The sequence below is a fragment of the Pseudomonas sp. Pse35 genome, assembly GCF_024519715.1.
Classification (GTDB): Bacteria; Pseudomonadota; Gammaproteobacteria; order Pseudomonadales; family Pseudomonadaceae; genus Aquipseudomonas; species Aquipseudomonas paracarnis.
Window position 1 is genome coordinate 1 of the sequence record NZ_JALJRP010000037.1, and the last position, 56585, is coordinate 56585.

The window sequence follows — 56585 nt, forward strand, 5'->3', positions numbered from 1 at the left end:
CGGTTTACCCCCCAAATCCCTGTCGAATTCCGGCCAGCGTGGTTTAACGGGGCGCTTAAGATCAAAAGCAGATCAAGAGCAAGATCAAGAGCGGCTCGCTTCGCATCGTGGTTACCGTCTACCGCTATAGCGTTGTGCAAATACTCATCCTCGCCTCAGGCAAACAGGCCAAGATTTCGCGCCTGGACAGCTCTGCGTCCGTCATACTGGCAAGCATGACTTTCGACTCGCCTCTCGCCGCTTACCAACATGCCATCGCCCAGCCAGGTTTCGTCGCCGACGACGCCCAGCGCCGGGCGGTACAAGCCTTGCAAGCCTGTCACGAGGCCTTGCATCAAGGGCGTTCGTCGATTGCCGGCGTTTACCTGTGGGGCCCGGTGGGGCGTGGCAAGACCTGGTTGATGGACCAGTTCTACCAAAGCTTGCGCGTGCCTGCGCGGCGCCAGCATTTTCACCACTTCATGGCGTGGGTGCACCAGCGCTTATTCCAGCTCACGGGCACCCAGGACCCCTTGCAGGCGTTGGCCAGGGAGCTGAGCCAGGCGGTGCGCGTGCTGTGCTTCGATGAATTGTTTGTGAATGATATCGGTGACGCGATCATTCTCGGCCGCCTGTTCCAAGTGATGTTCGAAGAGGGTGTGGTGATGGTGTGCACGTCCAACCAGCCGCCCGACCAGTTGTATGCCGGTGGCTTCAACCGTGAGCGTTTCCTGCCGGGTATCGACGCGCTCAAGCAGCATATGCAGGTGGTGGCCGTGGACGGTGGCGAAGATCATCGCTTGCATCCCGGCGTGGGCATGCAGCGCTATTGGGTGAATCAGCCCGAGGCACTGGCGGCGGTGTTCCGACAGTTGAGCCAAGGCCAAACCGTGACCAGCGGGGTGGTAAGCGTAGGGTACCGCACCATCATGACGGTGCAGGCCAGTGACACCGTGCTTTGGTGTCGCTATGCCGACCTGTGTGAGCAGCCCCTGGCCGCGATGGATTTCATGCTGTTATGTGATCGCTTCCACGCCATCCTGCTAGGAAACGTCCCCAACCTCAGTGCACAGAAACGCCCGGGCCGGATTGCGCGTGGCACTGAGGACAGCGCCGAGCGCGTAGTAGTCGGGGATCGAGAGTTGCCACAGTTGTCGGTGCATGACGACAGCGTACGGCGCTTTATCGCGTTAGTGGACGAATGCTACGACCGCAAAGTGCCACTCTTTATCGACGCCGAGGTGCCGTTGCACAGCCTGTACACCGAAGGCTACCTGGAGTTTCCTTTCCGCCGCACCCTGAGCCGTCTGCAAGAGATGCAGTTGGAACGCTTCGCCACCTAGGAAAAATCGCCGCTCCAAAGCTCTTTGCACGCTTTGATGCGCGCAACCTTCGCATTTTCTGTCAGCGATTTGTCGCTTATCTCCTTCATCTACTGCCGACTCCACGCTTACAATCGCAGCTCTCAAAGGGAAACGATTCCCTGGTTGTCGCTATCGAGGAAGGAAATGGACACCCCAGACATCCTGGTGCTGCAAGCCAGCTATACCAACGCCGTGCACGCCGACGCCATTGGCCTGTTGCTCAACCATTACGCTGAAGATCCGATGGGCGGCGGCCACAGCCTGCCAGCCGATCTCTTGCAGCAGTTGCCAGCCGAACTGGCCAAGCGCCCACACGCGTTCAGTGTGCTGGCGTTCGTCGGGGGGGAGCCAGCGGGATTGGTCAATTGTTTCGAGGGCTTTTCGACCTTCGCCTGCCGGCCCTTGGTCAATGTCCATGATGTGGTGGTGAAAGAGCAGTTTCGGGGGTTGGGGTTGAGCCAGAAGATGCTGCAAAAGGTCGAGGAAATCGCCCGGCAGCGCGGTTGCTGCAAGATTACCCTCGAAGTGCTGGAAGGCAATACTCTGGCGCAGGCGGCGTACCGCAAGTTTGGTTTTGACGACTCAGTGTTTGATCCGGCCCATGGGCGGATGTTGTTCTGGAATAAACCGTTGTAATAAATAACCGGCAAAAAAAAGGCGCCATTAAATGGCGCCCAATAAACCTTTGCCAACGGAGCAGAATGGCGCAGGGTGCTACGGATTAAGTAAGCATTAACTCAGCTGTTCGGTTGCGCCTGTTCAACCGTGTCGGCCTTGACCGACTTGCCATCGGCGCTGGCAACTTGTTGCTCAGCCTTGCCGTGGGTTTTTTCCTGAATGAAGCTGAAGTTGTTGTAGAACTCCTTGGAGCGCTCTGCGCCGCCCTCTGCAAAGGCAGCGGCAGAGGTCAGGGTCATCAGGCTGGCCAGCATCAAGGTCGAGAGTTTCATAGTGGTATCCCCATTAAAGTGATAGGTGTCTGGTCGCTTCGTGATCAGATCATGGAGCGACTATGGCGTTATCTTATTAAGTGGGAATTAACGGGAGATGCCGTTGAAGTTAACAGTTTTGTTAACTTCAACGTGCGAGGCTATAACTTCCAATCCAACGCCAGCGTGACGGAACGCGGCTCGCCCCAATACACCCCGTTATAAAAACCCACGCGCTCGTAATATTTCTTATCAAAGAGATTATTCACGTTGACCGACGCCGAAACCTGTTCGTCGAATTGGTAGCGCGACATCAGGTTGACCACGGTGTAGCCCTGTTGTGTGATTTTCGCCCGTGTGGTTATTGGCCGGCCTTCGCTGTTGCGCTGCCCGGTCGGGCGGTTGCTGAAGTCGTAGGTTTCGCTCTGCCAGTTCACGGCGCCGCCCACCGTCAGTTTGCGCCAGGCGCCCGGCAGGCGATAGGCGCTGGAGATCTTCACCAGGTTCAAGGGTTGGCTGGTGTTGTTGCGTTTGTCAGAGCCATTGACCGAATGGGTGTAGGTGTAGCCGGCGGACAGGTTCCAGTCCGGCGTGATTTCACCGGCGGCTTCCAGCTCGAAGCCGTTGACCTTGTTACCTTTGCCGCCGGATTTGTAGTACTCCTCTCCCGTGACTGGGTTGGGCGGGACTGAGTCATCCCGCTCGGCGACGTTGTCCTGGGTACTCCAGAAGTACGCGGCGGCCAGGTTCAAACGCTCGTTCAGCACACTGCCCTTGAGGCCCACTTCGTAGTTACTGCCGACCACGGGCTCCAGGTACTTCTTGTTGGCATCACGGTAGTCCTGGGGTTTGAAGATGTCGGTATAGCTGGCGTAGACGGTGTACTGCGGCGTGATGTCGTAGAGCAGGCCGGCGTAGGGCGTCCACATATCATTGTGGGTCTGGCTGGTTTTGCCCGAAGCGGTCAGTTGGTCGTTGGCATCGTATTTGGGCTCTGCGCTTTCCAGCTCCCAACTGCCGTAACGGCTGCCCAGTACGGCGTGCAAGCGGTCCGTGAGGCTCAGCCTTGTGGCCAGGTAACCGGCTTTCTGTTGTTTCTTGCTGTGCTCGCCTTTCAGATCGGTCACCTGGTCGGTGAACTTGCTGATGCCGCCCATGTGCTTCCAGTCCTGAATGGGGTAGTAGCTGGCTGGCAGGTCGCTGCGCATGAAGGGCGAGACATCCCGTTGTGCGGCTTCGCCATAGCCCATCATCAGCGCGTGTTCGCGGCCCAGCAGCGTGTAGCTGCCGGCCAGGTTGAGGTCGATGGCCTCCATGCGCGAAGTGCCGCGCATATGGCTGGCCCAAGCCGTCATGCCGCTGCGGTCGGGGTTGGGGAAACCGGCGCCGCCGTAATACACCTTGCCATCGGTGTCGCTCTGGCGATGGGTATAGGCGGCCTTCAGGTGCCAGTCGCCGCCGAGCCGATGGTCGAGGGTGGCGAAGGTGGTCTTGTCGGTCAGCGGCCAGGAACTCCAGTGCGCCGCCATGTTGGTGGAGCGGGGTAGCCTGGCCTTGCCGCCCTGGCTGTTCCAGTAGGGCACGGTGCCCCAAGACGTGCCTTGCACCTGTTTGTCCTGGTAATCAAAGCCTGCGGCCAGCACGGTATCGTCGGAAAGGTCAGCCTCGAGAATGCCGTAGCCCACCGCCCGCTGCAGCCCATAGTTGTCACGAAAAGACTTGCTGTCGCGGTAAGCCAGCACGCTACGCCCGCGCAGTTTGCCGTCGAACGCCAGCGGGCCGCCCACGTCAACGTAGCTGTAGTAGTTGTCATGGCTGGCGCCACTGATGCCGGTCTTGGCCTGCCACTGGGCGGTAGGGCGCTTGCGCACCATGTTGACGGTGGCCGAAGGGTCGCCTGCGCCCGTGGTCAGGCCCGTCGCGCCGCGCACTACTTCGATGCGGTCGTAGATGATGGTGTCGGCGTCGGTCTTCATGTAGCCGAAAGTGTTGAGCATCCCGTCAACCTGGAAGTTGCTGATGCCATAGCCTCGGGCGGAGTAGTAGACACGATCGGAGTCGTAATGCTGAACGTTGACGCCCGTGGTCTGGCGCAACACATCCGTCAGGGTATTGAGATTGAAGTCGTCCATCTGCTGGCGTGTGATCACCGAGATCGATTGCGGGGTTTCCTTGACGGAGAGGTTCAGCCGCGTGGCGGTGCTCATCGAGCCAGTAGTGTAGGCGCCGGTGTGCTCGGTGGTGGCGCCCAGGCCGTCGGCGCTGATGGTGGTCGCGCCCAGTTCCAGGGCTTTGGCGGGGGCTGTATCGGGGGCGGGGTCGGCCCGCGAATCCGGGCTCAGCGCCAGGCTGAACAGGCCGAGGGTGAAGGTCATGGAACGGGTGAAGGGCGCAAACATCGCTGCAGACTCCTTGTCGTCTTTGATACCTCCCCAGGCGGGGAGGGCTTGGTTCAAAGACGAAAGGAACTGCGGAACTTTAGGTTCAAACGAGAATGATTGTTATCTTTCTATTACAAGGCCCTGGCTTACTTGGCCACCACTTCGGCGCCGTCGGCCTTCTTGGGCTTGATCAGGCTGAAGTCGATCAGTGCCTTCTGCTTGGTCTCGTAAGGGTTGCCGATCAACAGGGGGCGTGGCTTGAAGCTGTCGCTCACCAGGCTCTTGCTGTGGTCCAGCTCATCGAAACTCAAGCCTGCCATGTCGGCCCAGGTGTGGATCAACTGCGAACTGCTGTAAGGCCGCTGCAAGTCGCCGGCGAAGCTCCAGTCGTGACTTTCGCGCCATTTTGGCGAGGCGTAGGCCATGAACGGGATGGTGTACATCGGCGCGGTCGGCTTGCCTTCGTTACGGCCCAAAGTGTCGTGGCCGGCCGAGTCGAACACGTCTTCGCCGTGGTCCGAGAGGTACAGCAAAAAGCCGTTGGGGTCGGTCTTTGCGTAGTCCTTGATCAGGCTGGAGACTACGAAGTCGTTGTACAGCACCGCGTTGTCATAGCTGTTATAGGTCGGCAACTGCGCATCGCTGACACCCGCCGGCACGCCCTGGCGGTCGGTGAACTTGTCGAAGGTCTGCGGGTAGCGGTACTGGTAGCTCATGTGGGTGCCCAGCAGGTGCACCACGATGAACTTGCGTTCGGCGGTATCGGCCAGGGCCTTGGAAAACGGCGCCAGTACATCGCCGTCGTACTGACGGGCGTTCTGGTTGCGGTTGTTGTTCAGGTACACCTGCTCGTCGGCCTGTTCGGAAAAGGTCGTGAGCATGGTGTTGCGTTTGGTCATGGTCTGCTGGTTGGTGATCCAGAAGGTCTTGTAGCCAGCCTGTTTCATCACGCTGACAATCGACGGTGTCTTGAGGTACAGGTCCGGGTTTTCTTCGTCAGCGAAGGTCAGCACCTGTTGCAGCGCTTCAATGGTGTAGGGGCGCGGGGTGATGACGTTATCGAACACGGCCAGTTGGTCGCGCAGCTTGTCCAGCTCCGGCGTGGTGTTGCGCGGGTAGCCGTAGAGGCTCATGCGCTGGCGGTTGGTCGACTCGCCGATGACCAAGACAAGTGTGGACGGCTGGCCGGCCATGCTGTCCTTGAGGTTGTTCAAGGGCGGGATCTTGCTTGCACTGGTGAGCATGCCTTGCATGTTGTCCAACTGCTCGGTGTAGCGACGATAGGCGACGATCATCTGCCAAGGCACGGCAGGCTCGATGCGGGTTTCGAAACGATCGATGGCCAATTCCATGGTTTCGCTGGTGGCGATCTGCTTGACCAGTGGGTAGCCCACCACCGCCAGGACGATGGCTATGGCTGCCACGATCGACTGGCCGCGAGGCAGATACACCGGGCGCAAGCGCGTCCACAGGAAGATGGCGAAGGCGGTGTGGGCAATGAACGCCAGCACGATCCACCAGGCAAAGTATTGGGTGGCGTATTCGCCGGCTTCAGAGATGTTCGACTCGAACATGATGAAGATGACGCTCTGGGAGAATTCCTGCTGGTAAATGAAGAAATAACCCAGGCTCGCCATGGAGCAAGCCCACAGCACCACGCCGATCAAGGCGGCGAGCAGGCGCGTACGACGCGGGAACAGCAGCATCGGCGCCAGCCACAGCGCACTCATGAAGAAGGCCTGGCGGAAGCCACTGAAGCCGGAGGTGCCGGTCAGTTGGATAAGAAGTTGGGTAATACCCGAGAAATACCAGAAAAACAGGAATAACCAGCCAAGGCCGGCCCAATCAAAGCCTTTCGCAGTCGTCGTGCTGCGTTTGAATATCGCCATCCAGCGCCCCATCAGAAAAAGATTGTCGCGCGCAGGCGCGCAACATCGGGCCGCCCAGGAAGTGAGCGGCATCGCGGAACGGGAGTATCAAGAGGGGAATGTGAAAACTTTGTGAGTTTTCTGTAGGTATTGCCTTACAACGCGTTCGGCCAAGACTTCAGCACAGGACTGGCTTGGCATCTGACGGCTGATCGAGCTGGGCTTGAAGGTGCAAGCGCAGGCGCAGGACTTCCTGTTGCAACTGATCGCGCTCGTCTTTCAACTGGCGCAGTTCATCGCGACGGAGGGTGACGTAGAGGGTCTGTGGCGGACGGGTCATCTGTGCTGTGCTCATTGCTTACCTCGCAAATAGCCGGTAGATCGCGGTGCCAAAACTGGTTTCTGGCAACAGTCGGAAGCAAGTTTGAATTCTTTTTCGCAGCAAGGGAACTTTTTTATTTTTGGTGGTCGTGTGACTTTTGCCGGGGTGATGGTGAAACGATGGCAACTTTTTTGCCATGAAACTACACGGATCCGCTCTGGACTAACCCTCATTAGCCTCATTGCGCTATAAACTATGTCACACATTTTTTAGAAGTTAGGAGCATCAGCACATGCAACTGGGGATTATCGGACTAGGCCGCATGGGCGGTAACATTGCGCGGCGCCTGATGCTCAATGGGCATACCACCGTTGTATACGACCGTAACGAAGCCTTCGTCAAAGCCTTGAGCGAGGAGGGCGCCACCGGCGTCGCCGACTTGAAAGCGCTGGTGGCCGGCCTGCAAAAGCCCCGTGCTGTCTGGGTCATGTTGCCGGCGGGCGCGCCCACTGAAGACACCATCAACGCACTGAGCGAACTGCTGGAAGACGGCGATGTGATCATCGACGGCGGCAACACCAACTACAAGGACGACGTGCGTCGCGGCAAGGCCCTGGCTGAAAAGGGCCTGCACTATGTGGACGTGGGCACCTCGGGCGGCGTCTGGGGCCTGGAACGTGGCTATTGCATGATGATCGGTGGCGACACCGAGACCGTGAATCGCCTCGACCCGATCTTCAAAAGCCTCGCGCCGGGCCTGGGTAACATTCCGCGCACCAAGGACCGTTCGGCCTCTGCCGACCCACGTGCCGAGCAGGGCTACATTCACGCCGGCCCAGCGGGTTCCGGGCACTTCGTCAAGATGATCCACAACGGCATCGAGTACGGGATGATGCAGGCGTTTGCCGAAGGTTTTGACATCCTCAAGACCAAGAACTCGGAAAACCTGCCGGAAGACCAGCGCTTTGACCTCAACGTTGGCGACATCGCCGAAGTCTGGCGTCGTGGCAGCGTGGTGTCGTCCTGGCTGTTGGACCTGACCGCCGACGCCTTGGCCACCGACCCGAAACTCGACGGCTACTCGGGCTCCGTGGCCGACAGCGGTGAAGGCCGTTGGACCATCGAAGCAGCCATGGAGCAGGCGGTGCCGGTTCCGGTGTTGTCGACCTCGCTGTTCGCGCGTTTCCGTTCCCGCCAGCAGAGCACCTACGGTGACAAAATGCTGTCTGCCATGCGCTTCGGCTTTGGCGGCCATGTGGAGACTTCCAAAAAATGACCGCCAACGGCAAGAAACCCAAGGCCGAACCTGCTCCACCCACCACATTGTTTCTGTTTGGCGCCCATGGCGACCTGGTCAAGCGCTTGCTCATGCCGGCGCTGTACAACCTCAGCCGTGACGGGTTGCTCGGTGATGGCCTGCGTATCGTCGGCGTTGATCACAACGCCATCAGCGATGCGGACTTTGCCAAGAAACTCGAGGACTTCATACGTACCGAAGCCTCCAGCAAAGTCAGGGGCAATGCCGAGAACGCCCTCGACCCCGCGTTGTGGGCACAACTGGCCAAGGGCATCAGCTACGTCGAGGGCGATTTCCTCGACGACAGCACCTATGCCGATATCGCCAGCAAGATCGCTGACAGCGGCACCGCCAATGCGGTGTTCTATCTCGCCACTGCACCGCGCTTCTTCAGTGAAGTGGTGCAGCGCCTGGGCAGTGCCGGTTTGTTGAATGAAACGGACGAGGGCTTTCGGCGCGTAGTTATCGAGAAGCCGTTCGGCTCCGACCTGGCCACCGCCGAGGCGCTCAACGCCTGCCTGCTCAAGGTGATGAGCGAGAAGCAGATCTACCGCATTGACCATTACCTGGGCAAGGAGACGGTGCAGAACATCCTGGTCAGCCGTTTCTCCAACGTGCTGTTCGAAGCGTTCTGGAACAACCACTACATCGATCACGTGCAAATTACTGCCGCTGAAACCGTCGGCGTTGAAACCCGGGGTAATTTTTTCGAAAAAACCGGCACCTTGCGCGACATGGTGCCCAACCATCTGTTCCAGCTGCTGGCAATGGTCGCCATGGAGCCGCCGGCAGCCTTTGGTGCCGACGCGGTGAGGGGTGAGAAGGCCAAAGTGGTCGGTGCGATCCGCCCCTGGTCGCTGGAGGATGCGCGGGCCAACTCGGTGCGCGGCCAATACACCGCTGGCGAAATCGCTGGCAAGCCATTGCCCGGGTATCGCGAAGAAGCCAACGTCGCGCCGGACAGCAGCACCGAGACGTTCGTCGCGCTCAAAGTGATGATTGATAACTGGCGTTGGGTCGGTGTGCCGTTTTACTTGCGTACCGGCAAGCGCATGAGCATCCGCGACACCGAGATCGTGATCTGCTTCAAGCAGGCGCCTTATGCACAATTTCGCGATACCGAAGTCGATGAACTCAAGCCCACTTACCTGAAAATCCAGATCCAGCCTAACGAAGGCATGTGGTTCGACCTGTTGGCCAAGCAGCCTGGGCCGACCCTGGAGATGGCCAATATCGAATTGGGCTTTGACTACAAGGACTTCTTCGAGATGCAGCCGTCGACGGGTTACGAAACCCTGATCTACGACTGCATGACCGGCGATCAGACCCTGTTCCAGCGCGCCGACAACATCGAGAACGGTTGGCGTGCGGTGCAGCCGTTCCTGGATGCGTGGAAGGAAGATGATGGTATCCAGGCCTACAAGGCCGGTGAAGATGGCCCAGCGGCGGCCGATGCCTTGCTGGCCCGCGATGGCCGCGCCTGGCATAGCCTCGGATGAGTGACGTGACGATTCATCCCATCCGGTTTGTCCTCAGTGATGTGGACGGGACGCTATTGCATCCCGACCACAGCCTCAGCCAACGCACCGCCGATGCCATTCGCGCTATGCGCGAGGCTGGGGTGATTTTCAGCCTGGCCAGCGGGCGTCCGCCCAAGGCCATGCGGCATTTGATCGAGACCTTTGGCATCGATGTGCCGGTGGCTGGCTTTAATGGCGGTACGTTGGTCAACCCGGATGGCAGCATCCTGGTTGCTCATCATCTGCCGGCGGAAGCTGCACTCATCACCCTGGCGCTGTATTCCGCCGAGCCGGACGTGGAAGTCTGGGTGTTTGCAGATGGCGACTGGCTGCGCCGTGATCCGCCCGGGCCCATGGTGCAGCGCGAAGCCGATGGCTTGGGCTATGGGCCGGTAGTGGTGGAGAGTTTCGAGCCTTACCTGGACAGGGTCGACAAGATCGTCGCCGCTAGCAACAACACCCAGTTGTTGGTGGAGCTGGAAGCGCAATTGCAGCCGAAAGTGCAGGGGTTGGCCCAGGTGTCGCGTTCGCAGCCGGTGTATCTGGACGTGACCGCGATGCTGGCCAACAAAGGCGAAGCCTTGAAAACCCTGGCTGAACACCTGGGCGTACCGCTTGCACAAACGGCTGCGATTGGAGACGGTGGCAATGACCCGGCGATGTTTCATGTGGCGGGGTTGTCGATCGCCATGGGCCAGGCCGAAGAAACCGTCAAGCGCCAGGCCAATGTGGTCACCGGCAGCAATGTCGAAGACGGCGCTGCCGAGGCGTTCGAACGCTTTATTCTCGCCGCACGTTAAGCGTGCAAGTATGACTGTACAACTTCCAGCTCAAGTTTTACTTGGGCTGGAAGTTGCTGCATTGCATTACTTTGGCATCGCCCAGTGTTGCAACTGGTGGCCATCTTTATCGAGCTCGGCACGGGCCTGCAATAGCAGGTTTTCAAGTTGGGCCGGGTCGGTATAGGCAGTCGACGGCAACTGTTTGCTGCCGATACGGGTGTTGGTGCGGTCGATGACGCTCAGGCTGAGGGCGCCAACGCCATCGTGCCAGGCCACGCATTGAAAAGGCTGGAAGGCACGGTCTGCAATCAAAAGAGCTTCGTTGATGCGCAGCGGAGCGTTCATTTGGGTCTTCTCTCTGTATGCCCATTCAAGTGAGTACCGGCGGTTGGGCGGACCGTGCGGTGGGTTACTTGTACTGATGCACGATGGTGGGGTGCGGGTCACATGCTAGGGCAAGAAATTTTAACGTTCCCTGATTGACGTCATGTAAGCGGCTGTTTTGAAAGCGCAATAAACCTTTGACTGGCGAGCAACTTCTGGCGCGCTACGAAACAGGCATGGCTTTTTGCCCACGCTTATAGCGAAAGGGTACAAGGTAAGCGTCAAGATCTTGCTAGGGTTACCAACAGTCGACACAAACTGTTGTTTCTAAATAACTTTAACAATATTGGCGCCAAGGAACAGTCATGGTTGCGACACCCGCCCAACGCCGCTTACTGGTGGTCGACCCCTGTGACGATTGCCACGGGTTATTACCCGGTTTACGCACCGCCGGCTGGGAAGTGGACAGCTGTGCCTTGGAGGCGGTAGGTGAGCGCTCCTGCGATGTGGGCCTGCTGCGTTTGCAACGCGATCACCTGGAACGCCCTGAAGCAGTCAAGGAGTTGATTGGTCGCAGCGGCACCGAGTGGATCGCCGTGCTCAGCCAGGATGTACTGCGTTTGCAGAACGTCGGCGATTTTGTCTGCGAATGGTTTTTCGACTTTCACACCTTGCCCTTCGATGTCTCCCGGGTGCAGGTGACCCTGGGCCGTGCGTTCGGCATGGCGCGCCTGCGTGGCAAGGGCTACGCCCCGGTGGATGAGCCCCATGAATTGCTGGGCGAAAGCCGTCCCATCCGAGAGTTGCGCAAATTGTTGTCCAAGTTGGCGCCTACTGAGTCCCCGGTGTTGATCCGCGGTGACAGCGGTACGGGCAAAGAGTTAGTGGCCAAGACTTTGCACCGCCAATCCCAGCGGCACGCAAAGCCGTTCGTCGCGATCAATTGCGGCGCCATCCCTGAACACCTGATCCAGTCCGAGTTGTTCGGCCACGAAAAAGGCGCGTTCACCGGCGCCCACCAGCGCAAGATCGGACGTATTGAGGCGGCCAACGGCGGCACCCTGTTCCTCGATGAAATTGGCGATCTGCCTATGGAGCTGCAAGCCAACCTGTTGCGCTTTCTTCAGGAAAAACACATCGAACGCGTTGGCGGCAGCCAGCCGATCCCGGTGGATGTACGCGTGTTGGCTGCCACCCACGTCAACCTCGAGGCCGCGGTGGAGAAGGGCGCTTTTCGCGAAGACCTGTATTACCGCCTGAATGTGCTGCAAGTGGTCACCGCGCCGTTGCGCGAACGCCATGGCGACGTGGCGATGCTGGCCAACCACTTTTCGCGTTTCTACAGCCAGGAAACCGGACGGCGCCCGCGCAGTTTCAGCGAAGAGGCCTTGGTGGCGATGGGGCAACACCCGTGGCCGGGCAATGTGCGTGAACTGGCCAACCGCGTGCGGCGCGGCCTGGTGCTGGCCGAAGGGCGGCAGATCGAAGCGGTTGACCTGGGGCTGCAAGGCCAGCAAGTCATTTCGGTGGCGATGGCGACATTGGAAGACTACAAGCATCGTGCCGAACGTCAGGCGCTGTGCGATGTGCTCAACCGGCACAGCGACAACCTCAGTGTTGCGGCCCGCGTGCTGGGGATTTCCCGGCCGACGTTCTACCGGTTGCTGCACAAACACCAGATCCGCTAGGGCGGGTAAACCCAATGTGGGAACTGGCTTGCCTGCGAAAGCGGTGGTTCAGTTAAAGCTTCAGTGACGGACACACCGCCATCGCGGGCAAGCCCGCTCCCACAGGGGATCTGTGCCAGGCGTTGATTCTGTGGGCAATACATGGCCAATGTGGGAGCTGGCTTGCCTGCGATAGCGGTGGTTCAGTTGAAGATTGGGTGACTGGCACACCGCTATCGCGGGCAAGCCCGCTCCCACAGGGGACTTGTGCCAGGCGTTGATGTTGTGGGCAATATAAAGCCAATGTGGGACCTGGCTTGCCTGCGAAGGCGGTAGTGCAGTCACCGATGCAGCAACTGACACACCGCCCGCAGGCAAACCAATCAGAAGTAATACGGGAATTTCAGGCTGAACGTAAAGTCCGGTGCATCATCGGTCATGCCAATCGCCAGGTTCGGCACGATGGTCAGGTTATCCGAGGCGGCAATCGTCATACCCACGTTGAAGTAGCCCGCGTTGGCATCGCTGGACACCACCGATTGCCAGTCGCCGCCATCCGGCTTGAGCTTGCTCTTGCGCTGCACCAGGTCGGAAACCGAGAACGACATGCTCATCTTCTCGTTCAGGGCAAAGGCGACGCCGACCCCGAATTGGAAGCTGTCCCCCAGGCGCACCTTGCCTCCCACCTTCTGATTGACTTGACTGCTGATGTCATCGAACGAGTCTTCAAAGTTGTGGGTGTACGACAACGAACCGAACAACACGGCCGGGTCGAAGGTCTTGACCAGGGAGATGCCCGGCGTGACCGACCAGACCCCGTTGCCCGTGGGCAGGCTTTCGGGCACGTAGAGGTTGTCGTTGTTAGGTTGCTTGACCAGTTTGATGCCGAAGGGCTCTTTGCCCGTCGGGGCCTTGACGCGCACCGACACCACCGCATCGGGCAAGGTCGGGGTTTCGTCGAGGAACTTGTAAGCCACGCCAAAATTGACATCGCCGATGGTCGGGTCACGGGTCACGGAACCTTCGGAGGTGGCGGTGGCGTCGTTGCCGGCGCCGCCCGACTGGTAGGTGGACTCGCGGTACACCACCGGCACGTTCAGGTCGAACTGCCAGCGGTTGTCGACGTTGTAGCGCCCGGTAAGGTCCAGGGTCCAACTGTCGGACTTGATCCGGTCCAGGTTGATGTTGCCGAGGAAAATCGAGTCCAGCGCCAGGAAACCATTGAGCGTCAACTGGCGCGCGTCATAACGGGCATAGGTGATGCCGGTTTCCACGCTGAACTTGCCATTGCCGAAAAAGCCGCTGGCCTCGTTGTACAGGTTGCTCACACTTTGCGCAGGGGCCGAGTCGTCCTTGAGGGCCTGGCCGTAGGAGCTGCCACCCCCGCCAGCGCCACCGGATGCCGCGGCTGCGCCCGTACCGCTAGCCGCGACAGTGTTAGCGCCGTTCTTGAAGTCAGCCGGTGATTTGGCCAGGCGCCTGGGGGCGGGCGTTGCCGGTTGGTCCTCGACCTGGCGCACACGTTGCTCCAGCACGGCCAAGGCTTTTTGCTGCACGTCGTAGCGTTGCTTGAGTTCCAGCAGTTCCTTCTTCAGGGTTTCGATGTCAGCGTCTGGCGCGGCATACAGCACGGATGCGGGCAAGAGCGTACTCAAACAAACCACCGCACGTAGCGATAACGATCGATGCATGAAATAAGCCGTCCTTTTCTAATGCGAAAGTGTCGAGGGTCAGCGTAGTTCAATAACCGAGCGTGCGTAGGCCTTTGAGTTGATCCAGGTTGCAGTTCAACGCGGCGTTGTTCAGCCCGTTATTGTTCATCACGACATTGATCTGGGTGATGTTTCTGACAAGGTTGCTATCGCCGGTCAATACCGTGCCCTGCAGCACATTGCCCGCGCCGATCTGTTGCAGGCTGTTGCCCTGGTTGTGATTGGCCTGGATGGCCATCTGCACGCCGCCACTGTTGGCCGATACGCTGACACGGCCCGCGGCGCTGTCCCCGGTCACTGTGCCGCCCGCCACCAGCACCTGGCCGGACTGCAGGTTATTGGCGGGGCTAACCCCATTTTCGACGTTGATGCCCACATTGTTGTAGGCGGCGTTGCCATCGCCGGCGGCGCGTACACTTTGGGTCACGCCCTGGCCGCTGCCGAGGCCGGCACCACCGACCACATTTCCGGTGCCCGTGTTGGGGCGCGTGCCGGTACCGGTCGAGCCGGTGGTTTGCACGTAGAACTGTGGGGTAATGGTGGTCTTGTCGATGTGCATGTTGGCTGTGCCGGTGATGTTGTCACCGACGGCATTGGTCCAGGTGCTGCTCATGACAATGCCAAAGCTGATGATGCGCCCCGGCATCACGTAACGACCACGCAGTTCGGCCATTTCGGCGTCCTTGAGTTCGATGGGCTTGAACCCCGAGGACGCATAAGCAGGCATTGAGGCGGCCAGACACAAGACCGTCAGCCAACGGGAAGTGTTCATCTGCTGCTCCTGGGGCGTCCTGCCCCTTATTGCGCTTCTAGAAGAAGTCGCTCTGGATAAAACCGAAATCCATCAGCTCGGCATCGCCCACAGGCCGGAACTCATTCATCTGGCTCTTGGCGGTCAGCGGCAGGGGCGGGTCGAGCAAGACGTTGGCCTTGTCGTAGCCCTCGCCCAGTACGGCGAAGACAATGCCATTCCAGCCTTTGACGAAATCGTCATGGGAATAGCGCTTGTGGCCCAATACGGGGTCGCCGATGTACACCCAGTCCTTGTCGGCCCGTTGCAACACCACGAAGTGCTTGTAGCCGCGGATTTCCAGCAGCACCACCACGGGGATTTTCACGGTCAGCAGGGTCTCGGGCGCGATCTTGTAGCCCCGGGCACGCATGCCGATGCTTTCGAGGTAGCGCTTCATGTCCAGCATGGAAAAGCCCTGGGTTCGTACCAGATCCTGGTCGGCAGTGACCAGCATGCCTTTGATGATGTGTGCTTCGTCGACGTCCAGCCAATAGGCCTGGCGCAGGATGGTGGCGAGTGCCGCGGCACCGCAGCTGAAATCGGTTTTCTGTTCCACCAGATTGGCGAACCGGCGCTCGCGAATGCTCTCCACCTTCTTGAAAATCACCGCACCGCCGGGCATGGCGGAGATTGCCATGGTGCCTGCCCAGGTCGTGCCGGTGAGTAACATCAGGAGGGTGAGGGTCGCGATACGCATGATCGAATGACCTGTTGGACACTGGAATAAAAAGGGCCTTGTCGCCAAGGCCCCGTTGGATCAGAAGCGCACGCCGCTGGCGCAGACGCTGCAACCTTGGCCGATCGACAGGCTGTTGCTGCCTTGGTTGCCCGCACCGGATTGCAGGTTGACACCTACGTTGCCGGAGTTGCGGTTAACCGAGTTGTCGAGGCTTGCGTTGTTGGACACGTACTGAGGCTTGCCATAACCATGGCTGCTGGCGGCCGTGTTCAGGTAGCTGTTGTTGAGCGAGTTCTGCTCGGTGTTGGAAGCCGCTGCGATGTTCTTGCCGTCAGCGGTGGTGATGGCCAGGTTGTTTTTACCCTGGTTGCCCTGGCCGGCCTGGCCGTTGTAACCCACGTTGCCGGAGTTGCCGGTGATGGAGCCGTCCAGAGAGGCGTTGTTTTGCGTGCCTTTGTTGACGAAGTTGTTATGCGAGCTGCCTTGGTCGACATCAATCACGGCAAACACGGTGGCGAAGTCGCCTTTGGCACTGGAGATGGCGCCGGCGTTGTCAGCCTGGTTTCCGGAACCTGATTGTGCGTTGACCCCGACATTACCGCTGTTGCTATTTACCGAGTTGTCGGCTGATGCATTGTTCTCGGTGTTGGTGTCATCGAATTTGTTGTGTTCGCTTTTTTGCACATCGGTGACGACAGCGGCCACGGTACCGGTGGGTTGTGGGGTTGGATGCCAGCCACCCGCTTGAGCAGCAGCAGCCATGAGTGCGGCGAGAGCGAAAACCATTGGTTTCAGAGCCATTTGAGGTTTCATGGTGTTTCTCCTTGCTTCTAATTAGTTGGTTAAGTGTTGGTACGGTCTAACGAACGTCTACCAAGCGGTTACTTGATAGTGATGCCCAGGGTGTTAGCCACTCGGTTCCCCACCCCGGCACTCTGGTTCACCTGTGTCACTCCTCGGCTGCCGGTGAAGGCCTGGTCGCTGGTCACGACCTGGCGGCTGCCAGTGGTGGGGGTGAGCCCTGAGTCGGTTGCCAGCGTCGTCGTGTTCTGTTGCAACAGGACGCTGTCATCGATGCTCTGCGGGCCAGGGTTGAGGCTGATCCGCACAGCGTTGATGGATTGGTTATTGGCCCCGGCAGACTGGTTGATGCCCAGCACACCGTTGCCACTGCTGAATGAGTTGCCCTGGATCGCGGCCTTGGCGTTCAGGGACGGGTCGACCTTGCCGTCGACGCGCTGGATGTCGAGGTTGGTGGCCTGGCCACCGAGCGCGATGGCGCGGCTGTTGGACATCTGCTGCCCCGTGCCGGCGGCCTGGTTGATCGACAGCACACCGTCGTACTGCTGGCCGCTGTGGTTGATCACCGCGCTGTTGTCGGCCATTGCCGAGGCGCTGCCCAGCAGGGCGAATATCAACAGGGCGCGCTTCATCACTTGCCCCCCATCATGCTGCCGAGGTTGTTGAGCGGCGCCATGCCACGCTGGACCGAGTCGCTGATCTGCCCGCCCATGCTGCCGCCGCTGCCCGCACCGTGGCCGGCCGCTGCGCCAGCGCCAAGTGTCGACATGCTGTTTTGGGTGGCGCCCAGGCCCGACAAGCTGCCATTGGGCTGAAGGGAGCGGGCGAGGCTGGAACCACTGCTGATGCCGCCGATGTCCCTGTCACTGAGTTCGCCGGTCAGGGCGCTGTTGATCTCTTTGCTGGGGTTGGCGTTGGCGGTATTGGGGTAGGGGTCGGGCAGGGAGGTGCGCCCGTACATGTGGCCCTGCACCGTACGCCCGGTCACGATCACACCGTCACCCGCCTGGCTCGTCAGGCTGACACCTGCACTGAGCACGCAACCGATCAGCAGTACGTTTATCGACGAGGTGTGTGTGAGTGTGTTCACGGCGGCAGTCCTTATTCTTAACGCTGACCCTAAACAGCGTTGTCAGGGAAAGAGCAGAAGGCGTGCCGCTTTTTATTAGATGTTGATATTCAAGGGGTTGGGATTAAGTCGGGGCAAAGTGATGGCAACTCTGTTTCAGGGTTGAAACAGTCCTGAGCGCTTGAGATATGCCTGTGCTCGCCTCACGCCGTCTCAGCCATGTAACACTGCCTGTGACAGAACCATGAATCCGCACACGGCGGGCGATGCAGGTGAGGGAGGTGTTTCAAAAATGGACACCCGCGGCCCAAACGTATCGCTTCGTGCGAGCGGGCTCAGCCCTTGGGGGTTTTACGCGGAATGGAATTGAGCACGGGGTTGCCGTCCTGGTTTTGGGTCAGGTAGACCGGCAACACCTTGGGCAGGGAGGGCACGAGGTTGTTGACCTCGTTGATGTTATAGATACCGCCGACGCGAATCGCACCGGTACTGGCGTCTGCAAGCATCACCGGCTTTTTCAGGTAGCGGTTGATCAGGGGCAAGGCGTCCGTGAGGGTCAGGTTGTCGAGCACCAGCTTGCCCTGGCGCCATGCCAGCGCGGTGTCATCGGGATTGATAGCGGCGACCTGCGGGGTGGCGTCACCCTGGCGGAAACTGGCTTGCATGCCTGGGCTAAGCGGCACACTGGCATGCTCGCCGTCGCTGGAGATCTGCACCGAGCCCTCCAGTAACATCACCCGCACCTGATCTTCATATTCCCAGACATTGAACTGCGTGCCGGTCACTCGCACCTGGCCTTCGCCGGCCCGCACGATAAACGGGTGGTTGCTGTCGTGCGTGACGTTGAAGAACGCTTCGCCCTTTTTCAGGGTGACACGGCGCTGGTCCTTGTAATGGCTGTAGACCAATTCGGTACCCAGGTTCAACTCCACTTGGCTGCCATCGCCCAGGGTGACTTTTTTCAAGCCATTGGCTGCTTCGAACCGTTCATATGAGCTGGGCAACCAGCCCGCTTCCCAGCCGGTGAGGGCGGCAAGCGGCAATGCCGCCAGGCACACCGCTGCGGCCACCGCGTAGGTGCGCAAGCGGCTGGCCGGCTTCTTGATTGGGACCACCACCGCCTCAGGCTTGTCGCGGGGCAGGTGGTCGGCCACGTCCCAGATTTCGAGCATGGCTGCATATTCGAAGGCGTGCAGCGGATGGCCATCGTGCCACTGGGTAAAAGCCTGACGTTCGCCCGCCGTGCAATCTGCAGCATGCAGGCGCATGCACCAATGCGCGGCGGCGTCGGTGATGGCGTCATATTCGGTTTCTGAAAGGGGCTTTTCGCTCATTAACTCATCCTGATTTCCCACATTCTAACCTCCCAAGGTAGACGGCGAGAACCGCATCATGGCGATTGCACATCAATTGGAACTTATTCTTGTTTGTGTGCGCCTAAAAAATCAGGAATTAACCTGTCGTCCACTATGGAGTACGAAAATGTTGAAGAAAACCTTGATCGCCCTGTGTGCTACTTCCGCGCTGTTGAGCGCTGGCGCCGCCATGGCCGACAAGCCGGGTGCAGGCTGGATCACCATTGAGAAAGCCATCGAGGTGGCGAAAACCAAGGCCGGCTACATTGAGGTCTACGCCGCTGAAGCGGATGACAATGGCTATTGGGAAGTCAAAGGTCGCAAGTCCGATGGCATCGTGTATGAGGCGCGCATCGACGGCGCTTCCGGTAACGTGCTGCGTGACCAGAAAGACTGATGCACTCGCCGGGGGCCGTTCAGGCCCCCGGCTCCAACTGGCGGCCAAGATGGGTGATCAGGTACGTCACCGAGTCGGCGTTGGCCAGGATGGTGTCAATACGCTTATCAGGGACTGACATGAAAATGATCCTCGCGTCCTGCAGGGTCTTGGCGCCAGTAGCCTTGAAAATTTTCTTTTCAATTGCAGAACCAGGCTTAAAGTCTTCCCACAATTCGGTGAGGCTGTCTTGAGTCTTGAACAGCATCGTTGCAGGCGTCATCGTCGATAACGCGGTGCTGCGCAAATCTTCCAGGGTGGTTTTAAGCACTTCGGCGCCGGGCCTTGCGACATTGATCAAGTCTGGGAAGGGTCGCATGCTGTCCAGGTAGGCAATGTCCACGGTGTCGAGCTTCAAGTGCGATAATTCGTGAATCAGCGTGCTGGCCCTGGCGTGCGTCGATATGTTGAACGCCACATTCTCCAGCAGACGGTTCTGGTAGACGTCCAGATTGGGGTCGAAGAATCGGCTCAGCAGATACAGCTTGCGTTCTCTGTCGGCGGGAATCATGAATGCATAATCCGACGCCGGATCCTGTCGGCTGGTGCCCGCGACAAAGCGCATGGAGTTCGGACCGGTCAAGCTGGGGTCGGTGAGTTCATCGATGATCTCGTCGATTATTTTTGTGACTCTCAAGACCTGGTCCGGGGTCAGTGTGACGACACCAAACATTTCTCCTAAAAATCGCCCAACCCGGCTGTCAGGGTCGCGTTGTACAGCAAATTGCGTAACGTTACGGCGGCAGTTCAGCGCGTAATAAGTCGCAAAGTTCAACGCTTCAGTGATGGCTTGGGCTTTCCAATAGGTCAACGCGCCAATATCGCGGATGCCGACCGCTTCAATGTTGATATCCCGTGCTTCATTGCGCCACGTCTTGAGGTACGACTGAGCCCTGCCGAAGCGCGGCTCCTGGCCGCCCAGCTCCAGTACCCATATGCTCTGTGCATTGCGGCCGATGTACGGCCCCTCCTGCTCGTCGTTGGCGAGGCGCCAGTGTTGTGCGGCTTTCTTGACGCTATACACCTTGCCGGCCAGCGGCACGTAGTATTTCGAGTTTTCCTGGTCTTCATACACCTGGCTGAGCGTGCTCTTTTTCAGGTCTTGCAACGCCACGTCCTGTGCCTCGAACGGCTGCAGCCGGGTGCGCGAAGGGCAGGTGACATGCCAGGTGGCGAGGGTGGTGGCTGCGGGCAGTGACTCATCTGTCAGCTCGGCCAGCGAGCGCTCCTTTTCAGTGGGTGGGGCAATGACGGTGCCGTCCAGCGCACTGCGCAGGGCGGCCATTTGCGCCACGCCCCTGACGAAATCCTTGAATGCAGCCTTCCACTGGTGTAGCTGCAAGGCTTCGGCCGAGCGCTTGAACAAGGTGTAGCTGCGCCATACCACCAGCGGATAGGCGAGTTTGCCGGCCATGAACTGCACCGCCGTCGGGATGTCCTTGCCGAACAGACGCGTTGCGTGATCCCACAGGGTCTTGGCGCCTTCTTCGAATTGGCTGCCCAGCACCTTGAGCAACATCAATGTGTTTTCACTGAACAGGTAATGCAGCACATTGCCCGTCACTGCCGAAGCGGCTAGGCGGATATCGGGCGGGCTATGCTGGTTGTTTTTCAGCAAGTGGCGGTAAGTGGCCTGATGCGGATCTTCCAGGTGCATAAGCACCCAGTCCTGCAGGGCGCCTGGCCCTTGTATCTCATCCAGCAAGGCCGTTTCATCCGCGTACTCCTTGAACACATGCTGTTCGCTGTAGGGCGCGTAGAGCACCCATGGACCCTCGCCGGGAAGCTGCGGGCCGATCAGGTACACGCCCAACACCTTGGCGGTACTGGCGCCTTCGGTGGCGATCAGCTCCAGCGGTCGAATCGTCGCCGTGGCCCCGCTGAGTGAAGCTCGGGCCACGGCGTCCGGCATATCGAAAATCTGCTGGACCAGGCTCAAGGCTCGCGTGGAAAGCCGCTCCTGCAACCTTTGCTCGTGGGCGTGTTGCAGCGCTTGCCACGGCAACTGACGGCAAAACAGACGTCTGCGTTGGCATGCATCATCGGTTTGCGCCTCAAGGTGGCTTCGCACCTGTTGCTGATAAGCGCTTTTGAGATCCAGCTGGCGCACCATTTGTATCACGGCACTTGCGTCCAGGGCTTGCGGTAATGGCTTTGCCGTGCGTGAACGCGGGCGGATGTGTTGAACGGTCAGATCTGGCCAGTGCCGCAACGCAAAGTCGGTCAGGTTGTCGACATTCACATCGAGCATTGCACCGGTGGGGATCAGGATGTGATCGGGGTTGAGCGCCTGGCCGGGAAAGCGCGCCTCAAGCAGCGCCATCAGCGTGGTGAAGGCATAAGCACGCAGGGGTTGGATGTCATGCAGGTAGTCGTGTTCATCGTCGGCGTTGTTGCAGTATTGCTCCAGAAGCTCGGCCTGGTGGATTTGGTCCTGGGGCGGCGCCATCCCCAGCCACAGTGGCAGTGCCTGCTGGTTGACCATGGCATCGGCCAGTGTGATTGCCCTGCCAAGGTTGGTGGGCGGAGGCTGTTCGATGACGGCGTCCAACCGGTCCTGCAAGGCACGGGCGCGCAGGCCCATGGATTGCAGGTGATCCACGCCTTCCATGACCGCGTCGTTGTAGCTGTCTACTCGGTCATTCAACAGGTCCTGATCAATACGTTGCAGCGGGCCCTGGCTAAATGCCTGATGGGGCTCGCGCAAGCAGAACGGCAGATTCTCCAGCAGGCTCAAGCTGTTGAGTGGGTGCGCCAGGCGCTGGGTGATTTCATCGCGCAGGGCGTTGATCGAGGCAAAGACTTCGTAGCCCAGGCGCGGGGTCCAGAGCAGCGCCTGGCCCGAGCGCTGCGGGTCGATACCGCCGCGCTCAGTGATCACGAACGTATTGGCCAGCGGTTGTGGCGTATCGACGGCGTTCAAGTCCAACGTCAAGCCATAGGCATCCGGCAAAAATCCGTTAAGGCCATGGCGTGTCAAGCGCGACAGACTGTCGGGCTGAAATAGCGTGTCGAGAATGGCCTGGCTTGTGGGCGCCAGGGTTTTATCCAGCGACCTCAGCTCGGCTTCGCTGCGTAACCCTACCAGCATCGAGTGGGCGTGTTTGGCGTGAGTCTTGACGAGAAACTCATGGGGTTGCTGGCGCATGGCGTGCTTGGAAAACAGCAGCAGGACGCGCTCGATGACGGTGTTGAACGTCTTGAGCGTCATGCTTGGCAATTGCATGAAGACATTGCCTTCGCCCCGTGTATAGAACTTCGTCCTGGACGAGAAGGGCACCGCAGGCGCCTCTTGGGCCAGGCGTTCAATGAAGTGCTCAAGCATGCTCAATGACTGCACTGCCGGACGCTCTTCACGCTCCTGGGCACGCGTGGCGTAGGTATTGATATACACCTCCTCGGCTTTGACTGGCTGTTGCTGCAGTTGCAGTTCAGCGTTGAGCGTGTCAGCGACGATGCTACGTAAGGTCGGGTGATGCGCGCGCTCCATCGCCAGCGCACGCTCAATCGCCCGCAGGTTCTGAAGCTGCAGCCGGGCGCGCTCGGCCTTGACGGTCGAAGGGCGGCCATTACCGCGGGTGACCGGATGCAAGGTCCAGCGCCCGTTGGTCTCCAGTGTGGCCAGTTGATTGTCCAGCAAGGCACGTACGTCCAGGGCACTGTCGAGCAGGGCTGCGAGGTCCACTTGGCCATCGCTGCGCCGGTAGATTTCCAGGGCGTGGTTAAGGTTCTCCGTTTGCTTGCGCGCAATGTCTTGTACCAAGGTCACGAACACATTGCCGGGTATCGGCCTTGCCGCGACGGCGATCGGGTCCAGGCCGAGCAGCGTGTCGCGCTCATCCAATGAGAGGAAGTTGAGCCATTCGTCCTCGTAGCCTTCGGCCTTGAGCATGCTCAATAACAGGTCTTTGAGGTCGTCGAGGTTTTCCAGCACCTGTAACCCGCGCGATTGGGTGTAGAGGTACGCGTGGTGCTCGGTGATCATCAAGGTGCTCGCCGGTTCAACGTAATGTTGATGGGGGGCATAAAGGCGCACCTTTTCCACGCTGAGGTTTTCGGCATGGGCGCTGCGGGCGCTTTGGTCGCTGAGGAGCAGGGCCTGAAATGCGTGGCTTTCCTCGGCGGTAATTATCTCGGCCTGGCGCTTGAGCAACACATCGAGGCGAAACTTCTGCGCCACGACCTGGGCAAAAAAATCCACGCGCGAGGTGCCGCTGTCGATATCTTCATTCCAGTAGGTCTGCAGCAGGCTTTCCAACAGCTTCGAGAAAGTACTGGAGCTTTGTTCGATCAAGGCTTCCCAACGCTGGTGATCTTCTTCCCGTTCGGAGGCGGTGAAGCCAGTGGTGTCATGTTTTGGGTTCGAGTATTCGCGTGTCTGCCCTTTGGGCCACCCATGGCGCACATAAAATTGCAGCAGCGCTTCGCTCAAGGTCAGCGAGTTGACCCAACGTGGCGTTGCTTGCTCAGCTTCGCGGGTGAAGACATTGACCCGTGTGTCCCGTTGATCCAGGTGTTTGAAATGGGGGCGGGCCATGACGCTCAGCAGCGTGTCGAGCATGTCAGGCAAGGTCGGGGTTTTTTGCAGGTGGTCGAGCATGGCCTTGACGTTATCCAGCTGGCAGGCCTGGAGCATGCGTGCTTGCTCCGGCATGACTTCACCCTCGATGAGCTGAGTGGTCAACACCATGGGCGTGTCAGCGCCCAGCGCATTGCGTTGGTCCATCGACAGGTAGCTCAGCAAAGGGGCGCTCTGCAGTGGGTCTTCCAATTGCTCGATCAACTCGCTCAGCAGGGCGGCGTGGCTGTCATAGACCTGTATGCCGTTATCCGGGGTGTAGAGCAACGCCTTGGCGGCGTCGGGTGTCGGGCTGATCGCGAACGCGCCGGCAAGGGGGATGGGGGGCTTGCCGGAAATGTTGATCAGGACCTTTTCAACGCGCATGGGGTGATCATGCCGGCTTGTGTCCTGCCGAGACTCGTCGGTAGCCAGGTAAAGGTTGTACAGCCAATCAAGGTCTTTGGCGGTGAGCCCCAGCGTGCGTTCACGAACGGTGGGCGAGGCTTTGCCTTGGGGTTTGAGAAACTCAGGGAAGAAATACGGGGGCGTTAAGCGAACCACAGCCTGTCTCCGGCGTGCCAGGAAAAGCACAGGGTAGGCAGGCGCCCGTGGTGCAAGGCGGTAAATATTCAGCGCTGCGCACGTTGACAACGCAGAGAGTGCGTGGTGTTTAATCGAGGGTCTGGATGTCCCATTCGTTGCCCCTTCCAATCATAAAAACGGAGCTTCAAGTGTCTGCGCAGTCGACAGTTGCCACCGCTTGTGCCTCGATCCGCTTCGCTGAACTGGTGGAGTTACTTCAACAGGTCTTCGTCCGGCACGGCACATCGCCGCAGGTTGCTGCGATTCTTGCGCACAACTGCGCAAGTGCCGAGCGTGACGGTGCCCACAGTCACGGTATTTTTCGCATCCCCGGTTACCTTTCGACGCTGGCCAGTGGATGGGTCAACGGCACCGCCGTCCCCAGCGTGACCGATGTGGCCTCAGGCTTTGTGCGCGTCGACGCGGGCAATGGTTTTGCCCAGCCGGCCCTGGCAGCGGCGCGCCCGTTGCTGGTGGAGAAGGCACGCAGCGCCGGCATCGCGTTGCTGGCGATCCATAACTCCCATCACTTTGCAGCCCTGTGGCCGGACGTCGAGCCGTTTGCCGAGGACGGGCTGGTGGCACTCAGCGTGGTCAACAGCATGACCTGTGTGGTGCCCCACGGCGCGGATCGCCCGTTGTTCGGCACCAACCCTATCGCGTTTGCGGCACCACGGGCCGACGGTGCGCCGATTGTGTTTGACCTGGCCACCAGCGCCATGGCCCATGGCGACGTGCAAATCGCCGCACGCAAAGGCGAGCGGTTGCCACCGGGCATGGGCGTCGATAGCCTCGGTCAGCCGACCCAGGACCCTAAAGCCATTCTGGAAGGCGGCGCACTGTTGCCATTTGGCGGGCACAAGGGTTCGGCACTGTCGATGATGGTCGAGTTGCTGGCGGCAGCGTTGACGGGCGGCAACTTCTCTTTTGAATTCGATTGGACGGACCACCCAGGCGCGCGTACGCCGTGGACAGGCCAGCTTCTGATCGTGATCGACCCGAGTAAAACCGCAGGGCAAAGCTTCGCCCAACGCAGCCAGGAGCTGGTGCGGCAGATGCATGCGGCGGGGTTGCGTCGATTGCCGGGGGACCGACGCCATCGTACGCGGGCGAAGTCGCAGGAAACCGGGATCGAACTGGACGCGCAGGCGTTGCGCGAGTTGAGGGCGTTGGCGACGGGGTGAAACAGGCTGCGCGATGCGCAGCCTAAATGGATCAGTTACGGCGACCCAGCAACAGGCCGACCACCAGGCCAAAGCCTGCGGAAATGGCCACGGTCTGCCATGGGTGCCCACCGATGTAAGTCTCGGTGGCATCCACAACCGGCTTGCTGCGTTCACGCACGTTGGACACCGATTCCAGGGCTTGCTTGAGTTTGATGGCAACCTGCTCGCGCAGGGTTTCACCTTCCTCGCCCACCAGGGATGCGCTGCTTTTAAGCAGTTTGTCCGACTCTTCGATCAATGCGCTCAGTTCGCTGAACGCTTGGTCCTTGATTTGATCTTCGACAGCTTGGGCGGCGGTTTTGCGGGCCATTGAGTGACTCCTTGCAGGTGGATGTGGCAGTGAACAATGGAGTATCGGGCGGTGGCAAAAGTTGCAGTTTTTTTGCCGGCGCGCTCATCCGAGGCAAAATCCGGATCGGGAACTTTGGGCCTACAGTGTAAGATGTCACCTATTTGTGCAGCAGGTAATTCAACATGAGCTTCAATCTCGCCAACAAGACCCTCGCCGAACGCGCCGAGCTGGAAGATGAAAAGTCGCGCCTCTACGACCTGTGGCAAACCAACCTGGGCAAGGCCAAAGGCGAAGCCGCGCGCTTGTTCGGTGAGCGCGCCAAACGCAAGGGCAAGTGGGCCGAATGGGTACGTGCCGAACTCGATGGCATGTCGCCGCCGGAGTTTTCCAACATGGTGCGCAGTGAAGTCAACAAGCTGATGGCGGCGGCAAAGTAAAGCACGCCACAATCGCTTCGCGCACCTTGAGCAGCAACGGGTCCAACTGAGCCTGGGTGCGCCAGCCCAACTCCACCGGGTAATGCGGTAGCGCCAGCGGGCAGGGCAGCACGCGCAGGCCGGTCATTTGCGCAATGGCGTGGGCCGCATGCCCGGGAATGGTTGCTACTGCGGTGCTGCCTTTGAGCAGATACGGCAACGCGGCAAAGTGGCTGGTGGACGCGCGCACGTGGCGGCGCAGCCCGTGCGCCGCCAAGCCTTCATCGGTAATGCCGATAAACCCGCCTGACGACACCAATACATGTTCCCGTGTGACAAACCCTTGCAGGTCGATAGTCTCCTCGCCCGGCGCCAGGCTATGGGGGTCTACCAGGCAACGATAGTCACCTTCCCCCAGTACCTGTCGGCTCAGCCTGCGCTCGGTAAAACCGCCGGCGGTAATGGCCAGGTCCAGCGTGCGGTCGAGCAGGGCGGCGGCGACGATCTGGCTGTAGGTCTGGCGAAAGATCACCCGTAGCTTGGGCAGGCGCAGTGCGATGGCCTCCATCAGGCTTCGGCCATAGGCAATCTCGAAGTCATCTGACAGCCCCAGCACCACCGAGCGGCCCTCGTAGTGCAGGTTTTGCGGGCTGATCATCGCCAGGCTCTGGCGGCAGCGATCCAATGCCTCACTGATCACCGGTTTCAACTGGTTGGCACGCAATGTGGGCGCCAGGCCGCGTCCGGTGCGCACGAACAAAGGGTCACCATACAGCTCGCGCAAACGCCGCAAGCCCGCGCTGATCGCCGACTGCGTCACGCCCAAACGCAGCGCCGCACGGCTGGCACTGGACTCGTCGTGCAGGGCTTCGAAGGTTTTGAGCAGGTTCAGGTCAACCTGGGCGATATTCATTTGGCTCATATCATTTAGCACTGAGGTGGGCTTTATTCATGATCGAGTCTGGCCGGAGAATGGGCAACCCCTATCTATCGGAGTGAGCCTGATGCCCGTATCGACTGTCGCAGCCCTGCAAATCGGCGCCTTGCCTGGCGGCAAGGCTGAAACCCTGGCGCAGATCCTGGCCTATGAGGATCAAATCCAGCGCAGTGGCGCGCACTTGGTGGTCATGCCCGAGGCGTTGCTGGGCGGCTATCCCAAGGGCGAAAGCTTTGGCACGCAATTGGGTTATCGCCTGCCCGAGGGCCGGGAAGCCTTTGCACGGTATTTTGCCAATGCCATTGACGTGCCGGGGCCAGAAACCGAGGCGCTGGCCGGGATGTCGGCGCGTACCGGTGCCAGCCTGGTGCTGGGCGTGATCGAACGCAGTGGCAGCACGCTGTACTGCACGGTGTTGTATTTCGAACCCTCGGGCGGCCTGGTGGCCAAGCACCGCAAGCTGATGCCGACCGGCACCGAGCGGCTTATCTGGGGCAAGGGCGACGGCTCGACCCTGCCGGTGATCGACACCGCGGTGGGGCGTATCGGCGGCGCGGTGTGCTGGGAAAACATGATGCCGTTGCTGCGCACCGCGATGTATGCCAAGGGCGTTCAGGTGTGGTGTGCACCCACCGTGGACGAGCGCGACATGTGGCAGGTGAGCATGCGCCATATTGCCCATGAAGGGCGTTGCTTTGTGGTCAGCGCCTGCCAGGTGCAGGCATCGCCCGAGGCCTTGGGTGTGGAGGTTGCCAACTGGCCGGTGGACCGTCCGTTGATTGCCGGCGGCAGCGTGATCGTCGGGCCCATGGGCGATATTTTGGCGGGGCCGTTAGTGGGCGAGGCGGGGTTGTTGACGGCGCAGATCGATACTGATCAGTTGGTGCGGGCCCGCTACGACTACGACGTAGTGGGGCATTACGCCCGGCCGGATATTTTTGAATTAGTGGTGGACGAGCGCGCCAAGCCAGGCGTTCGCTGTATCACTGACTAAACGCAATCAACCTGTGGGAGCTGACTTGCCTGCGATAGCGGCGTGTCATTCAATTCATCAGTTACTGACGCACCGCCATCGCAGGCAAGCCAGCTCCCACATTTGGTTTTCAGCCACTTACCAGGTGGCGGTGTTCGGCAAGTCCAGGGTGCCACGCTCTACAAAGCGCATGGTGCCAAACAGTCCGCCCGCCAGTTTGCCGCGCAGCACGTAGGGCAGGTTGTTCAGGCTTTGGGTCTGGCTCAGGCCCAGGGTCTGGCGCAACACCGAAAACGCCGAAACGCTGACCGGCACCATCAATACGGTTTCAGAAAAGCGTGGGATGCTGCCAGCCTGATCGCTGACGCCAGAAGCGAGTGGCCGGCCATTGACCTCCAGGTCCAGGGCCACGCCGTTGTAGTCGATTGCCGCTTCATTGGGGTTTTGCACCCGCAGTTTCACGGCAAAACGCACTTCCAGGTCCTGGCTTTGCAGCGGCTCGATGCCCACCACATTGATGTTCACCGGGTCGCGGTTGGGAAACAGTGCACAGGCGCTCAAGGTCAGCAGCAACAGCGATAGAACCATGAGCTTGCGCATAAAGAAATGCTCCTACTTTTGGGTGACGTCCGGGTCCTGCATGACCTTGAGGGTAGAGGACTCCGGCTCGAATTCATCTTCTTCCAGCTCTATGAACTCTTCGGGCAGGAAAATGTTCAGCAGGATTGCACAGAATGCACCCACGGTGATCGGCGATTCGAAGATGTTGTGCAGCGCCTTGGGCAGCTCGCGCAGCACTTCGGGCACCGCGGCGACGCCCAGGCCCATGCCTAGGGAAATTGCCACGATCAGCACATTACGCCGATGCAGGCCCGCTTCGGCGAGGATCTTGATCCCGGCCACGGCCACGGTGCCGAACATGATCAGGGTCGCACCGCCGAGTACGGGTTTGGGCATCAGTTGCAGCACCGCGCCGATCATCGGGAACAACCCCAGCAGCACCAGCAGGCCAGCAATGAAGTACGCCACGTAGCGGCTGGCCACGCCGGTCAATTGGATCACGCCGTTGTTCTGGGCAAAGGTCACCATCGGCAGGCTGTTGAAGGTGGCGGCCATCGCGGAGTTGAGGCCGTCGGCCAGCAGGCCGGACTTGATGCGTTTGATATACAGCGGGCCCTTGACCGGTTGCTGGGAAATCATCGAGTTGGCGGTCAGGTCGCCGGCGGCTTCCAGGGGCGAAATCAGGAAGATCACCGCCACCGGGATAAACGCCACCCAGTCGAACGAGAAACCGTACTTGAACGGCACCGGCACGCTGATCAGCGGCACCTGGGGCAGGGCGGCCATGTCGACGCGGCCCAGCAGCCACGCCACTACGAAGCCCAGGGTCAGGCCGATCACGATCGAACCCAGGCGCAGGAACGGGTTGTTGAAGCGGTTGAGTACCACGATGGTCAGCAGCACCAAGGCCGCCAGGCCCATGTTGCCTGCGGCGCCCAAGTCGCTGGCGCCATAGCCGCCAGCCATGTCGGTGACGGCCACCTTGATAAGTGACAAGCCCATCAAAGTGATGATGGTGCCGGTCACCACCGGGGTGATCAGTTTGCGCAGTTTGCCGATGAACTGGCTGAGCACCACTTCGATAAACGCCGCGAAAAAGCAGATGCCAAAGATCGTCGAGAGGATTTCATCGGTGCCGCCGCCCCGGGCCTTGACCATGAACCCAGCGCTCAAGATCACGCTGATAAAGGAAAAACTGGTGCCTTGCAGGCACAACAGCCCCGAACCCACCGGCCCGAAAGTGCGCGCCTGCACAAAGGTGCCAAGCCCCGAGACAAACAGCGCCATGCTCACCAGGTACGGCACTTCGCTTTCCAGCCCCAATACGCCGCCGACGATCAGGGTGGGCGTGATGATGCCGACAAAACTCGCCAACACATGCTGCAACGCGGCAAAAATCGCGGCGGTGAAGTGCGGGCGGTCTTCGAGGCCGTACATGAGGTCAGATTTATAGCGCGGGCGGGGGGCTTGAGCGTCAGACAAAATGATGGCTCGGGTCAGAAAATGGAGGCGCAGGATGCCAGAAAGTGCCAGGCGTCTGAAGTGTAAAAAAATATTTATAAAAACCCTGCGCTAAAGCCGTGGCCCAGCCGATATCAAGCATAGGCCCACACTACAACGACAACAGTGGTGACCAAGGTCTGGGCAGCGCGTTGACGCTGACGGATCGTTTCGCGGCAAGGATGCACGCAAACACTACTTCTGAGAGCAGCCCTATGTCCCTCCGTCACCTGAATATTGCCCCTCGCGCGTTTATCGGTTTTGCCTTCATTGCGGTTCTAGTGGTGCTGTTGGGCGTGTTTGCGGTCAACCGTATGACGCAGATGCGCCAATCCTCCCAGGACATGAGCGCGAACCAGCTGCCCAGCATGACTCACCTGGGTACCATCACCGAAAACGTGCTGCGCATGCGCATCCTGTCGTTTCGCGTGCTGGTCAACCGCGAGCCTGCCGCCCTGCAGGAAGCCGAGACGCGCATTGGCGTGCTGGCTGACAAGGTCAAGACCGCCCAGGCCAAATACGCCACGCTGCCTGCAGGCGCGGAGGAGGCTGCGCTGTACAAAGCCTTCGGCGTCACCCTGGACAACTACCTCAAAGCCCAGGCCGAGATGGTGGCATTGTCCAAGCAGGGCAAGGTCGATGAGATGCGCGCCCTGATCAACAGCCGTATCAAGGACGGCACTGACCAGATGGGCGAGCAACTGAACAAGCTGATCGCCATCAATGCGGCCGACGCCAAGCAGGCCGACGAGGATGCCGGGCAAAGCTACGAGGGCGCGATCACCGGTGTGGTGGCGGTCTCCGTGGTAGCGGCATTGCTCACCGTGCTGCTGGCCTGGTTGCTGACCCGCAGCATCGTGACCCCGCTGCGCAAGGCCGTGGAAGTGGCCGAGACCATCGCCGCCGGCAACCTCAGCAAAACCATCGAGGACGATGGCAAGGACGAACCGGCGCGGTTGCTCAGTGCGCTGTCGACCATGCAAGCCAGCCTGCGCCAGACTATCCAGCACATCGCGGGTTCGGCCACGCAACTGGCTTCGGCGGCGGAAGAGTTGAGCGCGGTCACCGAGGAGGCCTCCCGTGGCCTGCAACAGCAGAACAATGAAATCGACCAGGCCGCCACGGCCGTCAATGAGATGACGGCGGCAGTGGAGGAGGTGGCGCGTAACGCGGTTTCCACCTCCGAGGCGTCCGGGCAGTCCAACCAGGCGGCGCGGGAAGGCCGTGATCGAGTGATGGAAACCGTCGGCGCGATCCAGACCATGACCCAGGACGTGCAGAACACCTCCGCGATGATCGAGGGCCTGGCCGCTCAGGGCCGGGATATCGGCAAGGTGCTGGATGTGATTCGCGCGATTGCCGAGCAAACCAACCTGCTGGCGCTCAACGCAGCGATTGAAGCCGCCCGTGCCGGCGAGGCCGGAAGGGGCTTTGCGGTGGTCGCCGATGAAGTGCGCGCCCTGGCCCATCGCACCGCGCAGTCGACCCAGGAAATCGAGAAAATGGTCGCCGGCATCCAGAACGGTACTGGTGAGGCGGTGCAGTCCATGCAACAGAGCAACCAGCGCAGCCAGACCACCCTGGAAATGGCACGTGCAGCCGGCGCCTCACTGGAGCAGATCACTGCGTCTATCAGCCTGATCAACGAACGCAACCTGGTGATTGCCAGCGCTTCGGAAGAACAGGCCCAGGTCTCCCGCGAGGTGGACCGCAACCTGGTCAACATCCGCGACCTGGCCACCCAGTCGGCGGCGGGCGCCAACCAGACCAGCGCGGCCAGCCATGAGCTGTCGAGGTTGGCGGTTGATTTGAATGGGATGGTGGCCAGGTTCGTCGTCTAACTGCTGCCACAACACTCTGTGGGAGCTGGCTTGCCTGCGATAGCAATCTTACAGTCGGCACATCATGGGTTGGCTTACCGCTATCGCAGCATAGGGATCTACACAACTTGGGCCGGTGCTGAACCTGTGGCGAGGGCGCTTGCTCCCGTGACGGACTGACAGCCGACGCTGATCTAACTGACGCGCCGCAATCCAAATGTGGGAGCTGGCTTGCCTGCGATGGCGGCCTTACAGCCGACCAGGATGTTGGATCTGACCGCGGACATATCCGTTCCTGCGGTAACGGCCACCGATGGTTCCGCTCTTACAGCGGGTCACTTTTGGAAAGGCCCAAAAGTAACCAAAAGGCCTTCGCCCCACCACTCGGCACCTCGCCTGCGTTCGGCCAGCGTGGTTTGACGGGGCGCTTCAGATCAAAAGCCAGATCAAGAGCGGCTCGCTTAGCATCGTGGTTACCGTCGATCGCTTCAGAGTTGTGTAGATACCTATGGCTATCGCAGGCAAGCCAGCTTCCACCTTTGCTCTTGTGTTGTGTCAGTGCCGCCATGCCCCTGGATTCACCAGGTTTACCGGCTTTTCGCCAGCCAATGCCGCCAAAAGATTATCCACCGCACACTTGGCCATCGCCTCCCGCGTCTCATGGGTGGCCGAACCGATATGCGGCGTAGCTACCACATTGTTCAACCGCAACAACGGCGACGCGTGATCCAGCGGCTCCTTCTCAAACACATCCAACCCCGCCGCGCGGATAGTGCGTTGCTGCAACGCCTGCACCAGTGCCGCCTCGTCCACTACCTTGCCTCGGGAGATATTGATAAAAATCGTCTCCGGCCCCATCAGCGCGAATTCCTCGGCGCCAATCAACTTCTCGGTCTCAGCGGTCAACGGCAGGGTCAGGCAGACAAAATCAGCCTCTTTGAGCAAGTCCTGCAAGCTGCGGTACTGCGCGCCAAAGCGCGCTTCAACCGCCGGCTTGGGCGAGTGGCTGTGGTAGATCACTGGCATGCCGAAGCCACAATGCCCGCGTTGGGCCAGGGCTTCGCCGATACGGCCCATGCCGATAATGCCCAGGGTCTTGCCATGTACATCGCTGCCAAAATGCGCCGGGCCGATGTTTTTGTTCCATTGGCCGGCGCGCACCATGTCGGCCAGCTCGACCACGCGCCGGGCGGTAGCCAGGATCAGTGCAAAGCCGGTGTCGGCGGTGGTTTCGGTGAGCACGTCCGGGGTGTTGCTGAGCAGGATGCCGCGTTGGGTCAGGTAATCGATATCGTAGTTGTCGACGCCCACCGAGACGCTGGCCACTGCTTCCAGCTTGGGTGCCAGGTCGAGCAACTGGGCATCCAGGCGCAGGCTTGCCCCCAGCAGGCCGTGGGCGTTAGGGAGGGCATCGCGCAGGTTGGCCAGGCCGGTTTCATCCAGAGCGTCAATCAGCGTGACATCGACCTGCTCGTGCAGGCGAGCCATGAGCGGCGTGGACAGTTTTTTGTACAGCACGACAGATTTTTTCATGAGGTTTTTACCTTCAACTCCAGGGTTGGCGTCGGCGAGCGGTCACTGGCGCCGGGCTTGAGGAAAATCGTCAGCACCACGGAAAGCAGCAGCGCTCCGCTCATCAGCAGGTACGAAGCGCCGGGCGAGCCGGTGCTGCTGTTGAGGTAGCCCACCAGGTACGAACCACCGAACGAGCCCAGGGCGCCCATGCTGTTGATCAGCGCCATGGCGCCACCGGCGACGTTGGCCGGGAGGATTTCCGGGACGATGGCGAAAAACGGGCCGTAGGGTGCATACATGCAGGCCCCGGCGATCACCAGCAGGGTGTAGGACCACCAGAAGTGTTCGGCGCCCAGCACGTAGGACGCGTAGAAGGCAATCGACGCAATCAATAGCGGCGGCCAGACAAAACGCTTACGTTTCTGCAGCTTGTCCGAACCCCAGGACACCACGAGCATGCCAATCACCGCCGCCAGATAGGGCAGGGCCGAGAGCCAGCCGGCTTCGACCATGTCCATCTGCAAACCGGCCTTGAGGATTGATGGCAACCACAGCACGAAGCCGTACACGCCAATGCTCCAGCAGAAAAACTGCAACGCGAGAATGATCACCTTGGGCGAACGGAACGCCTCGGCGTAGTTTTTCACGGCCTTGATCCCCACCTGCTCGGCGGCGAGGGCGGTTTCCAGGCTGTGCTTTTCGGCGTCGCTCAGCCACTTGGCATCCTTGGGGCGCTCATCGGCCAGCTTCCACCAGATAAACGCCCACAACACCGCCGGCAGGCCCTCGATGATGAACATCCAGCGCCAGCTGAAATGCTGCACCAGGTAGCCCGACACCACCGACATCCACAGCATGGTGACCGGGTTGCCGAGGATCAGGAACGTGTTGGCCCGTGAGCGTTCGGCACGGGTGAACCAGTGGCACAGGTACACCAGCATGGCCGGCATCACGGCGGCCTCGACCACCCCGAGCATGAAGCGGATGACGATCAGCATGTAGGCGTTGGACACCACGCCAGTCAGCGTCGCCAAGCCGCCCCAGAGGATCAGGCTGACGAAGATCAGTTTCTTGACGCTGCGCTTTTGCGCGTAGATCGCCCCCGGCACCTGGAAGAAAAAGTAGCCAAGGAAAAACAGCGCACCGAGCAGCGAAGACATGCCTGGCGTGATCATCAGGTCTGCGGCCATGCCGGACGCGGCGGCGAAGCCGTAGTTGGCGCGGTCGAGGTAGGCCAGGCTGTAGGTGATAAACACGATAGGCATGATGTACCACCAGCGACGGGTGGCGAGTTTCACGGTTTCCATGGGGTTGCTCCTGAGCTTGTTGTAGTTGTGGCAACAGGTAATGGGTCACGCAACGGATCGGGTGGGTAATTCAGCGCGGGTCGGCAAACCTTCCATATCGCCACGGCTCTGCACGGCGCGGCTGCCGATCCAGTTACCGCGCTGTACGGCCTCGGGGAAGCTCAAGTTTTCCAGCAGGGCGCTGATCATGCCCACGGCAAAGCCATCGCCGGCGCCCACGGTATCCACGACCTTGGCCACCGGTACGGCGGCGACAAAACCCTGGTCCATATGGGTGCGGTAATAGGCGCCCTCGGCGCCGAGCTTGATCGCCACGGCTTCGGCGCCCTGGTCGAGATAGAACGCGGCGATGTCTTCCGGGTCGTCAAAACCGGTCAGCAGGCGACCTTCGCCCAGGCCCGGCAGGACCCAGTCGGCCAAAGCAGCCAGCGCATTGATTTCGCGGATCATCTGCGCCTGGCTGGCCCACAGGGACGGGCGCAGGTTCGGGTCGAACGACACACTGCGTCCGGCCTTGCGCATTTGGGTCATCAGCTCGAACGACAGTGCGCGAGTGGCATCGGACAGCGCTGGCGGAATGCCGGTGGCGTGCAGATGGCGGGCTTGCAGCAGCGTCGGATGGATGGCATCGATGGACAAGTGGCTGGCCGCCGAGCCTCTGCGAAAGTACTCCACTTGAGGGTCGGCGCCGGCCTCTTCCCGGGATTTGAGTTGAAAGCCGGTGGGGTTCAGCGGGTCGACGGCCACATGGTGGCAATCGAGTCCTTCTTTTGTCAGGGTATCGACCACAAAACGCCCGAGGGAGTCGTTACCCACGCGGCTCAGCCAGGCCACGTTGAACCCCAGGCGCGACAGGCCGATGGCGACGTTGCTGTCGGCGCCGGCAATGCGTTTGTGAAACTGCCCGACCTGCGCCAGGTCGCCGGTCTGTTCGGCGACAAACATCGCCATGGTTTCGCCAAACGACAGGATATCGAGCTCAGACATGGGCGTTCTCCACATGGGGTTGGCCAAGGCGGGCCAGGGTCGCGACCTGTTGCGCGGTGACTTCGGTCAGGTCATCGCCCTGCAACGGAAATTCCACTGCCCGGGTAATACCTTGAGTCATGTGTTTAAGCAGTTGTTCCCACAGATGCAGGTCGGTGGCGCCCGGCGGCAAGGCGACGAGCTTGCCATCGGCGCGACGGGCCACGGCCTTGCAGTGCAGGTAATCCACATGCCGGCCCAGCAACCGCGCAGCAGTGAGCGCGGACTGGTCTTGCCACTGCCAGTTACCGATGTCGAAGGTCATTTTCACCGGCAGGCCGAGACGTTCGACTTCAGTGAAAAACCGTTGCATCGGTTCAATGCGCCCGCCGTGCAGGGTCTGGTCGTTTTCCACCAGCAGCTTGACCGGGTGGCGGTTGAGCAGGGCGTGCAGGCTTTCCAAGTCGTTTGTGTCGGTGAAGTAACCGAGGGACACCTTCAGCCAACCCGAGCCAAAGGCCTGGGCGCGGTCCAGGGTAGCGGCCAGCTCGGCATTGGGCTGGGCACGGCCGGCGACCCAGAGTTCCAGGGGCGAGGAAAACACGCTGTCCAGGCCTTGCGCGGCAGCGGCCTGGGCCAGGGTGGCGGGGTGTTCGTCGGTCAGCAGCTCCTCACGCCATTCAATGCGCTGGGCACCGGCAGCGCTAAGCAATGCGACAAAACTCAATTGGCCCTGCTGGCGAACCAGGTCGGCGCCGTAGCTGGAAAGGCTGATGGAGACGGGGTATTTATGCATTGTTGTTTACCTCTGAAACCGGTTTCATTTTTATCGACAAGAACACACTGACTGCTTGTGGCGAGGGAGCTTGCTCCCGTTTGACTGCGCAGCAGTCACCGGCTCTTGGCGGCGCTTCGCACCGCAGCGGGAGCAAGCTCCCTCGCCACAGTAAAGCCAGGGTCATAAGGGGGCGTCGAGCCGCGGATAATCAGCTCGGGTAAAAAATCCAGGGTGCGGGTGGGGGCGGTATCGCCGCGCAGGCGCTTGAGCAAACAGTCGAAGGCGCTGGCGCCAATCGCTTGCGTCGGTTGGGCGAGGGCGGTGATGCCGTTGCCCACCAGCGGGTACCAGTCCAGGTCATCCAGGGCGATCAAGCCCACCTCGCCGAACAGGTCGCAGCCCAGCGCCTTGAGCACCCGGGTGCAGGCCAGTGCGGCCACGCCGTTGGCGCAAAACAGTGCCTTGGGGCCGGGTTTGGCGAGAAAGGCTTGCAGACGCTTTTCCAGGTTGCCATCCAGTTCAACCACGGCGCCTGTCAACGCCGGGCGCTTGGCAATTTCGTGATTGAAACTCTCCAGGCGCTCCAAACGTGAACTGGTGCCGTCGGTGGTCTCGCTTACGAGCAGCACGTCGCGGTAACCCTGCAGCTCCAGGTGTCCCACCGCCATGCGCACCGCCGCCGGGTTATCCAGGCCCACCAGGTCGCTGTGCAGCGGCGCGACCTTGCGGTCCACCAGCACCAGGGGCATTTCCTGTTGCAGCTCCAGCAGTTGGTCGAGGTGATGGCCCAGGGTGTTCACGATCAAGCCTTCGATGTTGTACGAGCGCAGCGCCGCCAGGTGTTGGCGCTCTTGCTCGTCATCACGGTCGGTGTTGCACACCACCAGGCTGTAGCCGTGCTGACGGCAGGCGGTTTCGACGCCGTGCATCACGGCAATGGAATAGGGGTTGCGGATATCGGCCACCAGCATGCCGATCAGGCGGGTGCGGCCACGTTTCAAACCACGGGCCATCTGGTTGGGGCGGTAGCCAAGCTGTTCGATGGCTTGCTCGATGCGCAGCGCGATCGCGTCGGAGAGCAGGGCGCGGTCATCGCCGATAAAACGCGACACGCTGGCTTTGGACACGCCGGCGCGTTGGGCGACGTCGAGCATGGTGACACGGGTGCGCTGGGCGGCGGAAAAAGGAGTCACGGTCGCGGGCCTTTCTTATTGGAGTTTTCTGGGCCTCAGTCGGGAATACCCAGGCTGAAACCGGTTTCAGGAAACCTCAAGTCAACCGTTTCGTCAAGCATCCGATGTGGGTGGAATCAGCTACCAAGCGACGAATGGCAGTGCCTACCTGTTAGTTCTGACAGTATTCGATACCGCAGATTGCGCGTTTAATTGGTCGCAGGCACGCCTTTGGGGTGTAGGTACAAGCGGTCTGACGGGAGAGTCTGATGAGCGCTCAAAAAACCACTGGAAGTAGACTTTCACGCAACGGCATTTTCCGATTGGTCGATATAGAGGTGCCCATCCTGGATGATGCTAATCCGCCGATTCCTGAGGGTTATATACCTCATCAATATCTTGATACCGATCTTGTTGTGCGCATTCCGCAACTGTGGGATGACGCTGCGCAGGCCGGTGAATTCAATATTGTCGAAATCGTTTGGTCACGCAGCGGAGGCGAAGGTGTCCCTCCTTTCAAGGAGCGGTGGGATGGCCCCATTACCAAGCCTTTCCCTTTTTCCGTCACCGTGCCGCGCGACTATCTGGAAAATGACGGTACCGTCCGGCTGGCTTATCGGATCACCGACGAAACCGGTATACCCACAACCTCGGACTTCCGTACCCTGGTAATTGACCGGACGCCGCCAAACAATAACGTTACGCCGCCAACGCCGGCCTTCCCGGTGGGTACGATAGATGAGGACTACGCGGCCCGGCATCGCACAGTCGATTTGGTATTGTCTGCTTACCTCGGCCGGCGGGCTTATGACAGGGTTTATTATTATATTTCGGACCAAAGTCCTCCACCTGATAGTGCACCGAGTGGCTATGTAGAGTTTCCCGACGAAAATAGCCCACTTGTTATTCCCATTCTTGTGGATTTGTTTCGCCTGTACCGCAACGGAACTCAATACGTTCACCTGCGCCTTCAAGATCGCTCCGGTAATCGAGGCCCCAGGTCCGACCAGTCGCCCGTTGAAGTCCGATTAAAGGAAGCGCCCTCAGACCTCAAACCTCTTGTCATCCCTGCCATGGCAAGTGGCTTGATCAATCGGCACGATGCACGGATTGGTGTGGTGGCCAACGTTCAGTATGACAACTGGAATGCTCGCGATCTTGTCACCATTCGGTGGGGCAGTACCCTGCTTGATGCGCAGGAGGTTACCGAGATGCCGTTCGGCGCCGGTATCCCGTGGTCGAAGTTGATAGCGATGGGCATGGGGTTTGCAGAAGGTTCGGCCACCTACACCATTACACGGTACGGCAGCAATACGCCGACGTTGCCCAGCCCCCCTACGTTAATCCGTTGGGACTTCAGGGTGGCAGGGCAAGACCATATCAACGCCCCCGCGTTGCTTAACCTCGACTTGCCAACAGTGACTGTGTTTGGCGAGGGCTCGAAGACGGACAACCATATTGATATACGTGATAAGGATCAGCGCGTATATGCCAGCGTCCTGCTTTATCACCAGCCTCGTGATGGTGAGGTGTTGGAGTTGTTCTGGGGGGGCTTCCCCAGTATGGATAAGCCGGTGGCAAGTTATATTGTGGATACCGGTAGTGGCGATGCTGAAGGCGTACGCGTGACGTTCAGTGATATTCCCTGGCAGGTGATTGTCGATGCAGGGAATGATGAAAAACTACGAGTGTACTACTCGACATTCAACGGCGTTAATGAGCAGCTTTCCAATTTTACTGAAGTCATGGTCGATGTTGTACCTCCACAGGTATTAAGGCGTGTTGAGTTTCCAAGTGCCAATAGCAATATGTTTATAGGCTGTGACGCTAACCCGGCTATGTGGGATCACATACCTGTCCAGATTCTTCCGGAAACGGTCTTTCGCAAAGATGACGATCTTGTCGTGGAGTGGCAGGGCTATGAAGAGTTTGCGGGAGGGGGACAGGCGATTACATCAACTGCGGATACCCTGACGCATCGGCTGACTGAAGAAGAGGCGAAAAAAGGTTATACCTTCGAACAACGCAACTATGACGAGAAGATTAAACCCATCAAGTCACCAGATCCCCAGAGCCCGGGAAGTTCGGTGTCGGTTATCTATACGTTGTGGCGCAAAAACAGAGTGATAGGTTCCTCAAGATTACGCTATGCAAAAATTGATCGTAAAAGAGTGGGCAATATCTATTGCGGGCCGAATGGTGATGGCCCTGAAGACTAGAGGTATAAGCCGACTTGAGTAGTTGGTCGTCGATGTAAGTTGCAGCGTTTGGCAGTGGCAGCGCAACAGTTGTTCTATTTGAAACGTGTCTTTTTTCGAAGGCATGTGTTTGTTCGATTGTCTTGGTGTTACTCAGTGCAAAAGGAGAATACAGATGGCAACGTTGAGTAAGAAACAAAAGGCCGCCATTGCATCGCGCAAGGCCAATAAAGAACTGCTGTGCCAGCGCAGGGCGGGTGTGCTGGCGATGCCCCTGCCCACGTTTGATGCGTTGAATAATGATGGGTTGATTACCAAGGAGGCGTCGAAGAAACCGCTTACTGTAACCTTCGATATTGGGCAGTTTGCAGATGACGAAGGCATTGACCCGGCAATCACCAGACTCGCAGTGCATATGCGCGGTAAAGGCGCAACGAACTGGGGTGCGCCGATGCACATGGTAGACTTCAATACAGCTTCTCCTGTCCACGAGCCTATTGATCAACCGTTCACCCGTGATATTCCGGCGGCCCGTTTGGTGGAAGGGGAGCATGAGGTCGGCTATGTCATTCATGAAGGTAACTCGCAGACGGGATTGTTAAGAGGTGCTCCCCTGGAGGTCGACCTTACCCCGCCAGAAGACCCCAGGCACCCGGCAGCGCCCTTGTTCCCTGCTTATTTGGAGTCGAAAGGTGAAATTACTGAGCAGGATGTGGAGGATCACCCAGCCGGGATGGAATGTACATTTCGCGACTATCCCATCTCTCGGCGCGCCGGTGATGATATCGAAGTCTTTTTTTCATCGGAATTTTCTTCACAGCTGTCTGAGCCTATTGACACCTTTCCTGTGGACGACTCGTTGAGTTTTACGCTGCCGTGGAACCTGATTACTGGTAATAAAGGAGGGCAGAACTACTTGTTCTACCGCCTGTGGGATCTTGCAGGGAATGTCAGCAAAGACTCGGTACCTGCGCGAATTGAGTTGAACCTGACACCAGCCCCTGATCCGCAGGAAGCCTATGTGCCGTTGGCGCTTCTTCCTGGTGACGGGCTGCTTGATTTACAAGACCTTTATGAGCCGAACGGGGTTTTCATTGCTATTCCAGAATATGAAAATAATTTAACCGACATTGACGTGATCGAATTGACCATCGGCACGCAGGCTCCGGAACGTTTTGACGTTAAGCTTTATCTGCCTTTTCCGTTAATGCTGCCTGTCGGCAGTGATACTCTTTTGGCCCATTATGGTGGAGGTGCTGGCGAGATTCCCATGACCATCGACTATTTTGTTGATCGCAATGGGACATCAACCGATGCGCCTACTCACACTATTGATGTCGATTTTTCTGCGCCTGGCCCTGCTCCGGGTGAAGATCCGGAAAACAGTTTGCTCGCGCGCGTGCGGGTCTTCGGCGTTGACCCGACTAAGGAAAATGAGCTCACAGACGCTGACTTCAATAGGGACGCGACTATCGAGACCGTGCTTTGGAGCACCCCTCTTCCCGCGCCGGGTACGATAATCAAATGGTATTGGGGGGATCTGGCCCACAAGTTTGATGAGTTGACACTGACGAACGAAGGGGGCGGTGACACTCTTACGCGAACGGTGCCTTGGTCAATCATTCGTGCAGTCGGCAATAGAACGCTCCCAGTGTTCTATACGCTGGGATGGCCGACTAATGACAATACCCAGCGCTCACTTGCGCAGAATGTAGTTGTGGCGGCCAACAAAGTCGTATTGGAAGAGCCAAGGTTCGTCAAGGCGACCGCATTTTTGGCGTGTACCGACCTCAATCGAGCGACTCGCGAGGCGACGGTCAGGGTTCCTGGTAATACAGTGTATTTCCAAGAGCACATGGTCGTTCGATGCGAATTCCGCGTATTCAGTGACATTACCGGAGACACTCAGTTGGGCAATACACTGGCCCTAAGCTCGTTGCCGCTGACGCCCGATATGGTTTCCAACGGTTTCGACATAAAGATCCCCTATACGGCCCTTCGGCCAGCGGCGCGCAATTCGGTGGACTTTCACTATTTTGTGCCGATCCCGGGAGAAGGAGAGCAGCCTTCGGTAAGAGCCTGGACCCGTACACGGTTCACCGACTTGAACGGGTTTTTTTGCGAGGAGCAACCACCCACTGCATTGGAAGACGGCCTGGTAGAACAATAGACTGCGGACTGCGGACTGCGGGGTGCTTCGGCACCCTTCGGTTGCACTGCACGCGCTTTGCACTTTCACACAGCTAATCTCCCCATCTCTACCCTTATGTTCGGATTAATCCTACATATTAGGGTAAGCCTGATCTGTAACTTTGCGGCCTTGAATGGCCTGGCTCCACCCCTCTGGAAATAGGCCGAACAGTTCCGTTCTGGAATGCCTGTTAAATGAGTGGTGTCTTGTGAAGATCAATTCGTACTTTAAATTAAAACCCTTGGTTGCAATGATGCAGGTGCCATCTGTTGTGACCTTGTTGCTTCTGGCGCCAAATGCTCATGCTCGGTTGATCGAAAATGGCACCGAAACCATCCGGCACGATGATTATATCGATACCTTTGAATTGCAAAATGCCACGCTTAACGTCATACGGGGCTGGACGCAGGCCATTTATGCTAATGCCTCGAACCTGAATGTCAGCGCGGACAGTACGATCCTGGGGACGGTTGTCGCTCAGAACGGCTCTAATGTGGCTGTCGATAACAGTCGTGTCACTGCTTCCGGGGCTTACGAAACTGGCGTAACGCTGCTCAGCAGCACTGCGCAGATCAACGACAGTATGATTTCCAGTGCCGATTACCATGGTTTACTGGTGAGCAAATTTACAAACTCAACCGATATATCCACCGCGACGGTCAATGGCAGTGTCCTGGTGGGAGCAACCGGTGGTGCAGTTGTTACTGGTGGCAGTGCGTTGGAGTTGGTGCGCAGTCAGTCAATCGGCACGGGCGCCGACAGCTTTGGGTTGAGGTTGGAGAGCTCGGCGGCACGGGCGTCTGGGAGCAATATTTCAGGCGGACGTAACGGTATTGAAATGTCGTTTGACCGGCATGCGCCCGGGCCTAATACCCTTATCCTGGACGATTCTCATGTCACCGGTACCACAGGTGCTGCGTTGCTCGTAGACGGTGCTCGGGGCCAGGGTGCGGTGGCGAATATCGAGGTACGCAACGGTTCGACGCTCACCGGTGGTAATGGCAACTTGCTGGAAGTCAAAGGCGGCTCGACGGCGAATATGAATATCGCCAATAGCCAGCTCAAGGGCGATGTCGTTGTCAGCGGTGGTAGCCAGGCTCACCTTCAGCTCACTGATCTCGCCTCATTGACTGGCCGCCTGGAAAACGTTTCGTCGTTGAGTCTTGGCGAGCAATCCATGTGGGTCATGACCGGCAATAGCCAGGTGGGTGATTTGCGCCTTGCCGATAGCACGGTCAAGTTTGGGGATAGCGATGCGTTCTATCAACTTGACCTCAAGAGCTTGTCGGGCCAAGGCACTTTTGTCATGGGCACTGATTTCGCTCAGGGCCTGACGGACTTCCTGAATATTACGGGTGACGCAACCGGCCATCACGACCTATTGCTTACCAGCAGCGGTACAGAACCGGTAAACCCAGGTGATGTGCATATCGTTCACACGGGTGGCGGTGACGCACAGTTTGCGCTGGTAGGCGGTAATGTGGATGTTGGGGCCTGGTCCTATGGCCTCCGGCAAGACGGTAATGATTGGTTCCTTGACCCGAATAATCGCACTGTCAGCCCAGGCACCCGGTCGGTATTGGCCTTGTTCAACACTGCACCAACCGTGTGGTATGGCGAGATGACATCTTTGCGTAGCCGCATGGGAGAGATTCGGCATAACGGCGCCGCAGCCGGTGGTTGGTTGCGTGCCTATGGCAATAAATATGAGGTCAGTGGTGGTGATGCGGGTGCCTATGAACAAAGCCAGCGCGGGTTCTCCTTGGGGGCGGATACCCCCTTGGGAGAAGGGCAATGGCTGCTGGGGGTAATGGCGGGCCATAGTACTTCTGATCTGGATCTCAGTCGGGGTACTTCGGGTAGTGTGCAGAGTTACTACGCAGGTCTGTATGCCACTTGGTTGGATGAGGAGAGTGGTTACTATTTTGACGGCGTCATCAAAGCCAACCGCTTGAACAATGATTCCACTGTCGGTTTGAGCGACGGCAGGCAAGCGAAGGGCAAATACAGTACAAATGCCTTGGGTGCGTCTGTGGAAGCGGGCCGTCATATCAAGCTGGATAATGATTTCTTTATCGAGCCTTTCGCCCAAGCGTCCGTGGTTACAGTACAAGGCAAGAGCTATAGCCTGGACAATGGTCTCAAAGCCAAGGGTAGCCACACCGACTCCGTGCAGGGCAAGTTGGGGGTGACAGTAGGCCGCGACTTTATGTTGGATGACGGCAGTATGCTTCAGCCTTACTTGCGTGGTGGCGTTGCCCACGAATTTGCCAAGAGCAACAAGGTGTCGGTCAATAACCAGACATTTGACAATAATCTGTCGGGGTCTCGTGTCGAGGTCGGCGTGGGTGTCGCCCTGACACTGTCCCAAAATATGCAATTGCATGCAGATTTTGACTACGGCCAAGGCAAGCACGTGGATCAGCCATGGGGGGCAAATTTCGGCGTGCGATATAGCTGGTAATCAGGCAGTGCCACTGGATTTCAACGATGCTTGAAAACGCCCCGAGGTTCGGGGCGTTGACTTTCATGCCGGGGTTTATCGAGGTTGAACGGTATTGACACGGGTAGGTCTGCGCCGCGTGGTTCTATCGAGGCTGAACAGCATTTGCACACGCAGTTCTTGGTTGTTGACATCCATAAGATAGACGTCGAGTGCGCCCGTGACCGTATGGTCGTCGGAATTATGAAAGAATTCGACGGTGCCTCGATGTGCTTGATAAGCCGGGAGGGGCGTTTCATTAATGGTCATCAGGATGACGGCTAACTGATGTTCGTCACTGTCTTTCTCCAACTGATAACGGCCGGAGTCCGTGGTAGTGGGGTACTTGAAAATGACCACCTGTCTTGACGTTTCTGTGGGCGGTATCTTCATGGCGCCTTCCGCCAGCCAGAAGTTGTTTTTCAATTCATTTTTGCGAAAGTCCGCCTTGAAGTTTTCGCTTCCGATCGAACCTTGAAAAAAACGTTCTGCGGATTTCTGGCGGGCAGCTTTTCGGGCATTGGCATTGCTCATGGTACGGTTCTCCTGCGATGGGCGGTACGTGTGTGTGCGATGAGGGCGGTTTTGATTAATCGTTGGCACGGGGGCTGATTTCAGGGACAGGTTGTCAACCACGAGGAAGGTGGTGCCTATCACTTCTAAGGTGATTTCAGTCACGCCTGCAGGGATGGTCAGCGACGACGTGTAATTATCCCAGTCGCCACCCCCCCGAAGTTCTATCTGTGGCGTGTTACCGGGTGCAATATGGAACATCGCGAAACCGTGCCCTCCGGTTGGCGTCATGGCATCGATGGAAAAATCATAGGTCTGGCCGGGTGTGACCGCGATCTTTTGTTCGATGGATCCCCCCTGGTTTGCCTGGCACTCGTTGTCGGAAAATGTCACGGAGGAGCCCACTGGCCGGTTGGCTATCCAATGATCGCTGTTGTCGGCGAAATCACCGTTACGGATCAACTCGACAGGGATGACCACGCCGCCGTCTTCCACCAGTTGGAGGCTATCGAACCAGACGTCGCCAGCATTACCCATCAGTTGTAGCGTCAGGCCGGTTGTGCCGGTAGGTGGGCGAAAGGTGCTCACATGATGGGTCCAGCCATGGTTCCCTGTTAGCGTGATTGTTTCAGTCGCCCCCGAGGGCTGCCATACCAGTCGGGCTGACCCGGCGCCGTTATAGGTAATCAACGTGTACAGGCTGAAGGAGTAGGAGGCGGTATCGGAAACCGATATGTCTTGTTCCGCCCGGCCGCGCCCCGTGATCACGCAATGCTGGCGGGAAAAATCAACTCGGCCTGGAGCGGTGGCAGTAACGTTCCAATAGCGTTCACGATGGGCGAAGTTGCCATTGAGCACCAAGTTACTGTTCATTGGTTGTGTTGACATGGATCAGCCCCGTGCCCTTGGATGGGTTGGTTGTGAGCGATTCAATTCAGCGCCATAAGCACGCGCTGCACAACTGTCAGAACTAACAGGTTTGCCGGTCCATTCGTCGGTTTTCTTTACCCATACGCTTAGCCAGGCCTAGCCAAACAACCCTGCCGCAATATTGATTGAGAACCCCAGGATCGCGGTATTGAACAGAAACCCGATCAACGATTGCCCCAGCACCACTTTACGCAAGCTACGGGTGGCAACACCCACGTCCGATGTCTGCACGGCCACGCCGATGGTGAAGGAGAAATACAGGAAGTCCCAATAATTGGGGGTGAGCAAGCCCTCGGCAAAGCGCAGCGCCGGCTCCTTGCCTTGCCAGGTGTAATAGAGCCTGGCGTAGTGCACGCTGAAAATCACCCCGATCAGCAGCCAGGAGCCGATCACTGTCAGCCCGGTAAAAGCGTAATGCAGCAGACGTTCGGAAGTGGCCAGGTCCTTGCTGCCCACCAGTTCGAAGGTGATGGTGGCCAGGCTGGCGATGGCGGCGATGCACACCATGAACAGCACCAGGCCGGCGTTCTCGTCTTCGACTTCGGCGATGCGCTTGACGTCTTCGGCCTTGGCGCGAATGGTCAACCAGAGCATCAGTATCAGGTAGGTCCAGACCCCGGCGTTCCAGCCGATCAGGATTTTGCTGGCAAGGGTGTCGGCCGGCACCAGGAGGCCGACCGCAAGGCCCAGTACGGCGGCGGATGAGAGGCGAGGGTGGGTGCGGGCGAGGAAGGGCATGGTGGCTCACAAAGAACGCTGGAAACCATAGCCTATCCCTGTAGGAGCGAGCGTGCTCGCGAAAAACTTCAAAACACCGCGTGCATCCAGACGGCCCGCGTTATCGTTGACGATCTTCGCGAGCAAGCTCGCTCCTACAGTGTGGGCATTACTGGCGCTTGCGCACCAGCTTCATCACCACCACGAAGAACACCGGCACAAACACCACCGCCAATGTCGCCGTGATCATTCCGCCAATCACACCGGTGCCAATCGCCTGCTGGCTGGCCGAGCTGGCCCCCGTAGCAATCGCCAATGGCACCACGCCGAGGATGAATGCCAGGGACGTCATGATGATCGGGCGCAGTCGCAACCGTGCCGCTTTCAAGGTGGCGTCGATCAAATCCTCGCCCTGGTCATACAGGTCCTTGGCGAACTCGATGATCAGGATCGCGTTCTTCGCCGACAGGCCGATGATGGTGATCAAGCCGACTTTGAAAAATACGTCGTTGGGCATCCCGCGTAGCGACACGGCCAACACCGCACCCAGTACCCCCAGCGGCACCACCAGCAACACTGAGGTGGGAATCGACCAGCTTTCATACAGCGCGGCCAGACACAGGAACACGATCAGCAGCGACAGGCCCAACAGCAGCGGGGCCTGGGAACCGGACAAGCGCTCCTGCAACGACAAGCCCGTCCATTCCTGGCCCAGCCCGGCGGGCAGTTGGCTGACCAGACGCTGGATTTCGTTCATGGCCTCGCCAGTGCTGTGCCCCGGCGCCGCTTCGCCGCTGATGGCGATGGCCGGGTAGCCGTTGTAACGGGTCAACTGCGTGGGGCCCTGGGTCCACTTGGCTTCGACGAAGGCTGAGAGCGGCACCATCTTCCCGGCGTTGTTGCGCACGTGGATTTTCATCAGGTCGGCCACCTGGCTGCGCTGGTCGCCTTCGGCTTGCACCACCACGCGCTGCATACGGCCCTGGTTGGGGAAGTCGTTGATATACGCCGAACCTATCGCCGACGACAGCACGTTGCCTACGTCGGCAAACGACACACCCAGGGCGTTGGCCTGCTTGCGGTCCACTTCCAGCTGCACTTGTGGTGCTTCAGCCAAGGCGCTTTCACGCACGTTGGCCAGGATCGGGCTTTTCGCTGCAGCGTCCAGCAATTCGGTACGTGCGGCCATCAACCCGGCGTGGCCGACGCCACCGCGGTCCTGCAAACGGAACTCGAAACCACTGGAAGTGCCCAGGCCGTCTACCGGTGGCGGCAGGATTGCATAGGCAATCGCGTCCTTGAGCTCGCTGAAGGCTATGTTCGCGCGATCGGCAATCGAGGAAGCGGAGTCATCGCTGCCACGTTCTGACCAGTCCTTTAGCGTGGTAAACGCCAGCGCGGCGTTTTGCCCGGAACCGGAGAAGCTGAAGCCCATGATCATGGTGGTATCACCCACCCCAGGCTCGCCGGCGTTATGCGCCTCGATCTGTTCGGCCACCTGCACCGTACGGTTCTTGCTGGCGCCCGGCGGCAACTGGATATCAGTGATGGTGTAGCCCTGGTCTTCCACCGGCAGGAACGAGGAGGGCAGGCGGCTGAACAACAGGCCCATGCCCACCAGTAATACCAGATAGATCAGCAGGTAGCGGCCGCTGCGCTTGAGGGCATAGGCCACCCAACCTTCGTAACGGTTGGTGAGTTGGTCAAAGCGCTGGTTGAACCAGCCGAAGAAACCACCCTTGGCATGGTGCTCGCCCTTGGCAATCGGCTTGAGCAAGGTGGCGCACAGTGCCGGGGTCAAGGTCAGGGCCAGGAAAGCGGAAAACAGGATCGAGGTGGCCATCGACAGTGAGAACTGCTGGTAGATCACGCCCACCGAACCCGGCATGAAGGCCATCGGCAGGAACACCGCCACCAGCACCAGGGTGATACCGATGATGGCCCCGGTGATCTGGCCCATGGCTTTCTTCGTCGCCTCTTTGGGCGACAGGCCTTCGGTGGCCATGATGCGCTCGACGTTTTCCACCACCACGATGGCATCGTCTACCAGGATGCCGATAGCCAATACCATGCCGAACATGGTCAGCACGTTGATCGAGAAGCCCAGCAGCAACATGGTGGCGAAGGTGCCCATCAGCGCGATCGGCACCACCAGCGTGGGAATCAAGGTGTAGCGCACGTTCTGCAGGAACAGGAACATCACCGCGAATACCAGCGCCATCGCCTCCATCAAGGTGTAGACCACCTTGGTGATCGAGACTTTGACAAAGGGCGAAGTGTCGTAGGGAATCTTGTATTCCACATTGGCAGGGAAGTAGCGCGACAACTCGTCCATTTTCGCCCGCACCAGCGTTGCGGTACTCAATGCATTAGCGCCGGGCGACAGTTGCACGCTGACGGCGGTGGACGGCTTGCCGTTCAGGCGGGTGGAGAACTGGTATTCCTGGCTGCCGACTTCCACCCGTGCCACATCGCCGATGCGCACGGTGGAGCCGTCGGGGTTGGCCTTGAGCACGATGTCGGCAAACTCCGCCGGAGTGGACAGTTGCCCCTTGACCAGCACCGCCGCGGTGATCTCCTGGGTGTGGGTGCCCGGCAAGTCACCGATGCTGCCCGCTGAGACCTGGGCGTTCTGGGCGCTGATCGCGGCGTTGACGTCGGCCGGCGTGAGGTTGAAACCGATCAGCTTCTGCGGGTCGATCCAGATACGCATCGCTCGCTCGGCGCCATACAACTGGGCCTTGCCGACCCCGTCCAGGCGCTTGAGCTCGTTCATCACGTTGCGCGCCAGGTAATCACTGAGCGCCACGTCGTCAAGCTTGCCGTCGTTGGACGTCAATGTGACCAACAGCAGGAAACCGGCGGAGACTTTTTCCACCTGCAAGCCTTGCTGAGTCACGGCCTGGGGCAGGCGCGGCTCGACGACCTTGAGGCGGTTCTGCACATCCACCTGGGCCATTTCCGGGTCGGTGCCCGGCTGGAACGTGGCGGTAATGGTCGCCGAGCCCAGGCTGCTCTGGGATTCGAAATACAGCAGGTGGTCGGCGCCGTTGAGCTCTTGCTCGATCAGGCTGACCACGCTCTCATCCAGGGTCTGGGCCGAGGCGCCGGGATACACCGCGTAGATTTCCACCTTGGGTGGCGCGACGTTGGGGTATTGCGCCACCGGCAATTGCGGGATCGCCAGGAAGCCCGCCAGCAGGATAAACAGGGCCACCACCCAGGCGAAGATCGGGCGGTCAATAAAGAACTGCGGCATGACGGGTTATTCCTTTACGAGCGGGCTGTCGTCCACTTCAACTTTTTCACCGGGGCGTGCGTGTTGCACGCCCTCGACGATAATGCGGTCGCCGGGCTTGAGGCCGCTGGTGACGATCCAGCGGTTGTCGATCACCGCACCCAACTCCACCGGTTGCTGGCTGACGGTCTGTTCGGCGTCCAGCAGCAACACCATCGGGATACCAGCGCTGTCACGGGTGATTGCGCGTTGCGGCACGCTGATACCTTGTTTGTCCACGGCCTGTTCCACGCGCACCCGCACAAAGCTGCCGGGCAACAGGTCGAGGTCCGGGTTGGGGAACTCGCTGCGCAGGATGATCTGCCCGGTGCCCGGGTCGACGCTGATGTCAGCGAAGAGCAATTTGCCTGGCAACGGGTACAGGCTGCCGTCGTCCTGGATCAAGGTGGCCTTGGCCTGGTCCTGGCCGACCTGCTTCAAGCTGCCGGCACGAAAGGCGCGGCGCAGGTCGTTCAGCTCACGGGTGGACTGGGTGAGGTCGGCGTGGATCGGGTCCAGTTGCTGGATAATCGCCAGCGGCGTGGCTTCGTTCTGGCCGACCAGCGCGCCTTCGGTCACCAGGGCGCGGCCAATGCGCCCGGAAATCGGTGCGGTCACGGTGGCATAGCCCAGGTTCAGCCTGGCACGCTCGACGGCGGCCTTGTTGGCGGCCACTTCGGCGTTGGTCTGGCGCAGGGCGGCGCGGGCGTTGTCGTACTCCTGGCCGCTGATGGCGTTGCCTTCGACCAGTTGGCTGTAGCGCTGTTCTTGCAGGCGCGCCTGGAACGCATTGGCCTCGGCCTTGCTCAGGTTGGCCTGGGCACTGTCCAGGTCGGCCTTGAACGGCGCCGGGTCAATACGGAACAACACGTCGCCTTGCTTGACGTCGTGGCCTTCGTTGAACACCCGCTGCATGACCACCCCGGCGACCCGGGCGCGTACTTCGGCGATACGCGGTGCGGCGATGCGCCCGCTCAGTTCGCTGGTAATTGAGAGGGGTTTGGCCTGCAGGTTTTCGATCCGCACTTTGGCCAGGGGCATTTGTGGCGCCTCGTCTGCCGACTGACCACACGCGCTCAGCGCCAGTGTGAGGGCCAACAGGCAAAACGGCGCAAACAGATTCTTCGACATGCTCTTATCCCAATATTGACTGGCGCATCCTAGGGGCACCTGCGCCGTGGTGCTGTGAAGCTGTGTAGCGGGTCTGTGAAGAAGTGTAAGGTACGGCGCGCAGGGCGTCGGGGGCGTATATCCTTGCACAATCCTGCAACACACCAACAAACAGCATTATTTGGAAACACCATGCCCAACATCCTCCTGGTGGAAGACGACGCCGCACTCTCCGAGCTGATTGCCAGCTACCTGGAACGCAATGGCTACCACGTCAGCGTGCTCAGCCGCGGCGACCATGTCCGTGAACGCGCACGCCTGAACCCGCCGGACCTGGTGATCCTCGACCTGATGCTGCCGGGCCTCGACGGCCTGCAGGTATGCCGTTTGCTGCGCGCCGACTCGGCGGGGCTGCCGATCCTGATGCTGACCGCCCGCGATGACAGCCACGATCAGGTTCTGGGGCTTGAGATGGGCGCCGACGACTACGTGACCAAACCCTGCGAGCCGCGCGTATTACTGGCCCGGGTGCGCACATTGCTGCGTCGCAGCAGCCTGTCCGAACCCCAGGTGGCCAGCGACCAGATCGTCATGGGCAACCTCTGCATTGATCTGTCCGAACGCACCGTGACCTGGCGCGAACAGGCGGTCGAGCTGTCCAGTGGTGAATACAACCTGCTGGTGGTGCTGGCCCGGCATGCCGGCGAAGTGCTCAGCCGCGATCAGATCCTGCAACGCCTGCGCGGTATCGAGTTCAACGGTACCGACCGTTCGGTGGACGTGGCCATCTCCAAGCTGCGACGCAAGTTCGACGACCATGCGGGCGAGGCGCGCAAGATCAAGACAGTGTGGGGCAAGGGGTATCTGTTCAGCCGTTCCGAGTGGGAATGCTGAATCATGTTTCGCGTACTGCTGCGCCTCTACCTGATCACCATCGTCACCTACAGTGCGGCGATTTACCTGATTCCCAAGCTGGTGATCCAGCTGTTCGAACACCGCTACATGGACTACAACATCGAACAGTCCCGCGGCCTGCAAAAACTCATGGTCAAGCAGTACCAGCGCGCACCGGTGGAGCGCTGGTCCCAGGTGACCGACCAGTTGAGCCGCGATTTTGCACCCTTGAAAGTGCAACTGTTGCTGCGCCAGGACGCCCGCTACACCCCTGAGGAAGAACAGCTGCTGGAGCAAGGCAAGCCAGTGATCCGCCTGGGCGAATGGGGCTGGATGGAGGAAATCAGTTCGCCGATCAACCAGCAGTTCGCGGTCAAGCTGACCGTACCGCCAGACCCGTTGGACATGAACCTGCTGTACTGGTCGATGAACGTGCTGGTCGGTGCCGCCTTGCTGGCGTGCCTGCTGGTGTGGCTGCGTCCGCACTGGCGTGACCTGGAGCGTTTGAAAAGTACCGCCGCGTTATTGGGCAAGGGCCATCTGGAGGCGCGTACGGGGCTCGCACCCAGCTCCAGCATCGGCGGCCTGGCGGCGGTATTCGACACCATGGCCGACGATATCGAGCGCCTCTTGAACCAGCAGCGCGATTTGCTCAATGCGGTCTCCCATGAACTGCGCACACCGCTCACCCGCTTGGATTTCGGGCTGGCCCTGGCGCTTTCCGAAGACTTGCCCCCGGCCAGCCGCGAGCGCCTGCAAAGCCTGGTGGCGCATATTCGGGAGCTGGATGAGCTGGTGCTGGAATTGCTGTCTTACAGTCGCCTGCAAAACCCGGCGCAATTGCCCGAGCGGGTAGAGGTGGCGCTCGACGAGTTTATCGACAGCGTGTTGGGCAGCGTCGACGATGAGCTGGAGAACCCCGATATCGTCATCGATGTGGTCCTCGATTGTGCCGTGGAGCGCTTCAGCCTCGACCCGCGCCTGACTGCCAGGGCCTTGCAGAACCTGCTGCGCAATGCGACGCGCTACTGCGACAAACGCATCCAGGTGGGCGTTCGGGTATGCCCCAAAGGCTGTGAAATCTGGGTGGACGACGATGGCATCGGCATACCGGCGGAGCAGCGCGAGCGCATCTTCGAGCCGTTCTACCGCCTGGACCGTAGCCGCGACCGCGCAACCGGTGGCTTTGGCCTGGGCCTGGCGATCAGCCGGCGCGCCCTGGAGGCCCAGGGCGGCACTTTGACGGCCTTGGCGTCTCCCTTGGGCGGGGCGCGGTTTCGTGTGTGGCTACCTAACCTTTCGTGATCAAAGCACTTTGACTGCGCGGCCGATCCCGTGAATCGGCCCGGTGGGTTTGCCGGTGGGCGAGCCATTGGGCCCTTCCAGCGTCAGTTCAAACAACTGGTTCGGCGCCAGTGGCGGCAGCTTGTCCAGCGGCACCGACAAGGTCTGCCCCGGTTTGACCAGCCCCAGTGATACGGGCCCCTGCCAGCCATCGCCCTTGGTCCAGAACTCCAGGGCTTTGTCGGCAGGAATCTCGATCACCCCTAGTGGAATCAACTGGATCTGCTGATTATCACTGGCCTGCACCACCCAGCCCGGTGCCTGGCTTTGCGGCGCCATCAGCACCACCACGAAGCTGGGTGTGGTGATGGGCGGGCGCGTCAGTAATAAAGCCGCCAGCACCACGCTTGCCATCAGGCCCGCGGCAGAAAGCCCGCGCCAGAACGCCAGCAGGTTCCACCACGCCACGCTCGTTTCGGGGGCTTTGATTCCGCGTTCAATGCGCCGCCACAGCTGTGCCGAAGGCGGCACCGGTTGTGCCAGCGCGACCAGAGGCAACAGACGCTGCTCCCAGGCATCCACCGCTGCACGCAGTGCCGCATCATGGGCCAGGCGTTGTTGCACCTCAGCGCGCTGTTCGGCGGGCAGTGTCCCCAGCACGTATTCACTGGCCAGTTCATCCAGGCTGTCGTTCATGCCATGCACTCCCGCAAGGCGGCGAGGCTGCGTTTGATCCAGGCTTTGACGGTACCCAGAGGGGTACTGAGTTTTTGCGCAATTTCGCTGTGGGAGTAGCCGTCCACATAGGCGTGCAGGATGCAGGTGCGGCGTGTCGGGTCGAGCCGCTCCAGGCACTGGTGGATCTGCCCGGAGCGTGCAGCAAACTCAAAAGTCTGGGCAGGCTCTGCCATCGGTTCATACTGATCGTCCAGTGGCACGTCACGCCCGGCGCTGCGTACAACGTCCAGGGCCAGGTGGCGAGTCACGCTGAACACCCAACCCCGTGCGGAGCCTCGCAGGGGGTCGAAACTGCGTGCGCCGTGCCAGATCTTGATAAAGGCGTCATGCACGATGTCCTCGGCCAGTGCCTTGTTGCGGGTAATGCGCAGCGCCACACCGAGCAAACGGCTGCTGTCCTGCTCATAGAGTTGGTGCAGGGCGCGATGATCGCCGCGGGCGCAGGCTAACAGGCACACTTCATAATCAAAGATGATTTCAGCCAAACCAGAATTCCTGCCACTGAGGAGACGTCTACGCGTGGTAGGCGCGAGGTTGCTCGCGCCTACCTGGCCAGCGTAGCTGAGTTTGCTCAGTTGGCGGCCCAGAAGATGTAGTCCGCCTGGTATTTCACCCCTTCCTTGGCGCCTTTGTTCGCGGTGGTGCATGGCGTAGCGGGAGCGACTCCGCCTTTGAGCGCAACCCGCTGGATATACGCCACGCCACTCATCGCACCTTTTCCCTCGGCCGGGTTGGCCTTGACCAGTTGATAGGGCAGGTTACCGGGGCTCGACGGCGCCACGGCCAATTGCGTGCCGGTGATGGTCGAGCCGTCCTTGGCCTGCCACGTGGCAGGTGGGCCGAAGTAGGTGCCGACCTGCTGACCATTACGGTCGTTCAACACGGCTTTGGGGCCGACGAAGGTCCACTCGGTCTGGCCGGCAGCGCTGGCCTTGTCGCGGCATTCATAGGTGATTTCGCCGACCCCGGTGGTTTGCATCGCCACCTTGTGGCCATCCGGCACCTTGATGCTGTCCGGCAGGCCCGCCTGGGCAAACGCCGACGGTGCGGCGAGGAGCAAGCTGGACAGGCACAGCAGTGTTTTAGCGTTCATGGTGTTTCTCCATTGGGTAGAACAGCAGGGTTACGTTGATGACTACGGCCCAGGCCCGCCCATTGGATGCAGGGCTTTGCGAAAAAAGTGAAGATTTCCAAAAAAGCATAAACTCAGATCGCATCGGTATAAGTGGTTATAAGAAAAATCGCTATCCTGCGGCCAGAAATTTATAAGGCCTCGGGTAGCTGGAATGGATGTAGGTAATATTGGTTTCGTGGTTGCCGGCCTGATCGTGGGTTTTATCGTGGGCATGACGGGGGTGGGCGGCGGTTCGCTGATGACCCCGATCCTGCTGTGGTTTGGCATCAACCCAGCCACTGCGGTGGGCACCGACCTGCTGTACGCCGCGATCACCAAGTCCGGTGGTGTGCTGGTACACAGCAAGAACAAGAACATCGACTGGACCATCACCGGCTGGCTCACCCTGGGCAGCGTGCCGGCGGTGTTGCTGACGTTATGGTTCCTGGCCAGCCTGCACACCGACCCCAGCGCGATGAACGCGGTGATCAAGCAGGCCCTTGGCGTGGTATTGCTGCTGACGGCCCTGGCGATCCTGTTCAAGAAAAGCCTGTTGGCCTTTGCCCAGCGTCATGCTGGCGATTCCTACCATCTGCGCCCGCGCAATCTGAATGCGCTCACTGTTGTGACAGGTGCGATCCTGGGCACCATGGTGGCCCTGACCTCGATCGGCGCCGGCGCCCTCGGCACGGTGGCGCTGTTTATCCTGTACCCGTTCCTGGCCACGCGGCGCCTGGTTGGCACCGAGATCGCCCATGCCGTGCCCCTGACCTTGGTGGCGGGCCTGGGCCATGCCAGCATGGGGAACATGGACTGGCATCTGCTGGGCTTTTTGCTGATGGGGTCGCTGCCGGGGATCTACGTTGGCAGCCATATGACCGGCAGGATTCCCGACGGGGTACTGCGGCCGTGCCTGGCGGTGATGTTGATGGCGGTGGGGTACAAGTTGGCGTTCTGAGTGAGTGGCCTGACACCCCACGATCCAAATGTGGGAGCTGGCTTGCCTGCGAAGGCGGCCTCACAGTCGACACCGTTATACCGAGTACATATCCATTCCTGCGGTAACGGCCACCTAGGGGTCCGCCCTTACGGCGGGTCACTTTGGAAAAGCCCCAAAGTAACCAAAGGGCTCTTGCCCCACCACTCGGCACCTCGCTTAGGCTCGGTGTGCCCGTAATCCGCCAGTGATTTGGGGGGGCGCCGCCACGCGCCATCCATGGCGCGGGGCGGCTAAACCGGCATCCCTGCCGGTT

General features: G+C 59.6%; 46 protein-coding genes. 17 read left to right on the forward strand and 29 right to left on the reverse strand.

Translation table 11 applies throughout. The features are described 5' to 3' along the window. The first annotated feature begins 215 nt into the window (after positions 1 to 215). Together zapE and OC445_RS23240 are read left to right on the forward strand one after the other, a co-directional pair. Positions 216 to 1322 carry a cell division protein ZapE gene (gene zapE, locus OC445_RS23235; RefSeq protein ID WP_262020376.1) on the forward strand — a complete coding sequence of 369 codons (1107 nt, stop codon included), beginning with the start codon at positions 216 to 218 and terminating at the stop codon, positions 1320 to 1322. A gap of 165 nt (positions 1323 to 1487) precedes the next feature. Next, positions 1488 to 1979 carry a GNAT family N-acetyltransferase gene (locus tag OC445_RS23240; RefSeq protein ID WP_034127723.1) on the forward strand — a complete coding sequence of 164 codons (492 nt, stop codon included), beginning with the start codon at positions 1488 to 1490 and terminating at the stop codon, positions 1977 to 1979. Positions 1980 to 2080: 101 nt separating this feature from the next. Here OC445_RS23240 and OC445_RS23245 read toward each other — a convergent pair whose 3' ends face one another. From OC445_RS23245 to OC445_RS23260, 4 genes are all read right to left on the reverse strand, one after another. Then, complete coding sequence (locus OC445_RS23245; RefSeq protein WP_034127722.1) at positions 2081 to 2293, reverse strand: hypothetical protein; 213 nt, start codon at positions 2291 to 2293, stop codon at positions 2081 to 2083. A 140-nt stretch (positions 2294 to 2433) separates the two neighbouring features. Next, positions 2434 to 4671: a TonB-dependent siderophore receptor gene (locus OC445_RS23250; RefSeq protein WP_054897792.1), complete on the reverse strand. Its 2238-nt coding sequence runs from the start codon at positions 4669 to 4671 to the stop codon at positions 2434 to 2436. A gap of 128 nt (positions 4672 to 4799) precedes the next feature. After that, on the reverse strand, positions 4800 to 6542 hold the full coding sequence (locus OC445_RS23255; protein WP_262020377.1) for a phosphoethanolamine transferase CptA: 1743 nt from the start codon (positions 6540 to 6542) through the stop codon (positions 4800 to 4802). Positions 6543 to 6699: 157 nt separating this feature from the next. Beyond that, positions 6700 to 6876: a DUF6026 family protein gene (locus OC445_RS23260; RefSeq protein ID WP_198834001.1), complete on the reverse strand. Its 177-nt coding sequence runs from the start codon at positions 6874 to 6876 to the stop codon at positions 6700 to 6702. A 259-nt stretch (positions 6877 to 7135) separates the two neighbouring features. On the opposite strand from OC445_RS23260, the gene gnd reads away from it, so the two are divergent. The 3 genes from gnd to OC445_RS23275 are packed head-to-tail and all read left to right on the forward strand — an operon-like array spanning position 7136 to position 10460. Then, positions 7136 to 8119 carry a phosphogluconate dehydrogenase (NAD(+)-dependent, decarboxylating) gene (gene gnd / locus OC445_RS23265; protein ID WP_019817573.1) on the forward strand — a complete coding sequence of 328 codons (984 nt, stop codon included), beginning with the start codon at positions 7136 to 7138 and terminating at the stop codon, positions 8117 to 8119. After that, the gene (gene zwf / locus OC445_RS23270; protein ID WP_089042588.1) at positions 8116 to 9639 is read left to right on the forward strand and encodes a glucose-6-phosphate dehydrogenase; all 1524 of its coding nucleotides are present in this window, start codon (positions 8116 to 8118) and stop codon (positions 9637 to 9639) included. The genes gnd and zwf overlap by 4 nt, the downstream gene beginning before the upstream one ends. Continuing rightward, a complete protein-coding gene (locus tag OC445_RS23275) occupies positions 9636 to 10460 on the forward strand; it encodes an HAD family hydrolase (protein ID WP_262020378.1) in 825 nt (274 codons plus the stop codon). Before zwf ends, OC445_RS23275 begins: the two co-directional genes overlap by 4 nt. A gap of 66 nt (positions 10461 to 10526) precedes the next feature. On the opposite strand, the gene OC445_RS23280 is transcribed toward OC445_RS23275, so the two are convergent. Beyond that, positions 10527 to 10787, reverse strand: coding sequence for a hypothetical protein (locus OC445_RS23280; RefSeq protein WP_034127718.1), 261 nt, complete (start codon positions 10785 to 10787; stop codon positions 10527 to 10529). Positions 10788 to 11131: 344 nt separating this feature from the next. Between OC445_RS23280 and OC445_RS23285 the strand changes: the two genes are divergently transcribed. Then, entirely contained in the window at positions 11132 to 12454 is a 1323-nt protein-coding gene (locus OC445_RS23285; protein ID WP_198791063.1) for a sigma-54 dependent transcriptional regulator, read from the forward strand. Positions 12455 to 12816: 362 nt separating this feature from the next. Here OC445_RS23285 and OC445_RS23290 read toward each other — a convergent pair whose 3' ends face one another. From OC445_RS23290 to OC445_RS23320, 7 genes are all read right to left on the reverse strand, one after another. Beyond that, positions 12817 to 14124 (reverse strand): hypothetical protein, encoded by a 1308-nt coding sequence (locus tag OC445_RS23290; RefSeq protein WP_198791062.1) that lies wholly within the window; start codon positions 14122 to 14124, stop codon positions 12817 to 12819. Between the two features lie 49 nt (positions 14125 to 14173). After that, positions 14174 to 14917, reverse strand: a complete 744-nt coding sequence (locus OC445_RS23295; RefSeq protein WP_034127715.1) for a hypothetical protein — start codon at positions 14915 to 14917, stop codon at positions 14174 to 14176. A gap of 37 nt (positions 14918 to 14954) precedes the next feature. Further along, the gene (locus OC445_RS23300) at positions 14955 to 15635 is read right to left on the reverse strand and encodes a C39 family peptidase (RefSeq protein ID WP_019817800.1); all 681 of its coding nucleotides are present in this window, start codon (positions 15633 to 15635) and stop codon (positions 14955 to 14957) included. A gap of 60 nt (positions 15636 to 15695) precedes the next feature. After that, complete coding sequence (locus OC445_RS23305; protein ID WP_003190893.1) at positions 15696 to 16430, reverse strand: hypothetical protein; 735 nt, start codon at positions 16428 to 16430, stop codon at positions 15696 to 15698. Positions 16431 to 16498: 68 nt separating this feature from the next. Beyond that, positions 16499 to 17050, reverse strand: coding sequence for a hypothetical protein (locus OC445_RS23310; protein WP_054897483.1), 552 nt, complete (start codon positions 17048 to 17050; stop codon positions 16499 to 16501). Beyond that, positions 17050 to 17508 carry a hypothetical protein gene (locus OC445_RS23315; RefSeq protein WP_054897482.1) on the reverse strand — a complete coding sequence of 153 codons (459 nt, stop codon included), beginning with the start codon at positions 17506 to 17508 and terminating at the stop codon, positions 17050 to 17052. The genes OC445_RS23310 and OC445_RS23315 overlap by 1 nt, the downstream gene beginning before the upstream one ends. Before the next feature lie 314 nt (positions 17509 to 17822). Next, complete coding sequence (locus OC445_RS23320; protein ID WP_198791060.1) at positions 17823 to 18821, reverse strand: FecR family protein; 999 nt, start codon at positions 18819 to 18821, stop codon at positions 17823 to 17825. 148 nt (positions 18822 to 18969) lie between these two features. On the opposite strand from OC445_RS23320, the gene OC445_RS23325 reads away from it, so the two are divergent. Continuing rightward, complete coding sequence (locus OC445_RS23325) at positions 18970 to 19239, forward strand: PepSY domain-containing protein (protein WP_014718736.1); 270 nt, start codon at positions 18970 to 18972, stop codon at positions 19237 to 19239. Positions 19240 to 19258: 19 nt separating this feature from the next. Here OC445_RS23325 and OC445_RS23330 read toward each other — a convergent pair whose 3' ends face one another. Continuing rightward, the gene (locus OC445_RS23330) at positions 19259 to 24400 is read right to left on the reverse strand and encodes a dermonecrotic toxin domain-containing protein (protein ID WP_262020379.1); all 5142 of its coding nucleotides are present in this window, start codon (positions 24398 to 24400) and stop codon (positions 19259 to 19261) included. 170 nt (positions 24401 to 24570) lie between these two features. On the opposite strand from OC445_RS23330, the gene OC445_RS23335 reads away from it, so the two are divergent. Next, positions 24571 to 25605, forward strand: coding sequence for an Ldh family oxidoreductase (locus OC445_RS23335; protein ID WP_054897479.1), 1035 nt, complete (start codon positions 24571 to 24573; stop codon positions 25603 to 25605). A 31-nt stretch (positions 25606 to 25636) separates the two neighbouring features. Here OC445_RS23335 and OC445_RS23340 read toward each other — a convergent pair whose 3' ends face one another. Beyond that, a complete protein-coding gene (locus OC445_RS23340; RefSeq protein WP_019817806.1) occupies positions 25637 to 25957 on the reverse strand; it encodes a YqjD family protein in 321 nt (106 codons plus the stop codon). Positions 25958 to 26121: 164 nt separating this feature from the next. Here OC445_RS23340 and OC445_RS23345 point away from each other — a divergent pair, with 164 nt between their 5' ends. After that, complete coding sequence (locus tag OC445_RS23345; protein WP_003190904.1) at positions 26122 to 26376, forward strand: hypothetical protein; 255 nt, start codon at positions 26122 to 26124, stop codon at positions 26374 to 26376. Here OC445_RS23345 and OC445_RS23350 read toward each other — a convergent pair. Then, the gene (locus OC445_RS23350) at positions 26348 to 27268 is read right to left on the reverse strand and encodes a LysR family transcriptional regulator (protein WP_198791058.1); all 921 of its coding nucleotides are present in this window, start codon (positions 27266 to 27268) and stop codon (positions 26348 to 26350) included. The two genes, OC445_RS23345 and OC445_RS23350, sit on opposite strands and share 29 nt — an antisense overlap. Positions 27269 to 27359: 91 nt before the next feature. Here OC445_RS23350 and OC445_RS23355 point away from each other — a divergent pair, with 91 nt between their 5' ends. Continuing rightward, the gene (locus tag OC445_RS23355) at positions 27360 to 28286 is read left to right on the forward strand and encodes a carbon-nitrogen hydrolase family protein (RefSeq protein ID WP_057977527.1); all 927 of its coding nucleotides are present in this window, start codon (positions 27360 to 27362) and stop codon (positions 28284 to 28286) included. Between the two features lie 117 nt (positions 28287 to 28403). On the opposite strand, the gene OC445_RS23360 is transcribed toward OC445_RS23355, so the two are convergent. Beyond that, positions 28404 to 28865 carry an LEA type 2 family protein gene (locus OC445_RS23360; RefSeq protein ID WP_003190908.1) on the reverse strand — a complete coding sequence of 154 codons (462 nt, stop codon included), beginning with the start codon at positions 28863 to 28865 and terminating at the stop codon, positions 28404 to 28406. 12 nt (positions 28866 to 28877) lie between these two features. Beyond that, the gene (locus OC445_RS23365) at positions 28878 to 30308 is read right to left on the reverse strand and encodes a nucleobase:cation symporter-2 family protein (protein WP_032901653.1); all 1431 of its coding nucleotides are present in this window, start codon (positions 30306 to 30308) and stop codon (positions 28878 to 28880) included. A gap of 233 nt (positions 30309 to 30541) precedes the next feature. Here OC445_RS23365 and OC445_RS23370 point away from each other — a divergent pair, with 233 nt between their 5' ends. Continuing rightward, the gene (locus OC445_RS23370) at positions 30542 to 32167 is read left to right on the forward strand and encodes a methyl-accepting chemotaxis protein (RefSeq protein ID WP_020301098.1); all 1626 of its coding nucleotides are present in this window, start codon (positions 30542 to 30544) and stop codon (positions 32165 to 32167) included. Positions 32168 to 32701: 534 nt separating this feature from the next. Here the strand turns inward: OC445_RS23370 and OC445_RS23375 are convergent. From OC445_RS23375 to OC445_RS23395, 5 genes are all read right to left on the reverse strand, one after another. Continuing rightward, positions 32702 to 33679 carry a 2-hydroxyacid dehydrogenase gene (locus OC445_RS23375; RefSeq protein WP_054897475.1) on the reverse strand — a complete coding sequence of 326 codons (978 nt, stop codon included), beginning with the start codon at positions 33677 to 33679 and terminating at the stop codon, positions 32702 to 32704. Then, positions 33676 to 34968 carry an MFS transporter gene (locus OC445_RS23380; RefSeq protein WP_054897474.1) on the reverse strand — a complete coding sequence of 431 codons (1293 nt, stop codon included), beginning with the start codon at positions 34966 to 34968 and terminating at the stop codon, positions 33676 to 33678. The genes OC445_RS23375 and OC445_RS23380 overlap by 4 nt, the downstream gene beginning before the upstream one ends. Before the next feature lie 45 nt (positions 34969 to 35013). Beyond that, entirely contained in the window at positions 35014 to 35955 is a 942-nt protein-coding gene (locus OC445_RS23385) for a sugar kinase (RefSeq protein ID WP_054897473.1), read from the reverse strand. After that, positions 35948 to 36730, reverse strand: a complete 783-nt coding sequence (locus tag OC445_RS23390; RefSeq protein WP_054897472.1) for a sugar phosphate isomerase/epimerase family protein — start codon at positions 36728 to 36730, stop codon at positions 35948 to 35950. Before OC445_RS23390 ends, OC445_RS23385 begins: the two co-directional genes overlap by 8 nt. A 95-nt stretch (positions 36731 to 36825) precedes the next feature. Further along, positions 36826 to 37905: a LacI family DNA-binding transcriptional regulator gene (locus tag OC445_RS23395; protein WP_275668964.1), complete on the reverse strand. Its 1080-nt coding sequence runs from the start codon at positions 37903 to 37905 to the stop codon at positions 36826 to 36828. A 248-nt stretch (positions 37906 to 38153) separates the two neighbouring features. On the opposite strand from OC445_RS23395, the gene OC445_RS23400 reads away from it, so the two are divergent. The 3 genes from OC445_RS23400 (at position 38154) to OC445_RS23410 (ending at position 44737) form a co-directional block, all read left to right on the forward strand. Further along, entirely contained in the window at positions 38154 to 40103 is a 1950-nt protein-coding gene (locus tag OC445_RS23400; RefSeq protein ID WP_054897471.1) for a hypothetical protein, read from the forward strand. 154 nt (positions 40104 to 40257) lie between these two features. Continuing rightward, positions 40258 to 42252, forward strand: a complete 1995-nt coding sequence (locus OC445_RS23405; protein WP_262020380.1) for a hypothetical protein — start codon at positions 40258 to 40260, stop codon at positions 42250 to 42252. 229 nt (positions 42253 to 42481) lie between these two features. Further along, positions 42482 to 44737, forward strand: a complete 2256-nt coding sequence (locus tag OC445_RS23410) for an autotransporter outer membrane beta-barrel domain-containing protein (protein ID WP_309595826.1) — start codon at positions 42482 to 42484, stop codon at positions 44735 to 44737. A 75-nt stretch (positions 44738 to 44812) separates the two neighbouring features. Here OC445_RS23410 and OC445_RS23415 read toward each other — a convergent pair whose 3' ends face one another. The 4 genes from OC445_RS23415 to OC445_RS23435 all read right to left on the reverse strand — a co-directional run bounded on the left by OC445_RS23415 (position 44813) and on the right by OC445_RS23435 (position 51323). Then, positions 44813 to 46156 carry a hypothetical protein gene (locus OC445_RS23415; protein ID WP_262020381.1) on the reverse strand — a complete coding sequence of 448 codons (1344 nt, stop codon included), beginning with the start codon at positions 46154 to 46156 and terminating at the stop codon, positions 44813 to 44815. Between the two features lie 138 nt (positions 46157 to 46294). Next, entirely contained in the window at positions 46295 to 46936 is a 642-nt protein-coding gene (locus OC445_RS23420; RefSeq protein WP_054897468.1) for a DUF1345 domain-containing protein, read from the reverse strand. 148 nt (positions 46937 to 47084) lie between these two features. Beyond that, positions 47085 to 50174, reverse strand: a complete 3090-nt coding sequence (locus OC445_RS23430) for an efflux RND transporter permease subunit (RefSeq protein ID WP_089042600.1) — start codon at positions 50172 to 50174, stop codon at positions 47085 to 47087. Between the two features lie 6 nt (positions 50175 to 50180). Next, positions 50181 to 51323 (reverse strand): efflux RND transporter periplasmic adaptor subunit, encoded by a 1143-nt coding sequence (locus OC445_RS23435; RefSeq protein ID WP_198791053.1) that lies wholly within the window; start codon positions 51321 to 51323, stop codon positions 50181 to 50183. A gap of 171 nt (positions 51324 to 51494) precedes the next feature. On the opposite strand from OC445_RS23435, the gene OC445_RS23440 reads away from it, so the two are divergent. Next, positions 51495 to 52196: a response regulator transcription factor gene (locus OC445_RS23440; protein WP_003190934.1), complete on the forward strand. Its 702-nt coding sequence runs from the start codon at positions 51495 to 51497 to the stop codon at positions 52194 to 52196. Between the two features lie 3 nt (positions 52197 to 52199). Next, a complete protein-coding gene (locus OC445_RS23445) occupies positions 52200 to 53501 on the forward strand; it encodes an ATP-binding protein (protein ID WP_072447837.1) in 1302 nt (433 codons plus the stop codon). Here the strand turns inward: OC445_RS23445 and OC445_RS23450 are convergent, their stop codons facing one another. The 3 genes from OC445_RS23450 to OC445_RS23460 form a co-directional block, all read right to left on the reverse strand. Further along, positions 53502 to 54176: an anti-sigma factor domain-containing protein gene (locus OC445_RS23450; protein ID WP_057977202.1), complete on the reverse strand. Its 675-nt coding sequence runs from the start codon at positions 54174 to 54176 to the stop codon at positions 53502 to 53504. Beyond that, complete coding sequence (locus OC445_RS23455) at positions 54173 to 54703, reverse strand: sigma-70 family RNA polymerase sigma factor (RefSeq protein WP_072447839.1); 531 nt, start codon at positions 54701 to 54703, stop codon at positions 54173 to 54175. The genes OC445_RS23450 and OC445_RS23455 overlap by 4 nt, the downstream gene beginning before the upstream one ends. 86 nt (positions 54704 to 54789) lie before the next feature. Next, positions 54790 to 55311 carry a DUF3455 domain-containing protein gene (locus tag OC445_RS23460; RefSeq protein ID WP_054921463.1) on the reverse strand — a complete coding sequence of 174 codons (522 nt, stop codon included), beginning with the start codon at positions 55309 to 55311 and terminating at the stop codon, positions 54790 to 54792. 193 nt (positions 55312 to 55504) lie between these two features. On the opposite strand from OC445_RS23460, the gene OC445_RS23465 reads away from it, so the two are divergent. Then, the gene (locus tag OC445_RS23465; RefSeq protein WP_054921460.1) at positions 55505 to 56290 is read left to right on the forward strand and encodes a sulfite exporter TauE/SafE family protein; all 786 of its coding nucleotides are present in this window, start codon (positions 55505 to 55507) and stop codon (positions 56288 to 56290) included. Positions 56291 to 56585 lie beyond the last annotated feature (295 nt).

Coding starts and splice junctions, on each gene's coding strand:
- zapE (WP_262020376.1), top strand. CDS start 216: ATGACTTTCGACTCGCCTCTCGCCGCTTACCAACATGCCATCGCCCAG.
- OC445_RS23240 (WP_034127723.1), top strand. CDS start 1,488: ATGGACACCCCAGACATCCTGGTGCTGCAAGCCAGCTATACCAACGCC.
- OC445_RS23245 (WP_034127722.1), bottom strand. CDS start 2,293: ATGAAACTCTCGACCTTGATGCTGGCCAGCCTGATGACCCTGACCTCT.
- OC445_RS23250 (WP_054897792.1), bottom strand. CDS start 4,671: ATGTTTGCGCCCTTCACCCGTTCCATGACCTTCACCCTCGGCCTGTTC.
- OC445_RS23255 (WP_262020377.1), bottom strand. CDS start 6,542: ATGGCGATATTCAAACGCAGCACGACGACTGCGAAAGGCTTTGATTGG.
- OC445_RS23260 (WP_198834001.1), bottom strand. CDS start 6,876: ATGAGCACAGCACAGATGACCCGTCCGCCACAGACCCTCTACGTCACC.
- gnd (WP_019817573.1), top strand. CDS start 7,136: ATGCAACTGGGGATTATCGGACTAGGCCGCATGGGCGGTAACATTGCG.
- zwf (WP_089042588.1), top strand. CDS start 8,116: ATGACCGCCAACGGCAAGAAACCCAAGGCCGAACCTGCTCCACCCACC.
- OC445_RS23275 (WP_262020378.1), top strand. CDS start 9,636: ATGAGTGACGTGACGATTCATCCCATCCGGTTTGTCCTCAGTGATGTG.
- OC445_RS23280 (WP_034127718.1), bottom strand. CDS start 10,787: ATGAACGCTCCGCTGCGCATCAACGAAGCTCTTTTGATTGCAGACCGT.
- OC445_RS23285 (WP_198791063.1), top strand. CDS start 11,132: ATGGTTGCGACACCCGCCCAACGCCGCTTACTGGTGGTCGACCCCTGT.
- OC445_RS23290 (WP_198791062.1), bottom strand. CDS start 14,124: ATGCATCGATCGTTATCGCTACGTGCGGTGGTTTGTTTGAGTACGCTC.
- OC445_RS23295 (WP_034127715.1), bottom strand. CDS start 14,917: ATGAACACTTCCCGTTGGCTGACGGTCTTGTGTCTGGCCGCCTCAATG.
- OC445_RS23300 (WP_019817800.1), bottom strand. CDS start 15,635: ATGCGTATCGCGACCCTCACCCTCCTGATGTTACTCACCGGCACGACC.
- OC445_RS23305 (WP_003190893.1), bottom strand. CDS start 16,430: ATGAAACCTCAAATGGCTCTGAAACCAATGGTTTTCGCTCTCGCCGCA.
- OC445_RS23310 (WP_054897483.1), bottom strand. CDS start 17,050: ATGAAGCGCGCCCTGTTGATATTCGCCCTGCTGGGCAGCGCCTCGGCA.
- OC445_RS23320 (WP_198791060.1), bottom strand. CDS start 18,821: ATGAGCGAAAAGCCCCTTTCAGAAACCGAATATGACGCCATCACCGAC.
- OC445_RS23325 (WP_014718736.1), top strand. CDS start 18,970: ATGTTGAAGAAAACCTTGATCGCCCTGTGTGCTACTTCCGCGCTGTTG.
- OC445_RS23340 (WP_019817806.1), bottom strand. CDS start 25,957: ATGGCCCGCAAAACCGCCGCCCAAGCTGTCGAAGATCAAATCAAGGAC.
- OC445_RS23345 (WP_003190904.1), top strand. CDS start 26,122: ATGAGCTTCAATCTCGCCAACAAGACCCTCGCCGAACGCGCCGAGCTG.
- OC445_RS23350 (WP_198791058.1), bottom strand. CDS start 27,268: ATGAATATCGCCCAGGTTGACCTGAACCTGCTCAAAACCTTCGAAGCC.
- OC445_RS23355 (WP_057977527.1), top strand. CDS start 27,360: ATGCCCGTATCGACTGTCGCAGCCCTGCAAATCGGCGCCTTGCCTGGC.
- OC445_RS23360 (WP_003190908.1), bottom strand. CDS start 28,865: ATGCGCAAGCTCATGGTTCTATCGCTGTTGCTGCTGACCTTGAGCGCC.
- OC445_RS23370 (WP_020301098.1), top strand. CDS start 30,542: ATGTCCCTCCGTCACCTGAATATTGCCCCTCGCGCGTTTATCGGTTTT.
- OC445_RS23375 (WP_054897475.1), bottom strand. CDS start 33,679: ATGAAAAAATCTGTCGTGCTGTACAAAAAACTGTCCACGCCGCTCATG.
- OC445_RS23380 (WP_054897474.1), bottom strand. CDS start 34,968: ATGGAAACCGTGAAACTCGCCACCCGTCGCTGGTGGTACATCATGCCT.
- OC445_RS23385 (WP_054897473.1), bottom strand. CDS start 35,955: ATGTCTGAGCTCGATATCCTGTCGTTTGGCGAAACCATGGCGATGTTT.
- OC445_RS23390 (WP_054897472.1), bottom strand. CDS start 36,730: ATGCATAAATACCCCGTCTCCATCAGCCTTTCCAGCTACGGCGCCGAC.
- OC445_RS23400 (WP_054897471.1), top strand. CDS start 38,154: ATGAGCGCTCAAAAAACCACTGGAAGTAGACTTTCACGCAACGGCATT.
- OC445_RS23405 (WP_262020380.1), top strand. CDS start 40,258: ATGGCAACGTTGAGTAAGAAACAAAAGGCCGCCATTGCATCGCGCAAG.
- OC445_RS23415 (WP_262020381.1), bottom strand. CDS start 46,156: ATGTCAACACAACCAATGAACAGTAACTTGGTGCTCAATGGCAACTTC.
- OC445_RS23420 (WP_054897468.1), bottom strand. CDS start 46,936: ATGCCCTTCCTCGCCCGCACCCACCCTCGCCTCTCATCCGCCGCCGTA.
- OC445_RS23430 (WP_089042600.1), bottom strand. CDS start 50,174: ATGCCGCAGTTCTTTATTGACCGCCCGATCTTCGCCTGGGTGGTGGCC.
- OC445_RS23435 (WP_198791053.1), bottom strand. CDS start 51,323: ATGTCGAAGAATCTGTTTGCGCCGTTTTGCCTGTTGGCCCTCACACTG.
- OC445_RS23440 (WP_003190934.1), top strand. CDS start 51,495: ATGCCCAACATCCTCCTGGTGGAAGACGACGCCGCACTCTCCGAGCTG.
- OC445_RS23445 (WP_072447837.1), top strand. CDS start 52,200: ATGTTTCGCGTACTGCTGCGCCTCTACCTGATCACCATCGTCACCTAC.
- OC445_RS23450 (WP_057977202.1), bottom strand. CDS start 54,176: ATGAACGACAGCCTGGATGAACTGGCCAGTGAATACGTGCTGGGGACA.
- OC445_RS23460 (WP_054921463.1), bottom strand. CDS start 55,311: ATGAACGCTAAAACACTGCTGTGCCTGTCCAGCTTGCTCCTCGCCGCA.
- OC445_RS23465 (WP_054921460.1), top strand. CDS start 55,505: ATGGATGTAGGTAATATTGGTTTCGTGGTTGCCGGCCTGATCGTGGGT.